This window comes from Microcoleus sp. AT8-A3 (genome assembly GCF_036705675.1).
Taxonomy (GTDB): Bacteria; Cyanobacteriota; Cyanobacteriia; order Cyanobacteriales; family Microcoleaceae; genus Microcoleus.
The window spans coordinates 105,704-163,374 of sequence record NZ_JAUBVD010000004.1 but is presented as its reverse complement, the minus strand read 5'-3'; the positions used below and the strand labels follow the sequence as shown (position 1 = coordinate 163,374).

The following is a 57,671-nucleotide window of genomic DNA, read 5'->3' as shown; positions in this document are numbered from 1 at the left end:
TTGCGTTGCAATTCGATCCCAAACATCCTTGGGGCTGAGTTCGGCGGCCCGATAGCTGAGGTAAGCAGTTTTTAGTCCTTCAGAAATGGCAAATTCATCGGCATTGGAAACTGGATGCAAGCCGACAGCAGCGGCTGCGGTAACGGCATTTTCTCCAGCATCGCCGCCATATTTGTCAATATCCTTGGCGACTTTTTCAACTTTGTAACCGCTGGCTTTTTTTAGCAGTAACTTATCTACTTGGTCTAAAGTTGCTTCTGGGTTTTGTTGGATGGCTTGCGGGTCGATTTTGATGCCGTCTTTGGTGGCGTTCACGAGTTGTTCGACGTTGCTGCTAAAGACGCGATCGATCTTTTTTTGCCATTTTTGAGCAATGATTAAGCTTAAATCGCCGTCGGGAAAGGCTTCTCCGACAAAAATTTGACCGTTGGGATCGATCGCGAGAGTATGCAAATTGCGATCGTGCAAAACCTCTTCACAAGCTGACAGCAACAGCGAAGTTAAATAACCTCGGTCTTCGGAAAGAGTGACATGAAACAACTTACTGTCACGCTGCAATGCAACGGTTAACTCGGTTTCAACTTTGCGAATGCGCTTATTTTCCTCAATTCCTAAGTCAAATAAGTCGCCCCCAATCAACATCGCGGCCCAACGTTTGATATTGGGATCTTCAGGCAAAAAACGCATTCCATCGCTGGCGCTGTGGCCGGAATGGCGTTCTATCAGGCGGCGGACGAGTTCGAGTTCGGACTCGGTTTGGGCGAATTGGGCAACGCAGGCGCGATCGAGTTGTTGTAGCAAAAAAGTGCGATCGCGTGCCAACGCCTTAACATTGCGTCCGTCCTCTGCCAACTTATTCAAATCGTGAACGGCAGTCGCGGCCAGAATACAAGCGCGTTTGTCATCGGGAACTCCGGCAATTTTGCTAACCGTTAAAACGAACTGACAAGCCGAATCGAGGTGTTCGGCAAGGGTGCGTCCTTGGCGAGTGCCATACTGTCCGTGATTGGTATGCAGTTGGTACAGTTGGGGACGAACTTCCATAAAGTAGCGGTGGTCTAAAGTTTGAGGTTCTTCGTCAAAAAGCAGACTTTTTAGTGACATAATTCGCCCTCATAAGTTCATCATTTTTTAGATTAATTACTATTTAGCTATTATTCTCTCGAAGAGAATCTAGATAAGTAGTGACTTGCCGTTGATAAATCGGGTATTTCTGCAATACAAGATCGATGGCTTGATGCACTTTGACAGGATCGATTTCGTCATACAGATGTACCAGACGGTTACGCAAAACACCTGATTGAGATAAGATGCTAGCTAACTCCGCTGTTATAATGCCACAGTTGCTAACTTCTATAAAAACATCAAAGTTGCTATTCGGTTGCTGGACTTCTAAGCGCTTGAGCAAATATCTATTGACATCAAGTGCAACTTGAATAATTAGTTGCAACAATCGTTCTACAATTAACTGGTTTCCTCGATTTGTGAGATATTCTTCTAAAGAAATTGACTCAAAACAACTTAAACTCTCTAGATAGTCTGTCATAAAATCCAGCTTAGCTAGGACGATGGCAGGCTCAATCTCCTTCATACTCCCCTCCTTTGCAACGCAACCTCGATTTTTTGTCGCAGATTCTGACGCAGCACTTCTAATTCTGCATCAGTCATGAAACATTGTTGTTTAAAAGCTTCAAATTTACCTAATTCTGTTTCGTACAGTAAAATTCCGTCTCGCGCTACAAAATGAGCAATTAGCGACGAACAGCGATGTAATTCCACCACATCAATATCGTCACTATTTATTCTAAAAAGTTGACCCAAAATTCCTGGAACTTCAAACCAAGAAAATCCCCGGTCTTGGCAATATTCTTCCCTAAGCTTTTCATCGTAAAGTGCGGCAAAATCCCAATCACTTTTTGGGTGAGTATCACCTCTGGCACGAGAACCAAAGAGGATTAGCATTTTGAGGTAAGGAATTTGTTCGGGAAGTTGTGAAGCAATTTCCTGAAGTTCAGTCAGTGTTGGGGAAATTTGGAGCATGGTTAACTTTTGTAGGGTAAACAAATTCGACGACTAGTACAGATAAATTTTTCTAGTCATAATAAATTGTCTCTAACACTCTATCTTTAGAGGGGTAGAAAGAGAAAAATTCCTTCAAACCCCCTGACAAAATAGCCTTACACCCTATTATTGACGTTCAGCAACAATCGGTTTCGTGCTACTGCCGGCTCAGGCGACGTTTCTCAAATTCAGTCCTGAACGCATAAAACCAAAGAAACCGGGTTTTTATACTCGAACTGTCGGGTAGAACGCGTCTTTTCGTAAAAAAACCCGGTTTCTGACTACCATGCGTCCAGGACTGAAATTTATAGCCTTCGTTATCTCTGGGATGTTTGTACTTGCACTAAAATTATATTTACATTGAAAACCCAATCTGTCAAGTGTGCAAGTACAATTTGTTTGATGCCCCGCAAAAAAGAGACAATTACACTTTCAATTCCGACCGGAACCAAGGAACAGCTAGAGGCGATCGCCCTTCGCCTCGGTATCTTATGGGGCAAAAGTCCCAGTGTGTCTGGGTTACTGGTCGCAATCGCCCAACAAAAAATCGAAGTGGGCGAACCCTTTACCCTCAATTCAGTGCAGGTACAATCCTTGAACAAAGCCGTCAAATTCCTCAACGACTCTGGCGAAGTCGAAGCCGCCCAGATCGTCATGGCATTACTTTTGGACAAAGCCAATCTGGAAACCCCTTTCCGGCAAAAGTTGCTCGAACAAGTCAACCAAACTGCCGAAGCGTGGCGGCTTCGACTCAATCAACTGATTGACGATCGCCAACCGTTCAGGCTGTTTTACCAGTCAGGCAAAGACAAATTGAGCGAATTTACTGCCCGCAGTGCCAAAATTCGCCTCTACGACAAGCGCCTGTACCTAGAAATCTGGTGCGACGATGCCGATCCCAGAGAAATCCCGGAATTAGCTCACAATCGGTGTTTGCGTTTGGACAAGATTGTTAACTTGCTACCTGCCAGTGAAAATTGGCGCGAAACCATAGACTATCTGGAAGTACACTTACACTTTTTAAGGGGATTGGCTGGAAACTATGAAGCCAAAGAGGAGGACGATGTGGCAAATGAAATGGTGGGAGACGTGCGCCATGTAGTGAAGCGGGTATCCAGCCGATTCTGGCTGTTCCGAGAGGTGTTTCGGTACGGCAAAGACTGCGTGATTGTCTCGCCCCAGAATGTGCGCGATCGCTTCCAACAAGAACTGATCGCCCTCTGCCGCCAGTACAACATCGAAATCCGCGATTAGAGGACTTGGAAGTACCGAAAAACACACAGAGACTTAAGAAACCGGGTTTTTTCCGAGATTAAGGGTTTGAATCCAGTATTTTGGTAAAAACCCGGTTTCTGACAACCCGCGATTAAATCAAAAAAAAAGCAGCCGGTAAAGGCTGCTTTGACAAAAAAACCGTTGTTGAGTTAGAGGAGAAAACTTTAAATCGAATTCAAATTACCGCTGTTTCAACTCCTGCCTGAGTTTCCACTATTTTCATCTACCGCTGACTCACCTTGCCTTCAGAACAAAACTTCAAATCCCGATTAGAATGCTGCGGAAAGTTCGTTGACTACTTGGACTCTGCCTCTGAGCACCGCCCGCAGCAGGCGGTTGACACAGCCTCTGTCTTCGTCATTCAGAGAGTCGTCGAAGGTGGCGGCCATCAAACCGTAGCGATCGGCCAGAGTCAAAACGCCTGTATCCGTTACAGAAGCGAGGATTTCAGAGATAGCGCCGGGGAGGAGTTGTACGGGGTGCATGGCAGTGCGGTTGAATTCGATATATTTATCATCTTCTGCTTTCCTCAAAAAATCGGTGATATTAATGAGGCCGCGAAGGTGATTGTCAGGGGTGAAAGCAAGTGATCCGAGTAGAGTCAAATTGTGATTTGGGTCACAATGCGATCGCCCGACAGCTTAAAACCCACCTCTGGCAGATGCGCCCATACCAGCGGAATTTATACATTGGGTATGATTTCTAAATGAGTTCCACCCTTACCCCCGTACTGAAAATGCTTGATTTTCTCAATCCCATCTTGGGCCGCAAGCCCGATCGCATCAAAGCCAATGTGGAAATCTATACTTGGCAAACCTGTCCCTACTGCATCCGCGCCAAAACTTTGCTGTGGTGGAAAGGCGTAAATTTCACGGAATACAAAATTGATGGCGACGAAGTGGCTAGGAAGGCAATGTCCGATCGCGCTAACGGACGCCGCAGCGTACCCCAAATTTTCATTAACAACCAACACGTAGGCGGCTGCGATGACATTCACCAACTCGATGCAGAAGGACAGTTAGATCCGCTGCTAGCTCAACCTGCAGTTTAAATTAGTTAGTTCGCGAGCGCACGGGTGGTCAGAAACCGGGTTTTTTACCGATTCTAGGGCTGCAACGAAGTATTTCGGAAAAAACCCGGTTTCTTGGATCGCGCCGTGCGCCATTCCTGAAAATTACAAATCTTTGGCAAATTTACCTAGATTGTCTTGTCGCCATTTAGCATCCGATCGCCTGTCTGTTTGCAATTCTAAGACGCGAATCCCGCTATTTGGCAGCAAATTTAATTTTTCTTTGAACTGTCCCCAATCCTCAATTACCTCGTGTTCCACCCCATAAGTTGCACACAACTGAGCAAAATTGATATCCTGCGGCGTGGCAAAAAACTCTTCAAAGGGCGGGTCAAATTTGGCAACGGGCAACATTTCAAAAATTCCGCCGCCGTTGTTATTAATTAATATGATTGTCAGATGACCTATAAATTTATTTTTAATTAAAAAACCGTTTGTATCGTGCAAAAATGCTAAATCTCCTGTTAGCATGATGCTGCTTTGATTGCGGTGAGAAACTCCCAAAGCTGTTGATAATGTGCCGTCTATACCGTTAGCGCCGCGATTGAAAAACGGCTTTATTTCTAAGTTGTTCGGCTTCCAGAAAAACTCTACATCTCTGACGGGCATACTGTTAGCAATAAATATCGGTGTTGCGGGTGGCAAAATTTGGGAAAGCAGCCAGGAAACTTTGGGCTCGATTATGTGGTTAATTGTTGATATTTTTTGGTCTATTGTTTGTCTGACTTGGATTTCGGTGTTGCGCCAAAGTTGGAGGTATTCGTTTGAGGGTGAGGTTAGAACCCCCCCTAACCCCCCCTTATTAAGGGGGGGGACAAGAGTTGACTCGCCCTTGTTTAGGGGGGAGATTTGAGGGGAAATAGCAGTGGTAGCAGGGGATCGATCCCCCCCTAACCCCCCCTTAATAAGGGGGGGGACTTGAGTTAATATAGTTGGGAGATTAGTTGCGAGATTTTCTACGGAGGTTCGCAGGTGAATTGTTTTGCCGTGTAGCGGATCGAAGTTGTGGTGGCTGGGGTCGATTATGTAGCGTTTTGGTTGGGTTTTGTCTAGCCAGTTTCGCAGTTCTTTGCTTGTGGGTAAGTCTCCGATTTGAATTGCGATTTCTGGGGTTAATTTATCTGCTAGTTCGCGGTTTCGCAGGATTAAATCGTAGGTGGAAATGAGATGGGGGTTTAGTTGGGCGTAGTTTCTGACTGGGGATAGTCCTTCTGCTAAAACTGGCCAGTTTAATAATTGAGAAATTTGACCGATCGCGCTACAGTATTTTTCGGCAAATTGGGGCTGTGCAACGCCTGCAATAATAATCCCCCGATCGCACTTTTGCCATTGTTGCATTGTACTTTCTTCTCCCCCCCTTAACAAGCTGGGAGGGGTAGAGTTTTCTCCGGCAAAAATTGGTTCTAATCCTGCAAAGAACTCTTCGGGATTGAATTGTGTTTCTAAAGCTTCTACGGCTATGTCTGGAACGGGTACAAGCGGGTCGCGAAAAGGGATGTTGAGGTGAACGGGGCCGGGAGTTGGAAATTGCGATCGTTCCCAAGCATACACGATCGTCTGCCGCAGATAGTCTAGCATTCCTGTGGACGCAGAAGGTATCGCTAATTCGGCTTGCCAGTTGGGATAATTGCCGTATATTTTAACTTGGTCGATCGCTTGTCCGGCGTGACAGTCCCGCAGTTCGGGAGGTCTATCGGCGGTGAATATTAGCAGCGGAATTCGACTTTCTCTGGCTTCTATTATCGCAGGATAAAAGTTGGCTGCTGCCGTTCCCGACGTACAAATTAGTGCTGTTGGTAAACCGGATTTTTTGGCAATTCCTAATGCAAAAAAACTAGCCGATCGCTCGTCGAGTATGGGGATAGTTTCTATTGTGTTGTTCTGGGCAAAGGCTATTGTTAGCGGTGCCGATCGCGAACCGGGACAAATCACGGCGGTAGTTAATCCCAAACGCTGCAAAGTCTCTGCTAATACGGAAGCCCAGACGGTATTTGTGTTGCGAAAATCTATTGACATTGCTAAATCTGAGTAGCTCAACTCTGTATTGTGCTACGATATTATACCCAAATAATTGTCAGGATACATTTTTATGATTCTTGAGGCGGTTGTGCTGAATGTCAAATCTGGCTGTGAGGGCGATTTTGAGATAGCTTTTAGAGAAGCCTCCAGTCTGATAGCGTCTATTGATGGATATTTATCTCACGAACTTCATCGCTGCACAGAAGTTAAAGGAAAATATCTATTATTGGTGAGATGGGAAAATTTAGAAGCTCATACAATTAGATTTAGGAATTCTGCTGAATATCAAGAGTGGAAAAGAATGCTTCACCATTTTTACGATCCTTTTCCCATAGTTGAACATTTTGAGGAAGTTAAAATTAATTAACATGATTTACCCATTCCAACCAAAGAAACCGGGTTTTTACGGAATATTCGGGCTACAACGCATCTTTTCGTAAAAAACCCGGTTTCTGGGAGCGAATTAAAATAAGCTGAATTAAACTAAAGCATTTAAAAGTGCTTGTAATTTGAGTTGAATTTCTGCTAGTTCTTTTTCTGGTTCCGAACCCGCCACAATACCAGCACCAGCATAAAGTATAGCCCGATCGCCGTCGATTAAAGCCGATCGAATGCCGACGGCAAATTCGCCGTTGCCGGTGCGATCGATCCAGCCGATGGGTGCTGCATACAGAGAGCGATCGCAGCTTTCGCAGCCGCGAATTTGCTGTAGGGCAATATCTCTCGGTACGCCCGCCACCGCTGGCGTTGGATGCAGTTGGGATAAAATCTTTAATAAATGAATATCGCGGGGAATTTTAGCCCTTATGGGCGTCCACAAATGCTGAATGTTTGACAGTTGCAGCAGTCTCGGTAGTGGAGAAAATTCGGGATTGATACCGAGACTCGACAGGCGATCGACTATAAAATCAATTACAACTCGATGTTCTCGAATATCCTTTTCGCTGTTGAGTAAACCTTTGCCTAAATTCGCATCTTCCGCTTCATTTTTCCCCCTCGGTGCGGAACCTGCTAAGGCATCTGTTACTAACTCATTTTTGTGAATGCTGATTAAGCGTTCTGGACTGGCACCGATGAAATTTTGACCTTTGCCGTTACTGGTGGAAAATACGTAGCAACCGGGATAAGTAAGGCGCAAGTTATTTAACGAATCTATTAAACTGAAAGGGGTTTGGGAAATGACATTTATTGCTTGGGACAAAACAATCTTACTGAAATATTGAGAGTGGATCAAGTCTAAAGCGGACTTGACGGATGTTTTAAATTGAGTGGCATCATTCACAGGAATTTGTTTGAAAAATATCGAGCTGTTTCTAATAGACGTGATTTTTTTGTAAGCTGAACACGAAATTTTATCAAAATTTTCCCAAATATTATCCGTGATAATTTTAACATTTATATCTCGGTTTATAATTGCATTGGCAACAATTGTGCAGCTATCTTTCAGGCGAGTAATCTGCCATTTTGGTAAAAATACGCTGCCAGGGGGGAAGTAAGAATTGGTCGCGACATTCTCATCGAAAAAAGCAAAGCTACAAAAAAAGTGGGGCCCGCTGAAGGGCAAGCGTTCTGTACCGATGGTAATTGTTCGGGCAAGACAAGATTGAATAAAATTTTGAGCTAGGGTAAATCGATCGCTTCCGGCTACTGTTAAATGGATGGCCGAATCTAGGGCGGCGATCGCAAAACTGTTGCCGGAAATCGGGTCTCTTTTTTCAAAGTAAAAGTGCCGCTGGCAAGGTTCGGAAATCTCTTGAAGTACAACTAGCGGATCGACGGGGGCAATCTCCTGAGAAATACTAACTATCTTGGTTTGATCTTTTTCGGTTAAAGACTGCTGGCAATCTAACAGAAACTGATGCAGTTGATTGCGGTCTTGTAAAAGATTAGCGCGGTGCGGTATTACTGTCATGAAAGCGAGAATAGCAGATTTGTCAGAAAGAGTGCGGTTTTGTCCCGCTAGAACCCCTATTTCGATCTAAGCACGGGAGGGCGATCGCAAAACATGACCTTTCGAGTTTCCCGGAAAGTTTGGGATCGGCGGGGGGCAAAAAACAGACGATCTTCTTCGAGGGCTTTCCTTCGGATCGCGAAAGCTAACGCCAACCCGCGATCGATCGAAACATTTAGACATAAAACTTTAAGATTGAGCGACTCAATCTCGACTCTCATACGATCGCCCCCACAGAGGTTTGCAGACGGGCATTACCGGGCGCGCGATCGCCCGCAAAGCCTGTCAACGGATACCCCCCGCGCACTAAACCCGATGCAGAGTAGAGTTTCTTCACCAATAAAATTGTAAAATTACTACGCTGCTATCAATTGCATCAAGTTTGTGTAATGACAACAAAGTTAATTGAACGTCCAAATAGTAAATTGTGGCTGGCGGCAATCAAGCCGCCCATGTACAGCGTTGCGGTAATTCCTATTTCAGTAGGAACAGCAGTTGCTTTTGCCGAAACTCAAACGATTAATTCGTCAATTTTTTCGACATTTTTAATGTCAGCCATTTTGATTATAGCATGGCTGAATCTCAGCAATGATGTATTTGACTCAGAAACAGGCATCGATAAAAATAAAGCGCATTCCCTAGTTAATTTAACCGGAAATAAAGCTTTAATTTTCGGGCTGGCAAATCTATTTTTAGCAGTGGGAGTGTCGGGAATCTGTGCCATAAGCTGGTGGCAAAAAGACCCAACAGTAATTTTGCTAGTAGTTTTGTGCTGTGCTCTCGGCTACACTTACCAAGGGCCTCCATTTCGTCTTGGCTATCAAGGTTTGGGGGAAATAATTTGCTTTTTTACCTTTGGGCCGCTAGCCTTCGCCGCTGCTTATTACAGTCAGACTCAAACTTGGTCTGCAACTAATTTTGCGGCTTCGGTAATCGTGGGAATTACTACGAGTATCATCTTATTTTGTTCCCACTTTCATCAAATTGCGGATGATTTGGCGGCGGGAAAAAAATCGCCGATTGTGCGACTCGGTACGAAAAAAGGTGCTCAGTTGTTGCAGTGGTTATGCGGCAGCGTTTATACTTTGACTGTGCTATTTGTGGCTTTGGGAATGTTCCCAATTTGGACGCTGTTGATTTTTGGAAGTTTGCCATTTGCGATCGACCTTTGCCGCCATGTCACAGACTATCACGACCAACCTGCAAAGGTGAGCAACTCTAAGTTTATCGCAGTTACGCTGCATTTTTCGAGCGGATTGCTGCTGGCGTTGGGCTTTGGTTTGTAGATCGGGCGATCGAGAATTCGGGTAAACTGGAGGTATGGTTTGCTAAGCTGAGGGAGTTGGGCGAGTTGGCAGAGTTGGGCGACTTCTCAAAATCTTCTTTAATTCAGCAATCCGTACCTCACATTGAATGGTCAAAAGGAGAATCAAAGCATGAGTACGCAAACAGAAATTGACAAAATCATGAGCCTAGAAGAAATCATCCACTTATATCCTAGCGAGTGGGTGCTAATTGCTTACACTGAGCTGGATGAGGATTTGAATGTAATTCGAGGTGAAGTTTTAGCACACTCACCGGAGCGCGATTTGCTTTACAATAATGCTTTGTCAAGGAAGGGAAAATCGGTGGCAATAGAATACACCGGCCCTATCCCTGAAGACTTAGCAGCTATGTTGTAACAAAAATGCCAGATTATCAAAAAGCTTATCGCTTATTGCGTCACGGACGAAATTTGCTCGCGGTGCAAGCAACCATTGGTGGAAATAATGGTGAGGCTACTGAGTATCGGGTGCGTTTATTGGTGGATACGGGAGCCAGCTACACAATATTGCCAGTTAAAACATTAGAGGATTTGGGTTACGATACGCGCAATCCTCTACGCAGGCAAGAAATCTTTACAGGTCAAGGAAGAATCTATGTTCCTGTAATTAATGTATCTTGGTTTAATTGCGTGGGTCAACTAATAGAAAATTTTGACGTATTTGCCCACGATATACCGCCAAATGTTCGTATAGATGGTCTTCTTGGTATGGACTTTCTCACTCGTTTTCAGGCAGTTATCTCTGTTGGCGATGCGGAAATTAGATTTCAGTAAATACGGCAATTATACTAATAATTGTAGATGGACTTTAAACATTATCAATTTCACTATTCCTTAACTGGCAACAAGAATCAGCCGACAATTTTATTTTTGCATGGATTCACGGGCAGCAGTCAAGACTTTAGCAGCGTCATTCCCTTACTTTTTAACAGTTATTGCTGCTTAGCAGTTGACCTTCCAGGTCACGGAGAAACTAGAGTCAGCGGCGACGAAAGTTGCTACAATATATCAAATACAGCCCAAGCATTGATCCAGTTATTAAATGATTTACAAATAGACAAATGTTTGTTATTGGGCTATTCAATGGGCGGGCGATTGGCACTTTACATGACATTACATTTTCCAGAAAGATTTGAGAAAGTAGTGCTGGAGTCTGCCTCGCCGGGATTGAAGACAGAAAAAGAGCGATCGCACCGCCGACAAGCCGATTTACAGCTAGCACAAAAGCTGGAAAATAGCAACATTAAAGATTTTTTATTCAACTGGTACGATATCCCTTTATTCAAATCTTTAAAAAACTCTCCTAACTTCGACAAACTCATAGAAAGCCGCTTAGCAAACAATCCCTTAGAATTAGCCAAATCCCTCCGCAACATGGGAACCGGCAACCAGCCATCTCTCTGGGAAAAACTCGCACAAAATCAAATCCCCATCATCTTGCTAGCGGGAGAATATGATGATAAATTTATAAATATAAATACCGAAATGGCCAGCTTGTGTCCGGCGGCTACTCTGGAAATTGTACCCAAAGCTGGTCACAATATCCATTTTGAAAATATTGATAAGTTTGGATCAGTTGTGAGACAATTTTATGATTAACTAAAAAACTAATGCTTTATCAATTCGAGTTTCGCACTTATCAGCGAAAATTTAAGCGCCCCTTGCAAACAAGTCACGGCATCTGGGATATTCGCGAAGGAATTATCCTGCGACTTGTGGACGAAAATAATCGAATTGGTTGGGGAGAAATTGCCCCTTTGAGTTGGTTTGGTTCCGAAAGTTTTGAGCAAGCTTTAGATTTTTGTCACCAGTTGCCAGCTAATCTTTCATCAGAGATGATTTTTGCTATTTCCGGTGAATTGCCGGCTTGTCAATTTGGCTTTGAGTCAGCACTATCAAACTCTAGATTCCCCCTAACCAAGGGCGGGCACGGGGGCACCGCCCCTACTAAGGGGGGGACAAGAAATATTCTCCAAGTCCCCCTTATTAAGGGGGATTTAGGGGGATCTAGACTTCGCCTAAAATCGACATTGATTGCGGGTTCAGTCTTAAGCAGTCACCAATGGAGAGAGGTTGGAAATGAGGAAGAAAAAAATCGGTTCAGCGGTTTATTGCCAGCAGGAGAAACAGCTTTGCAGGCTTTACCAATACTTTGGTTAGAGGGATATCGCACGTTTAAATGGAAAATTGGTGTTGCTGCAATTGAGGAAGAATTAAAGATTTTTCAGCAGCTAATCCAAGTAATGCACAATTTGTGCGATCGCGAAAAAGCATTTTTGCGGTTAGATGCCAACGGGGGACTCAGTTACTCGCAGGCTAAAACATGGCTGGAAGCTTGCGACAAGGTAAAAGCAACTCCCGACTTTTCCGCAGACATTGAATTTTTGGAACAGCCGCTGCCAGTAACACAGTTTCAGGAAATGGTAGAATTGAATGCTATTTATACAACTCCGATCGCCCTTGACGAATCTGCCGCCAACCTCGATCGCATCCAAGAGTGCTACAGCCAAGGCTGGCGAGGCATTTTCGTCATTAAACCTGCGATTGCTGGTTCTCCATCCCAACTGCGAAAATTTTGTCAAACTCATAAGATAGACGCTGTTTTCTCATCAGTATTTGAAACCGAAATCGGCAGACAAGCAGCATTAAACTTAGCAACACAATTGTCTTTAAATAATAGAGCACTCGGCTTCGCCACCGATTGCTGGTTCGATGACAATCATTCGATTTTAGATTTTAGATTTTAGATTTTAAATTACTCCTGGGGCTCAGAAACCGGGTTTTTTACGAAAAGACGCGTTGCAGCCGACAAATTCGGTAAAAAACCCGGTTTCTTTGTCGGAGTGAGTAACTCCTGTAATTGTTTTGAAGCGAGAAACTTGGTGAAAGCATCTATGGCAACAAATCTAACAGTAAATATCCTGGATATCGCGTGTGGCTTGCCCGATGATTGGCTGATCGGTTGTGACAGTCGCGAATTTGCCCGAATTGTCGATCGGCTATTTCAAGAAATCACCCAAAATCCCGCACAAAAAACACCCCCAAAAATTTGCATCGCCGAAGCAGAACCAGTGCAATTTCTTGCCAGTTTCACCGCCGCCCGCGCCGCCAAATGCCCGATTTTTCTCTGCAATCCCAACTGGGTAAAACAAGAATGGCAACAAGTCTTTGATTTAGTTCAACCAGACTTAATTTGGGGACAATGCCCGCTTCCCACCACTCCCCATATCCCAGTCTGCGAAGGCGGACTTCGTTTGTATAGCCGCGAATTCCATTCGCCGACAAAAAGCGGTTTTGATACAATCATGATTCCCACCGGCGGTTCTTCAGGAAAAATCCGTTTTGCCATCCACACTTGGGAAACACTAACCGCATCAGTACAAGGTTTTCAACAATATTTTCAAGTTGACAAAATCAACTCTTTCTGCATTTTGCCCTTATACCACGTCAGCGGTTTAATGCAATTCATGCGTTCTTTTACTAGCGGCGGACAACTGGCAATTCAGCCATTTAAAGAATTAGAAAATGGTAAAATATGCGATATCGAACCCGAAGAATTTTTCATTTCTTTAGTTCCAACTCAACTGCAACGGCTGCTGCAAAATCCCGATACAGCTAATTGGCTTGGACGCTTTCGTGCCGTACTTTTGGGCGGTGCTCCCGCTTGGCCGGAACTTTTAGAAACAGCTAGAAACTATCAAATCAAATTAGCGCCCAGTTATGGCATGACCGAAACCGCCTCGCAAATTGCTACACTAAAACCCGAAGATTTTCTCGCGGGCAATAACAGTTCCGGTCAAACTTTACCCCATGCTAAAATAACTATTCGGAGTGCAAATGGTGATATTTTGTGCGAAAATCAAATCGGAAATATTGTGGTAAATGCTAAATCTTTGGCGTTGGGTTATTATCCTAAAAATATTGGCGATCGCCAATACTTCCAATTAGACGATTTGGGATTTTTTGATAAAAATAACTACTTAAATATCGTCGGACGCAGCAGCGACAAAATTATCACAGGCGGAGAAAATGTTTTTCCGGCGGAAGTTGAAGCCGTTGTGCGATCGACTAATTTAGTTGCGGATATTGCTGTAATTGGCTTGCCAGACAAAGATTGGGGTCAAGTCGTTACGGCTATCTACGTTCCCGCTAATTCCGAAGTTACGGTCAAAAATCTGCACGCAGCAATAGAAGATAAGTTGAGCAAGTTTAAGCGGCCGAAATATTGGGTAATTGTCGAACAATTGCCGCGCAATTCTCAAGGCAAAGTCAATCGAGAACAATTGCAAGAAATTGCGATGTGTCATCGCCGGTGAATCGATAGAATTAACCGGATTTGACAGTAATTCCTGTAGGGGCGGGTTCACCAATATCTACAACACCAGCGAGAAATCTCACAAACCCGCCCCGCCCAATTGCCAATTGCCAATTAGGACAAACCTAATAGCCTTCTCGTCCTCTCCGCTTCTTGTCTTTGAAAATCCACAAACTTCAACATTCGGTAAAGTACCTCTATTTGCCGCAACCTAATACCTGCTTGCTGCGCCACCCGTATCGGATTACCAAAAATCGCCTCAACTTCCAGGGGCCGCGATTCATCATAATCGATTTTCATGCTGGTGCGGTAAGGCTTCATTTTCTGAGTATATTCGAGCATTTGTGGGATAAAGTCATCGGGAATAATGCGATCGCAACTTTTGGCTGCCGCTACCACTTCCCCCATGATTTCCTCAACTAAAATCAGAGTATCGGGATTAGCCATCAGTTCGTCAGTTCTCGCATCCAACACTACAGACAGCCCGTTATAAGGAATATTCCAAACCAGCTTTTTCCACCTTGACAATAGCAAATCTTCGCTCATTTTAATGGGAATATGAGCACGTTTAAAGTCCTTAGCAATTTGGTGCAATCTATCAGTAATACCGATTGCTTTGTAGTCCTGGGCATATTCTCCCAGGGTGATAGTGCCGTAATCTAGGTGGCAGATATGACCGGGCCCAACTTTATAAGAGCAGAGAAAACACAGCCCGCCAACCACTCGTTCTGCACCGACAATTTTAGCGACTTCCGGTTCTGTATTCAATCCATTTTGCAATACTAAAACCGCGCCGTTATCCTTTAATAAAGGAGGCAATATTTTGGGCAACAAGTGATTTTGAGTTGTTTTCAGCGCTACAATTACTACGTCGCACTGAGGCATTTTGTGCGCGTCGTGGTAGGCGCGGACGTGAGGGAGGGTGAAGTTGCCTTCGGGAGACTCGACAATCAAACCGTGTTTTTTGACGTGTTCGTAATCACTACGAAGCAAAAAATTGACTTCTAAACCTGCTTGTTGCAGTCTAGCACCGTAGAATCCGCCTAAAGCTCCCGTGCCCACAATGGCATAATTGCGATTTGACATACTATCAACTATTCAGAAATAATTATCAACAAAACAGAAATTTGATTGTCATTCCCTGCTACTATTTAAAGATAGAACTAATGCCAATTCTCGCCTCCAGAAAGCAACAATCATGAGTGTTGGGTTTGTTTCCTGAACTATGAGGTAAGGTGCGTCGCTTTGAGATTGTCACTCTTTTTTAGGATTGGCAGGTGGCGACGCACCCGGAGCGCTACTGTTGCATGACTTTTGAGAATTAGTATAATCTGAAATCTCAACTCTCAATTTTCCTCATCCACTGCATCAAGTCTTCAGATAGCTGTTTTCGAGTTCTGCCAACTGCATCGATGCAGACGTGCTTAGTCAGAGCTTTAGCCGCGCTTCTTCCTGCAACTTCCTGAGAAAATACTTGATAGGCAATTTCAAATTCATCGCCCGTAAGTTGTTTGGGCGTCAATTGAATTATCAGCCGATCGCCCGCAAACATTGGGCGATAAAAATCTACACTAGCATGAATTATGGGAAAGGCAACCTCGGGATTGCTGAAAAATGCTTTGAGATTGATTCCCGATGCTGCTAGAGATGCCTCGTAAGCTTCGTGGCACATCGCCAAAACGTTAGCAAAGTAAACGACTCCAGCAGCATCGGTATCTTGAAAGCGAACAGTGCGGGTGTAAGTGAAAGGCATTTGAGGTAGTAACGGCGATCGCAAATTCGATCGCAATTTTACCAACCATCATATCGGTAAACCCGCACTTTTGGAGAAGTTGTCAGCTAAGTAAGTAGGCACTAATTTTTTAGATTGTAAAATTCGCCCTCCTCACTCCTTCCCCTGATTTCTTAACCTTTGTTCTTAATCAACATCACGTCTATAATCTTGAGGGCAATATCTTCGGAAATCCCCAATGCACTGTAAAGATCGTTCAAAAGTTGTTCTTCTTCTTCTGAAACCTCGCCATCTGCTAAAGCGATATCAGTTGTCACAGCAAAAACTGTTTCTTTAAGTTCGTCGGGAAGCATTGCCAAAGCGGCATTAAACAGTACCTCCACTCCTTGCCGTTGCATAATCATCAGCAGGCGATCGAGCATTTTTCTCATCACGTCATCAGGATAACTGCGGAACAGTTGCATCCGAGATAGCGTCATGCTAATCGCTTTACTTTCGCTGTCATTGATGTAACCGTCGGCTGCTACGGCAATTAGCGCGATCGCCGCAAATGATTCGGCCGGCCCTAAAGTTACTTCCGTTTCTTGGCGAGTCTTCGATACTTTATCAAATAAACCCATGATATTTTCCTCATTATTTAGTGGTGGATTTATGGAGTCAGGATGGGTTCTGGCTCTGGAGGTTTCTTGGGAGATTTTGATAATTATATCAAATTTGGTTAGTTATTTATTATCAATAAAATTATGAAAAAATTAAGAATTTTTATTTCGCCCTTCGGCGCTGCAACGGCGGGTTTATTCAGATCCTGAATTGCCTTCCCATATATCGGCTAAAACAGGCATCTTGCACCCTTGTAAGCAACAGGCTTTTCGGCCTGTTCCACAAAGAGTGAATTTTATTGTGGAACAGGCCGAAAAGCCTGTTCATAAAAAACTTATTGAGAAGGATGTAACATCTCAGTTAAAACCCGCCATTACAGCGCAGACCATCTATTTGTCAAAAAGGGCTAAATCTGCTTTCAGAAAATCAACAAACTGCCGCGCAGTTCTGCCCGATCGCCCGTTGCGACGAGTTGCCCATTCTTTAGCGCGGTGTTCCAAATCCTCAGCAGCGAGTTTGATTCCAGCAAGTTCTGCCAGATGTCGGACAATTGTTAAATAAGTGTTTTGATCGGCCGGTTCAAAAGTTAAAGTCAAGCCAAATCGATCGCTAAATGAAAGTTTTTCCTGCACAGTATCCCAAGCGTGAACTTCATCTCCGTCGCGGGGGCGAGGCCTGTCGTCAAAAAACTCTCGAATTAAATGCCTGCGGTTAGATGTGGCGTAAACTACCACATTTTGAGAGCGGGCAGTCACATTCCCCTCCAACACAACTTTCAGAGCTTTAAAAGCATCATCATCTTCCTCAAAAGACAGGTCATCCACAAAAATAATAAACTTTTGAGGAACTCCCCGCAACTGCTCGACAATTAGCGGCAAATCTTGCAAATCCGATTTAGATACTTCAATCAAGCGCAGATTGCGAGATCCAAATTCATTTAACAGCGACTTCACCAAAGAAGACTTGCCCGAACCGCGGCTGCCGTATAGCAAGACGTGCAAAGCCGGATAACCTGCCAGCAAAAACTCCGTATTTTTCACCAAAGCATCCCGCTGCCAATCGCAGCAAACCAACTCTTTTAAAGTTATGCGATCGGGATGGGAAATACTCGCCAACTGCCCTCCCCGCCACGCAAAAGCGCGATATTCGGCAAACAAACCCGTGCCAAACTGTCGGTAATAAGCTGCCAAAGATTCCGTAGCGCTCGACCATTTTTCCAGTTTTCCGTGCAGCGGCAAATCTCCCTGTTCTGCTACACTTTCTGAATGCCAAATCGGAGGCACTGCGTCAAGTTGACCCGCTACCCGCACCCACTTGCTCAACTGTTCGCTGCTGCATTCGTAAATATTTTGCAGCACTTCTAAATCATGTCGGGCGGCCTCCACCAAAGCGGGGGGCAAACTTGCAAAATCTGTTTGCTGAGCTCGGCGTGAAAAGGGGTTTTCGTTTTTGAGAATTTCCCAAATCAAAGAATCTTTCCAGCTTAAATTTTTAGCAGCCTGAAGTTTGAACCAGTTCCCGTAAGCTACCTGACATTCCAAACCGCTGACTTCGCTGTGGTGAAGGGCTTGCAGCAAATCGAGAAAAGCTTGACCGACAGGGCTTTTGAGAACTGATTGATACAGCAGCAGGGATGCCGCTTGGCGCTGGAGGTAACGGATTTGGGCGATCGCACCAGAAGTTAGGGCTGACATAATGGCAATTGTATAACAGTTACATATCCTGACTGGCTTTAATAAATTTTCTAACAATTCGTGACACTAATTGCAGGCCGCGCTGTATAAATTTAGATGCAAACAGTGAAATCGGGAGGATTAAAAATGAATTTAGGTACAGCAGCGGCGATCGGCTACGGCATTTTAACACTGGTTGGCGGCATCATGGGTTATATCAAGGCCAAAAGCCAAGCCTCGCTCATTTCGGGCTTGATTAGCGGTTCGCTGCTAATTTTTGCCGGCACCGCCCAGCTTATGGGACAAAGTTGGGGTTTAACATTAGCAGCAGCCATCTCCGCTGTTTTAGTAATAGTCTTTATTGTGCGCCTTGTTAAAACTCAAAAATTCATGCCGGCCGGAATGCTAATTTTAGCTAGCTTAGCGTCTTTGGGCGCGATCGTTTACGAAATCAGCGGTCAATATCAATAATCATTCGATTTTAGATTTTAGATTTTAGATTTTAGATTTTAGATTAACTCCCCAGCCTTGAGTGGGAAGTTGAACTAAAGTCTAATTTTTTTATTTCCCTGACTTAATTCCGGGGCTTGTATCTATTTTTAGCAGGACTTACGCAAAAAGTGGTTTGACGCGCTAATTATAGCGCTAAGGTGCGGTGTGCATGGAGCCGTAAATAATTAATTAGCTTCTGTGTAAGTCCTGTTTGGGTGAATTCAACAGTTAGGGGTCAGTAATTAGTAGTTAAAACACTAATTACTAACTCCTAATTACAAATTGCCAATTACTAATAACTAACCACTAATGACTAATGACTGCATCAATATACTGCTGAATTTCCCTGAGTTGCTGCCGCTGGCCTTCAATCCAATCTTTTTCCGCCGCTCGCTGTTGGGGCGTTTCTTTCTGATACCGCGCCTGCTTCTCTAAAAAATTATTGTAGAATTTAATCGCTTTTTCAACTGTTTCAATTGCCAGTTTCAGACGCTCCTCAAAAATTGCTAAAATCACATTTTCTAGGATTAAGCCAATCACTTTACAGCACTCTTCAAAATCGATCAAACTGATTCCCATCTTGCTTTTATGAACCAGAGTTTCTACAGGTTCTTTCAGCGTTTCTTTAAAACTCTTCATATAAGAATCCGGCAAATATTTCAGAGGCTCCGTAAACTTCGATACAATCTCCCCGCCTATTGATTGTAGTCGCTCTCTAAATTTAGACTGACTGTTTAGGTCAAAGCATTCAATACAAAGTTCAATTTTTTCTATATCAATAGATTGTAATTCTTTAAAAATTAAATTTAATTCATTTTCCATAATTAAAATCACTCGCTCTGCCTGGGAATCAACTTCATTCCGCAACTCTTTGTGCAAATTATCTTTTTCAAAAAAACCAATAGTATCTCTTTGAAAGACTTGAGAGTTTTTATCCCACAAAAACCAATGATTTTTTAACTTGGTTGCCTTGTCGCTCCAAGATTTGCGAACTTTAGCAACAGCATCATATTTGCCCTGTTTTCCTAAAGTGCGAATTCTCACATCGCATCCGCTTAGTTCGCCAATTTGCTCCCAGACATCAACAGGAGATGCTCCCGCAATTCTCGGCTTGCTATTCCAGACATCCTCAGCCTGAGATACATCTTTGAAACATACCTGAAGTAGCTCTTTGAGCCTGATGGCAGATTGCTTAATTTCGTCAATACAAGGTTCCACATCTAAATTGAGTTGGGTAGCTGACTGTTTAATCTCCACGGATTGATATTCGTCTGCCAACAATCGATCGCTAAACAGGTTAATAGCCTGGAATGCCTTGAGATACTCATTCATTTCCTTTCATCTCTCGTTTCCATAAACAGCATACAATACAAAACATCTGCCTTTTTGAATGGAAACTGAGCCACAACATGGATTATATATTCACCCCTGCAACTCAGGCGCGACTCAATAGTGGCAACCTTGTACAGCCTGCTACCAAAACAGGAAAATTGCTCCCCGCAGCTAGAGATCCGGTGACAGGGGAGTTTGTGGAGCTCGCAAAAATTTTTTATCAATCAAGAAGTGAAACTCTTTCCTCGCGGGGAGTTATAGGATTGCTCGCACAGTTAGCCGGAGGTGGCCCCATACAGCCGCTGGTAGCTCCCCTGTACGTCACTGTGGCGCCGTTGCAGGTTGCTCAAACTCATCAGGGGTTTCAAAAAATATACAGAATGCTTAACTGTCTGAAAATTAATTTGGCAGTGATGCAAGCGACTGCTGCTGTCATTGGTATTGGCGCTGTATCGAACACAGTTTTGTCAGCAGTAAACCTCAACCAAGTATTAAAAATCCGAGAAGAGGCAAAGCACCAGAAGCTAAAAATTAAAGACGGATTTATCGATCTCAGACACATCCTCAAAGATAGGGGAGTAGAAGTGATCCAGCAGATTTTTAAGGTGGCTCACGACTCAAGTTTTGAAATGCACCGCCAGAAACTGGTTAACGGTTATGAGATTTTTTCTAAAGCTATCAAACGCTGTCAGTCAGCCCTAACAGTGCCAGATATTAAACTTCGGAATTCCGAAATTAATAGCGGGCGGGATATGCTGTTTGAGGCTTTAAAAATTTATGATAATCCTAGTTTGTTGGAGGGGCTGTCTTCTGCAGGAAAGCTCAGGCAAATGGAATGTGTTTGGGCGATCGAGCAGGCGATCGGGGTCACGTTTCACTTGCAGCGGGCCTACTATATGGTGAGCGATCGCCTCCGGGAACTGCAATCAAAAATTCGTCAAAATCTTCTAACTGTTGTTAAAGGATGTCAATCCGAACCCGAACTAGATTTTTTATTTCCCGAAGTTACTAGGATTCTCGGTCATGATTTAAGTGTAATAGAATTTTGGCACAATGAGGTTGATTGGATGGAAACTTTGTCTCCAAAAGAGCAGCACCAGTTAGCTAGTTTAGATAAACTCAGCGGCGAGAGTTTAAAAAGCAGCGTGTACACTACATTCACGGTATTAGCTGCGGAACCTTCACTTTATGAAAGTTTAAAGCAAAAGTCTCACTTTCTATCCTTGCGCGACCAGCTAACCTTCGCTGTGTCGCCGGAAATCCGCCGGAGATCCGAAGTTTATGTCAGCCAGCAGGCGATCGCTACTGGCTATCAAGGTTTAGCTGCCTCGAATTGGCAAGAAATATCCGATTTAACTGTCGCTAACCTCTACCACTTTTTTCAAATCCGAGAGAACTCAACTGAAAATTCTCCAACTGAGGACGAATTAGAAACGCCTTATTGGCACTTTCCCCAAACCTTCAAAAATGAGCTGAATTATACCAATTAAATGACCAATGACTAATGATATCATTTACGATCGAGCGATTAAAAGGGCGGGTTTTTGAGATTGTCAATTATTGGCATATATTTTGGGTGAACCCGCCCCTACCGTATTATATTATGTCCGGTCAATTAACCCTGATTCCTGTAGGGGCGGGTTCACCAAGATATTGAATAGAAACGGGAAAATCTGTAAACCCGCCCCGGCGTTTAATCACGGTCAATGGCTCGGACATGATATTAGGGGTAATCGACCGGAATTGATAGTACACCAGTTCCTCAAAAGGATGCAACTGTAGGGAAATTCCCAACCATTATGCAGTAAGTCATTCCCATCTAAAATCTAAAATCTAAAATCTAAAATCGTATTACCTCAACCACAACTTAATAGTATTGTCTTTAGAACCGCTAGCAATAGTTTTGCCATCGGGACTAAAAGTTACCACATAAACCTCATCGGAATGTCCCGTCAAAGTATTCAGCAATTCTCCAGTAGCAAAATCCCAAACTTTAATAGTTTTATCCTTGCTCCCGCTGGCAATAAACTTCCCGTCCGGGCTGATAGCAACCGAGACAATATCGTCAGAATGTCCCTTGATAGAGCGAATTAAATCTCCTGTTTCGATATTCCAAATTTTAATACTTTCATCGTAGGAACCGCTAACAATTGTCTTGCCGTCCGGGCTAACAGCAACCGACCTCACCGCGTCGCCATGTCCCTCAATTGTTTTGAGCAACGCCCCTGTTGCGACATCCACAACTGTAATTTTTTTATCCTTAGAAGCGCTAACCAAACTTTGTCCATCTGGAGTGAAAGCAACAGAATAAACAAAATCTGTATGGTCTGGAAAACTCTGAATCAAACGACCACTTGCTGCATCCGAAATCTTTGTGGTTTTGTCTCCGCTGGCACTAGCCACAAGCTGTCCGTCGGGGCTAAGAGCGACAGACCAAACAGAAGCAGTGTGGTCGAGACTGCGAATCACTTGCCCTGTTTTCAAATCCCACAACATGACTCGCCAAAAACCGGTTCCCGTCGCCAGTTTCGTACCGTTTGAGTCAAAAGCAACCGACCAAATAGTGGAGGAATCTCCTGGAAAAGTGCGAATCGACTTGCCTGTAGCTAAATCCCAAATTTGGATGGTTTTGTCTTTAGAACCGCTGGCTAACATTAAGCCGTCGGGACTGAAAGCAACAGACCCAACTGCATCGGAATGCTGAGCGAAATTTTTGACTGTGGCGTTCTTCCAACGCAGACCTGCTTGGCACTGTTCTTGTAACTCCTGAGCGGACGAATAGGTGCTGGAAGTGTCGGCAATTGTTGGTATTTGGCTGATGCAGCCTTCATAATTGCTGGCTGTATAAAGAGCTTCAATTTGATTGAGCTGTTGGGATTCTTTCTGGGCTAGCTGCTGCCATTCTTGCCATTTGAGATATCCGTAAATTCCGCCGATCGCAGCTAAGATAGCCGCAATTGTTGCCCCGGCAAGATAAGGGTTGAATTTGCGAGTTTCTTTGGGGACAAGTGCTGCTGGGCTGGAGTTCGACAAATCGGTTTTTCCGTTCAGATTTACCTGCGGGGATACCGCCGGACTTGCCTGCAATTCGACGAGGTGAGGGGCGCTACTCGCTGGTGGCAGATTGGGGTTGCGATGTCCCTCCAAAACTGTGGATATCGCCTTGTACAATTTAGCAAATAAAGATTTAGGAATGACTAATTCTTCGATTTTCGCGGCATCTTCGTCGGTAAGCCCTAAAACTTGCTGCAAGCGTTTTAATTCGTCGCGAGTTTCCAGAGAAAAGGGATATTCTTGCTGCATTGCTTCTTGCAGTGATTGTTCGTAGCGTTCGCCTTTTTCCCTGTATTTCCGGTAAGGGTTCAATACCTCATCTTCGATCGCCTCTGCTTCTTCTGGCAGCAATTCCAAACTGACGCGCAGTTCATCTAATATTCTTCGACCGACGACTGTAATATCACCCCGGCTGCTGCTGCGCCGATCGACTTCTTCGCGATATATTGTTAGCTTGGGAATCCGCGCCCGCGAGCGATCGCCAATTTTCCTCAAATCGGCTAAAGCTTCCGCCGCCGACTGGTACCTCTCCCGAAAATCGTAGCGCACCATATTGTCCAAAACATCAGCCAGCGCTTGGGAACACGTGGCTAAATGCCGCCAAACAATTTCGCCTTTATTAGAATTTTTCAAATCCCGCAGTTTCGGCAAATCGTAAGCCGGCAAACCCGTCATTGCTTGGATGCCAATCATTCCCAAAGCGTAGATATCGCTGTTGAGTTGCGGGTTGTATTGAAATTGTTCGATCGGCATATATTCCAAAGTGCCAATCCGCACAGTTACCGGCGCTTGTCTTTGAGCGATGTGAATTTCTTTCACCGAGCCAAAGTCAATCAAAACTAACTTGTTATCTGAATAGCGGCGGATTAAATTTGCCGGTTTAATATCTCGGTGAATTACGCCCTGTCCGTGTACAAATACTAAAATTTCTAACAGTTCCTTCAGCAAAGGAATCATTTTTTCTTCAGTTAGAGGCTTGCCCGGTACAATCTCGGTTGATAGCGAGTGACCGGCAACGAAGGATTCTACTAAGAAAAATTCTTCATTTTCTTCAAAATAAGCGAATAGCTGAGGAATTTGGTCGTGTTGACCGAGTTTTTCTAGAACTTCTGCTTCTTTTTGAAAAAGACGGCGCGTAGTATTAATTAATTTCGGTTCGGTAGTACCGGGACGCAGGTGCTTGACAAAGCACTGCGGTTCTCCGGGACGGCGAATATCTTTGGCCAGATAGGTTTGCCCAAATTCTCCTGTTTCTATGACTTCAATGATTTGATAGCGTCCATCTAAAAGTTGGCTCACCATGATAATAACGCAGCCTTTTTTTGGTTGATTTTCGCAAGAAACAGTGGCAATGTTGAGTCAGTTGTATAGCCTTTTTCAGGTAAATTAGGTGTTCCTGGGCATTGGCAAAACAGGGCATTGGGCATTGGCAAAACAGGGCATTGGCAAAACAGGACATTGGGCATTGGCAAAACAGGGCATTGGGTATTCGGAATAGTTGTTTCTTTCCTTCTTCTTTCTTTCCTTCTTTTTTCTTTCCTTCTTCCTTCTTCCCTCTTCCTTCTTCCCTCTTCCTTCTTTCCTTCTGACTTCTGACTTCTGACTTCTGACTGAGATATTGCACCATTCTCAATTACTTGTTTAGGAACAGGCAAGATGCCTGTTCCACGAGAAAAATCATTCTTTGTGGAACGGGCATCTTGCCCGTTCTTGACAATGGTGCAACATCTCAGTTCTGACATACTTTATTTTTTCAACATCTGCAAAGCTTGATATCCCAAAAAGAAAAAACCCAAAGCGCCGAGTACCGCTATCGTGTTCGCAAACACATCGACTGTAAAAAATTCGCCCATTGCAATATCCTCTGAAAACTGATATCTATCCTCGGCTTTTCGGTCGCTGTCTGGGTGAGGGGTCTTGCCCCTCGGTGCGGGCGAGCCGAAAGATGCTCACAAATTATAGCAAAAGAGGCGGTCAATCGATTGCGCGATTTTAGATTTTAGATTTTAGATTGAAGCATTGACTTGCGCGAGATGAATCCGGGGGCTTGTATCCTGGATGGTTTCGGTCAAAATAACTTTTCGGGCGATCGACTAGCTTTTTGTTTTAATATTTTTTAATATTTAGGGAGACAAATCGTGTACTGAAATTTTGAGGTCAGTTCGCTTTGATATTGTTAACCCTGCTAATTTTTTCTCTGATTGTAAGTAGAGCTTACACTAAGAATTTGCGCCGATCGGTCAAAAATGCGCCTCAAACCGACAGAAGTTCCGCGAGGCCCTCACCGGAACCCGCCGCGTAGTTTCCTAAAGTTTCGGTAATCGTACCAGCATAGCTGGTAAAAGTATAGTCATCTATTACATGACATGGGAGGCATCGTGCCCCTCCCCTTTCGCTTTTACTTTGAGCGGATTAACCCGCCTGGGCTGAACTACGCAGCTCCCTATCCCATTGCTCAACGCTTTTGGGAGTGCTTTTCGCATGATATTGTAAGACCCATTAACATCAGCATTAATTAACAAACCCTCTGCCGTTTTGTACAAACCTCTGTGGATGCGTTTGCCAGTAAATTCCACGCTGTTGGCATCGCTATCGCCGTAAACAGGAATCGGATCTAAAGAAAGGAAGTTGGAGGCTGAAGTATAGGATTCTTCCTGTATTATTACTTCAATCCCAGCCAAAACAGCTTTGTATTCCAACATCTGAATTAATCGAGCGTGCGGAATGCTGACCAAGTTTTGATTGTTCTGCTTGCCTAAGTTAATGCAGTTTTTCCACTGCACATTTTTCCCAATTACTAATGTCCCAATCTGACGCTCGCTCAAAATATCGATAATCAGCCTGCTAGTATGGTGTAAGTAGTTATCGACTTTTTGATTGCGACAGCGAGTGAGGCGCACAATTCTTGATGAGGTTTTAAGATTGCCTTTCAATTGAGATTGTAATTGGGATTTGCGCTTGTTGTAGAACTGATTGATGGATTTTAGCGGTCGCCCGTTAATCAGTAGGGGGATAAAGCCTGGTTGATTTGATGTTAGCGCTACTAAGTTATTCAGTCCGAGATCGATACTGGCTACCGATGCAGAGTTCTCTCGATATCGGGCGGGCTCCTGTTCATGGTAAATTACCTCGATTACGTAACAATTGCATTTGGGAACTACTCTTACTTGACAAATTCGATCGGGCTTGACAGTTGTTTGAATCGATATTTCTGTCCCTGAAAGTTTGATAATTCCTTTTTTTAATTGTTTGCTGCTAATTGCTTGCACTGTATAAACGAGAATATTTCGCCCCTTAACTTTATCTTTGTACTTCGGTATTTTTGGGCGTCCTGTAAATTTTGTCGGTTCTTTGTTGTAAGCTTTGAGAGCCTCGAAAAAAGCTTGCCAGTTTTTGTCCAATATCATCAAAATTTGTTGGCTGACTTTGGCAGGTAGTGCCTGATATGCTGGATGGGATTTCATCAAATTAGCCATCTGATTGTAAGTGAGATATCCCCAGCCGTAGAGGAAGTTTTGGCGAAGGACGTAGTTAGCAGCGTTGTAGAGATTTTTGGATTGCCACGAAGCGTTATCGAGTTCGGCAAAACGGTGTTCTGTATGCTTAATAATGTGCCTTTCTGCTAGTTGCATGGTTGAGTCTGGGTTCCTTAATTTTGCTTTCCACGACTCGCCATGCGGTTGTGTAGAGTGATGCCTATTGCCTTGGCCTAGTCAGGTAGTATCATTTGGTCTTCCTGACCACAGGATACTACTTTTGTCCACTAATGCTTATAAACTTAATGAAGTTTTACAATACAACGAGGCAGAGAATATTCGGGATTGCGCGATCGCCATGAGGGAGAGTACACCGCTGTCTGTGGACAACTTAGAGGTTTTAATTGTAGACGATCGATCGACAGACGACACCAAGGCGATCGGGGAAACCCTGCAACAGCATCTCAACGACCCCCGGCTTAAAATATTAGCAGGTCAATCGATTGCGCGATTTTAGATTTTAGATTTTAGATTAAAAAATTGACTTGCGCGAGATAAATGCTCTTTCTTGAGGATTTTCGATTTTAGATTTTGGATCAATTCCACGGATAAATCACGTGGCGGATACCACATGAAGAAATTCGCTTGTCAGCCGCGACCAACCAACCAATTACCTGGTTAACTATTTGTTTATCCGTAATCGTAATTTGGCAGCATTACACTTTGCGCCCCTTGGGTGCCGAGATTTCTGAATGTCCGACGAAATACTGGTGGTTTGGAGGTTTCGGAGGTGCGTTAGGAATGAGAATTAAATAACTTCCACAATAACAATTAAAATTGTAAGTTATTTAATTCGCGATCCTTAGTGGCCGCAATTGCGATCGGTTCTGCGATTCAAACTGAAACCGGTTGGGGGTGGACTTGGCGCGGTAGAACTTTGCAAATTAAGAGTTAATTAAGACTTGCATATGGGCAGGCAAGATGCCCAACCCATACTCCCCACAAAAAATTAACTCCTTGTGGAACAGGCATCTTGCCTGTTCTTAAAAATCATCTAAAATGTGAGTTATAGAAGACAGAAGGCAGAGCTAATCATAACATCCGTTACATCCGTTACAGAATCCTTTGCCGAACTTAGGCGTATACAAAAGCAGGTACGCGCTTGTAAGCAGGCGTGCCCGATCGCCTTTCAATCTCCGGGTGAAAAATCACATTAACTTCAGGATAAAACATCAAAGCAGCACCCTCACGAACCGCCCCGTAAATCACCTCGACATTTTCCATTTTCCCCACATTTCCCTGCACCGTAACCCGTTGATGTTCATGCAAACCCGTGCTTTCTGCATCCGCGCGATTCATCAAAATGCAGTTGCGGTGCGGCATTCCCCGGTACTTGTCATCAATTTTGTAAACCACAGTATTATGCTGAGAATAGCTGCGTCCCGTCATTAAGGCTACAACAATACCCTGTGTTGATTCCGATAGTCCAAACTCTTTCGCTTCCGGTAATTTCAGCTTAGGTAAAGGCGTGACAAACATCTTCGCTTTCCCAGACTCTGTAGGAAATTTAGGTTCTGTAAAAATGCGGCCGCTGATGGTAAATTCCTCTTGTGTTTCATCAATTGTCGCTATTTTTTCATAGCCCGGAATAGTTTTAGCAATCAATTGGCGCACGTATTTTGTGTCTTGAAGTCGGCGCCAATCAACCGGAAAATCGCCGTGGATTCTGCTGGCTAATTCCGTCAAAAAATGCACTTCAGGAATCAAATCCGAATTCTGGAGATGAGTTTCGCCCTCATCATTTAAACGCACAAAGTTATTGCCAGATTCCACGGTTGTTTTGTGGGGGTTTTCAAAGCGATTCAGCACGGGGATCACAATTGTATTGTGCTTTGCCAATCCGTGAAAATGCCCTAAATTCGGTTTGGTTGCGAGGTAGATAACGGTTTCAACATTGGCTAAAGCGCGTTTTGCCTGAGTTAAATCTGGATTTGCCCCATACAAGTTGCCGCCCAGACAGATCAGGGTATCAACTTTGCCTGCTTCTGCTGCTTCAATGAGCGATCGAGTGTCGTAGCCCTTAACAGGACTCAGGGGACGATTCAATAACTTTTCTAAAGCTTGTTGAATTTCTTTTTTCAGCTTCACAGTGACGCCCATAGAGCCGAATCCTTGCACGTTTGAGTGTCCTCTCACGGGCATTAATCCCGCCCCTTCTTTGCCGACATTTCCTGTCATTAAGGCAGTATTAGCGATGCTGAAAACGTTATCTACACCGTTATCGTGTTGGGTAATTCCCATCGCCCAACCGAAGACAACTCGCTGGGACGTGCCAATAATTCTGGCTGCTGCCTCAATTTCTGCGCGGGAAACTCCGCAGGTTTCAGTAATAGTTTCCCAAGAAGTTTCGCGGGCGTGCTGGACTGCTGCTTCCCAGCCTTCTGTATGAGCTTGCAAATAGCTTTCGTCCAGCAATCCTTGTTCGATTATAGACTTTTGAATCCCTACAAATAGCGCCGTATCGCTGCCGGGAATTGGTTGCAAGTATAGGGAGGAAATATCGGAACCGGGGATGAGCGATTTGACAGGAAATGCGGGAGAACCAAACTTGACTAACCCGATTTCCATCACCGGATTGATGACAATTATTTTACCGCCTTTGTCGCGAATTTTAATCAATTCGTTCATCAAGCGGGGATGGTTGTAGGAAGAATTGCTGCCCGCGAGCACGACGCAATCTGCTTCCTTCAAGTTTTCTAGACTCACTACCGAGGTGCGGGTGGCAAACATTTCGCTTAAGCCGGTTGTCGAGGGAGCGTGGCAGAGATCGGAACAATCTGCTAAGTTATTGGAACCCATCGCCCGCATCATCAATTGCAGCAGAAAAGCCGCTTCGTTGGAAGAACGACCGGAACTGTAAGATGCCACTCGTTCGGGGGTTTTGCGAAAAGCAGCTTCGGCAATTTGATAAACTTCTTGCCAAGAAATGCGATCGTAATGAGAGGAACCAGCCCGCAAAATCATCGGAAAACTCAGCCTTCCCAGCCTATCGGCTTCCATTGAAGTTAATTGCTGAAGTTGTGCAATACTCTGCTGTTCAAAAAATTGAGTTGAGATAGCCGGCTTGATTTCAGCGGAGATTGCTTCGACGCTTTTCATGCACCGCTGAAGTTTTTCGCCCTCTTCATTTGTAAAACCTCCTTTCTGTCCGCCCGTGCCCCAAGAACACGACAAACAAGCACTTTTGTGCAGCAAAGTTTTCCAAAGTTTCGGCCCTTCCGGGGACAATGTATGTTCTGCCCAATATTCTATTACGGGCAAACCGCCACCTATCTCTGGTGTTTCCTCGTTTGTCTCGTTGAATGGCGGGATTGGTTGGACATTTTGGGAGTTGACATCCATGTGGTTTACCTCGGGTTTTGATTGCTGGTTAATTCTGTGGGGAATTGCCAAAAAGCTTAAGCTTATCAGTCGAATTTTAGCGCAAGTTTACTGCGACCACAATTAGCCAGTAGATAGATTTGTTTAACCTATCGGTTGAGTAACTCGACAGGCAGACGCGATCGCCTCTTGACAAAAAAAATGTATCTATTATAATAATTCATATACTCAGATATAAACACTACAAAATGCTAGAACTACATAAAAGTTATGTAATCGACGAAAATCAGCAGCCGATTGCTGTTCAAATCCCCCTTGAACAATTTGAGAAAATCGAGGAGATTTTGGAAAACTATGGTCTGGCTAAACTTATAGAAGAAACTGAAGGTGATGAGAGATTATCAAAAGAACAAGCACTAAAGTATTATAACTCAATTAAACAAAATAATGTGGCAAGTTGAATATACAAATCGGTTCCTCAAAGAACTAGCTGGTTTACCTGCTGAAATTAGAAGTAGGATAGAACCTATAGTTTTTCAATTCTTAGAATCAGACAATCCCTTTGCATTAGGATATCTGGAAAAAATGAAAGGTTATCCAGATAAATATAAGATTCGTCTTGGTGACTACCGTATTGGACTCACAGTTGATGCACCGACAAAAACTTTAATTTGTCAGCGAGTAGCGCACCGCCGAGACATATACAGAATTTTTCCATAAAATTATGTAGATGAGAATTAGCAAAATATAATTATGTAGGGGGCGCAGCCCGCAACTTACCCCTGTCAATTTCACCGCTTCCCCTTATTTAACGCCTGTTTCCCAAACCCAAGACACAGCAGTCGATCGCCCTCAGCAACATTCGGGTCATTCTGCAAATAATCTCCTAACCACTCGCAACTGCGAGCAATAATATTATTCAGTTCCAAATTCTCCACAGGCAACAGAATTACATTCCTATCCCTACTAGCAAAACCCAGAGTTTTGCTATCAGAACTAAAAGTAACACTCAACACGCGATCGCTCGATTCCAAAGTCTTCGATAGCAGCGCCTTCTTGCCGTCAAAATCCCACAGCTTAACAGTATTTCCCCCACTCGCCGCCGCAATCAACTTGCCGTTGGGACTAAAACTCACGCTTTCTACAGTATCGCTGTGGTCGAGTTTTTCAGTTAAATTCGCCACCTTTCCATCAAACCCCCACAAGTAAACTTTTTTGTCAGCGCAAGCAGCAGCAATAGTCTTGCCGTCTGGACTAAAACTAACATTTTTAACGCTGTCTTGGTGGTCGAGAGTTTTCAGGATTTTCGCCGACGAACCGTTAAATTCCCATAGGTAAACTCTCTTTTCTCCGGTAATTTCAAAAGCCTTTTTCTTCCCGCTTGGCTTGTCCTCAGCAGCGGTAGCAGTAGCAATAGTTTTGCCGTCGGGACTGAAGCTAACGCTAATTACTGGATTGCTGTGATCGAGTTTTGCCAACAAAGTTGCTTTAGCACCGTTCCAGCGCCAGAGGTACAATTTGCGATCGGCACTTGCGGCAGCAATTATCTTTCCATCTGGACTAAAACTCACGCTTCTAACAATGCCGCTGTGGCTGAGAGTATTTAACAGTTTGCCGTTTAAACTCCAGACTTTCACGGTTTTGTCATCGCTCGCGGAAGCAACAGTTTTATCATCAGGCGAAATGCTAACCCAGGTAACAGAATCCTTGTGACTTTCTAAGGTTTTGAATAAACTGCCGTCAGCACGCCAAAGTCTCACTGTTTTGTCCCCGCTAGCAGAAGCAATTGTTTTGCCGTCAGCACTAAAACTGACTTTGTAAACCCAGTCTTCGTGTCCTGATAAAATCTTATTCAGCGGAGTGCTGTCTGGTTTCCAAATTTTCACTATTTTGTCCTTACTTGCGGAAGCAATAGTGCCGTCGCCGCTGAAACTTACAGCCCTCACGTCGTCTTGATGTCCTCGAAAAGTGTTGAGCAAAGTGCCGCTGCGACTCCAAACTTTCACCGTATCGTCTGCACTGCCGGTGACAATTTTTTCGCCGTCGCGACTGAAAGTCGCGCTGACAACTTCATCGTTGTGTCCTTTGAGAGTTCTGATTTCCTCACCGTTTCGGTTCCAAATTTTGGCTGTGGTGTCGGCACTTGCTGAGACGAGTTCTCGACTGTTTGGACTGAACTTAATGCTGTAAACAATGTCAGAATGTTTGGTTAATGTTTTGGGATTAATTCTAAATTTCTGCGTTTTACTTTCTCGGTTCCAAAGTTTGACAGTTTTGTCAACACTTGCTGAGGCAATTGTTTGGCCGTCGGGACTGAAACTGACGCCGAGCACCCAGTCTTTGTGTCCGGTTAAGGTTTGCAGCAATTTTTTGTTCGCAAGGTTCCAGATTTTGACGGTGTTGTCGTGACTGGCGGAAGCTAGGGTTTTGCCGTCTGGACTGAAACTGACGCTGGTGACGATATCGCGGTGGCCGGATAAAATGCCAATCGCACTTTTGTCGTTATCTACTTGCCAAATTCTAATTGTGCGATCGGCACAACCAGTAGCGATCGTTTTCCCATCAGGACTAAAACTAACACTCGTCACGCTATCTGGGTGATTGAAAGTTTTTAATAACTTACCTTCTTTGCTCCACAATTTAACAGTTTGATCTGCACTTGCTGAAGCAACTGAATTGCCGTCGGGACTAACACTTACATCCAAAACAAACTTGCTGTGCTGCTCGAAACGGTTGCGTTCTTGCACCCCGGAAACTGCTTGTCTTAGTCTTTCAGCAATTTGATTTTTAGTGTCCACAGGCAGCGCCGTACTTTTCAGAGAATCACGACCAATTTTGATACTATTTCCCAACACTCCTAATTGATTTTTTTCATTAGAAAGCACCAAAGCTTCCGACGCCGAATTTAGGGCATCAGTCCGACTGGTTTCTGCTTCTTGCCGTGCGCTTTCTGCTAATTTTGCTTGCTCGAAAGCCATCCCCGAAACTCCTCCGAGTACAAGCACTCCTAGAACCGCCGCCTGCAATTGCCATCTCCGAGTGTGGTAAAGTTGAGCTTCTGCTTGGTACTGTTTGTCTCTAGCTTCCGACAGCAAAGCATCTTGCTCTCTGTCTTTGCGAATTTGTTCAATTTCATCTCGGTTAATTTGGTTTTGCTTTCGCAGTTCCTCAAATTCTGCCTTTTTATCTAATTCTTGCTGCTGGCGAATGAAGCTAACTAAATAATCGTGAACGAGCTGATAAAGCTCAGCAGGCAGTTCCATCCATCGAAAGACTAAACCAGACTTTACTAACAATTCTAAGACTAAATCTAATTTGTCAGCTTCAGCAAATGTCGCTAAACTTGAAGCTAATTCTGCGCGGGTTTTTAGGGGACGAATCTGTTCTTCATCTGTGAGCAAATACAAAACTCGGCGCGCCGCTACTTCATTCTCTGGGCCGCAATCTTTGATAACTTCTTCGAGAAACCTTTCGACTAATTTTTGTTGCGGATTGTTGCCAAGTTCCTGATATTGAGTTAAAGTTCTAATGTTCTCTTGTTGTAGTTGAGCGCCGACAAGTTGTAGTTCGATCGGGCGAACTTCTCCTAATTCTCCAGCTAAATCATTGACTAATTCTTCGATCAGCTCCGGTTCTAAGTAAAACTGCGCTCGCTCAGTTAAAGTGCGAATTACCGCTCGCGCATCGATCGGCGAAAAATTTCCCAAATAAAACAGAATATTTTTGCTGAGAATGTCATCTAAAATATCATTGTTAACGAATCCTGTCTGGTTTTTTTGTCGAGTAAATTCCAGCACATAGTGCAGGTAATCTTCCCGCAAACACAGGACGACTTTTAAATATTTGATTTTCAAGCATTCCCGCAAAAAATCAAAAAATATTTGTCTTTCCGCTGGCTCTTTCCATACAAAAAAGAATTCTTCAAATTGGTCAAATATCAGAACAGTAACTAAATGTTCTGAATTTCTTTGCAGCTCATTGATAATGTTTTCGTATTCGATCGCCTGTTGTTGTATGATAAATTCTACTGGCTGTGACTGCTCCCTTTGCTCCTCATTTTTCGCAGCCGAGCCACCGTGCAATCCCGAAATAAGATTTCCCTTGACTGCACCTGCTTCTACGGTCAAATCTACCGGAGCAGTTTCTGGTACTGCTTCGGAATTTTCCGAATCGAATATTTCAGCTTTTCCAGCAGATAACTGTCTGGTCAATTCCCGCGGCCAGTTGTTGTAAACTTGCAACACTACCGGCAAAACAGTCCGCATTTCTATTTTTTTTTGTTTGAGAGCTGGTACTAATCCTCCCGTGACTATTGAACTTTTGCCAACTCCAGACTGACCGTAAATTACTGTCAGTTTGTCGGGGGTATTGTTCATTCTATATATCAAGCGGTTGAGGTCTTCCTCTCTGCCGGAAGCTGTAATCTCGTCAGCAATAGTAGCAGCGCCGGCAAGAGTTTCGGCGACGGAATTAACCGCTTCTCTGTGCGGCTGCAACTTTCCGGCCCCAATAAAAGCTCGGAACCGATACGTGTGTTCCACCGCTCGATAATCTTGCTTAATTTGAAATGCTTCGAGATATTCTCCCCGCTGAAAATAGAGCGATCGCAGCATTTCTAAAACCCGCAAATACAGTTGCGGGTTGTAGCAAGGTTCGGTTTCCGAGCGAGCAAGTTCTAAATGCGCGATCGCCTCTTGCACCTCACCCAAATGACTCTGGGCCTCTGCTAAAATTAACAGATACAAGCCTAAATGCTGCGACTTTACAGGGGTTCCCTGTCCCGTCGCTTCTAAATTTGAGTTGAGAACGTCTAGAGCCACTAAAGCCCATTCTTTCGCCCCTTGCCAGTTCTTTTGCTCTAAGGCTACTCTAGCCAAAAAGCCGTAATCTTGAGCCAAATTAACTGCTGAATTTTCCATATTTTCATGTAACCTCCGAGCTTTTATGGCTAAATTCCAGAGTGCATCCCAATCTTCTAAATGCTGCAATACTTCCTCAAGTTGATTGATGAATATACTCACGGCATCCGGCCGCCCCACGCGTTCTAAAACATCTATACATTCCTGAAAATAATTCTTAGCTTCCGTCCAGTAAGGACGGTTGCCGCTGCGGTGTTTTTCTGCTTGGAAGCGGTAGCAAAGACCGATGTGGAATAGCAGAATTCCCTCTAACACCGGTGCAGGGTGAACGGTAAATAACAAATCGCTAAATTCTGTTTTTTGTCCAATAAATGCTACTTGATACTTCCAAAAACTGAGACTTTTTTGATATAATTCAATAGCCGCAGAGATGCGGTGACAAGCATATTCGTGCCTACCGCGAATAAATTGCAAACTTGCTTCAATAGCTGGTTCTAATCTGATATTGCAAGTTTGCAAGTCTTGGCTAGCCGACTCTAGTTCACTCAAAGAATTGGCTCCGAGAATGGCAGAATTAGTTAAACGCCAATTGCCACTTTCTAAAATGTTGGAAAAAATGCGATCGGCACTTTTGCCCAAAAAATCTACCAAGTCGTCCGGGCCCATCACAAATTCAACACTTGTCGTCCAAGTTTCGATATCTGTTACTAACCGAATCAGTTTTTTTAATATTTTGTCTGTCACCCACAGCACCACCGGGAAAGGAAAATTATTCCGAAATTCTTCCCTCACGTAGTTGGTAGAAGTCAGCAGGCGATCGATCGCACTTACCGATTCCAATCCAAACACCATTAAAGCTGCCGGATGGGTGCAGGAAAGTTTGGTTTCTATCGTCGTGTAAAGAGTTTTAACAGATGGCGGGAGGACAATTTCTCGAATCTCGATCCCAGACTCTGCCCGCAATTGCCTTACAATTTCCTCTCTCATAGCGCTGTAATTGCACCGTACCAAAATGAGCGAAAATTGCCCGTGAGACATTCTCAGAGTCCGGGAGAGAGTTTGCAGCGAACTTTGGTTTTGCTGTGCTGCGGTTTCTTGCTGGTAGTGCGAATTAATCATAATTAATATTTGAAAAAAATTCTCAGGATAGGTGCTGTCAACTGCCGAAAAAAATAAGTTCGGCAACGGATTATTTAACGGATGTAACGGATGTAACGGATGGAAGTTCGGCAACGGATTATTTAACGGATGTAACGGATGTAACGGATGTAACGGATGGAAAGAATAGACCGCAGGGGGGAACTGCAATTAAGAACGTCCTCACCTTTTGGGCGGTTGCTCTAACTAAGTTTACTTTTACCCGTTTTTACGTTTGCCAATCACAGCGAACAATCACATGATTAATTTTATTTCTGCCCTTTTTGGCGATTTCCCATCACTGGGAACTATCAATTAGTTAAGTTTATTTCAGCCTGCATACTTACAGCATATTCCATGTATATGTGGTACACACAAGAAGAGAGACGCGAGTAAGGTGCGGATACACCCGTCAATCTGCAATCTTTATCAAATATGAAGCAGATCCGCACCCTACGGACTAACTATCAATTAGTTAAGTTTTTTTCAGCCTGCATACTTATTATTTTAGCCGATCGCAATTAAAGCATACCCAAAAAAATACATACTCTGTTATTCGCATATTCCCAGCAAAATCAACCGGAGTTTACTGAAATCTTGATAATTGCTCAAATTCTACCCAGCAAATGAGTCTTTGTTTGCGGGAGTCCCAGCCATCGCCAAAATCGCACAAATCCGATTCAGTTATTCGCATATCGCTGAAATCCGGCATTCCTTGCTTGACTGACCCCTTGCAGCACTGAGATAAACTATCGGCGGCGGCTCATCAAATACAGCTTGAAGATTTTTTGTCATAAATTTACTAATCTCCATATCTAAAGTAGCTGTAAAATCAGGTTCATCCCAATCCTCGCTTTCTTCAATGCTGATGGTTGTTGGTGGCCCAATATCAAAATCTAGCTCATCGCCAAAATCCGAAACTTTCTTAATGGGCTCTATTTTTTGAGCGGTATCAGTCGCTAAAGCTTGAGTTGTATTGGCTATTAGTACGATCGGCAGTGCTACTATGGCACTTATCGTTTGTCGCGCCGTGATTTTCCTCATGGTATCCTCCTGATATAAACTAAACTTTGGTACTACTATACATTCAACATCTGCGGCTACTTTCCTTCGCTGTCAGTCGATTTTAGATTTTAGATTTTAGATTGACTCCACAGATGAATCTGAGAGCTTGAACTAGGGTGTAAAATTTTAGCCTGGGGGCCCAGAAACGGTTTTTTTTTACGAAATACTTTGTTACACACCGTAAATTAGGTAAAAAACCCGGTTTCTTTGTAGGAGTGCGTCCAGAACTGTAATTAATAGTGGCTTGTTTTTCCACAGGATATAACCTTATCTGTGACTTTTCGTGGCAAGTTTGCTTAACGGAGCATATCCGGTCAAGTGTTTGCTTTTCTATTTACTACGTGAAAACTCTTAAACAGTCAGGTTTTCCCGCTAAGTAATTCCCCGGTGTTTGCGAGTGTTTATCTCAGACTCAAAGCAAAGTGGGTGAGAAGTACGCGCGTGCGTAGCTATCCCGTAGGGAATCGCACACCAGTTTTGGCACACCAGTTTTCGCACACCAGTTTTCGCACACCCGCGCTGCCACCAGCAAGCTGATGTGACATACCACAGCCGCCGGATACCTGTCAATACTTATCAGGAAATTGGGTTTAAAACCCGTCCTTCTAGGGCGGCTTTAATTTCTTAAATCCCTTCCTAAAAATCAGGAATTGCTGGTATTTGTAGTATACTAAAATAGTCAAGGTTAAACTCCTTTACCATCGTGAAACAGTTAAGACACACTTTTAGGTATAAACCGGGGGACGCAGAGCGGCGAAAACTCTTAAAACAGCTAAAGGATCAACGCATCCTTAAACCAGTAACAACAAACAATTTCTTGATTTGTTAAGTAGGGTAGGGCATACCCAAACTCGCTTGCTTGTATCCTAGTACGCTTTTGGAGATAGACCCTCTGGGGTAACAGTGAATTAGACTCGTCAATTTGTACTATTGTACGGTTGAAAGGTTTAAGGACTGCCGCAAGGACATGGTGCTTAAAGGTCAGTCGATGAATTAAGAATCCCCACGCCTTTAGGCTGGGGAGTGTCAAATCTTAACATTTCTAATTTTTTGCATAATTCTCGTTACCAGGAAGAGCCTGGTAACGCAGCTCGGCAAGCCACAGCCTCCAGCCAAGTCGAGAGGACTCCTATTTCGTCAAGCCGTGTTCGAGGGCGAAGCGAACCAACTCAGTACGGCTGTTAGTACCCGTCTTGCTAAACAAACGGCTGACGTACTTTTCCACATTACGCACGCTAGTTTCCAAGCGGCGGGCAATTTCCTTATTCATCAAACCTTGAGCAACCAAATCCAAAACACTTTGTTCTCGCGGAGTCAAATCAATTTTAATCGGCGAAGGACTTTGGGCGATCGAACTCCGCCCACTCAGCAAAGACTCAATTCTCGCCATTTGGCTTGTCAAAGCAGCAATATCTGGACTTTCAGGATTTTCGCTTGTCTCCTTAGCAGCCGCGCGGCGGGCTAGCAAATTGGTTACTATTGCTACTAATTCGTCGGGATCGAAGGGCTTAGAAAGATAAGCATCGCAGCCTGCTTGATAGCCTTGAATACGATCGCTCGTCATCCCCTTAGCCGTCAAAAACACCACCGGCAAAGCCTTATAGCGAGGATCTTCCCGCACTTGCTTGAGAAATTGATAACCGTCCACCTGGGGCATCATAATGTCTGAAATCACCAAATCTGGATTAGTCTGCTGCAAGAGTTCCCACCCATCGCGAGCATTACTGGCAACCTCAACCGCAAAATCGCTATCTTCCAAATAAGCTTGTACTGCTTCCCGCAAGCCCGGTTCATCATCTACCAATAATAATCGTGCTGACATAGTTGTTACCCTTACGCTTTACCACTATTTTTTAATTTAGCCGCATTTAACTCTTATTGTCACTCCATCCCTCGAAGGAAGTTAAAAACTTGTTGTCCAACTCAAGAGTTTTGAGTTAGGTTTTGATCTAACGATTAAAAAGTTCTTAAATCTTTAATTCAAAACTCGAAACTCAAAACTCAAAATTATTGTTGAACCCTTCCACTTAAACTTTGGAACGATCGGTCAAAATTTCATAGCCAGTTTCTGTTACCAACACAGTATGCTCAAACTGAGCCGACATAGCATTGTCAACGGTTACAGCCGTCCACTTGTCAGAAAGCGTCCGAGTGTACTTAGAACCGGCATTCAGAATCGGTTCGATCGCCAATGTCATGCCCGCTCGCAATTTCACATTCGGCATTTCCCGCGTGCGGAAATTGAAAACCGACGGTTCCTCGTGCAAATTTCGCCCGACACCGTGGCCCGTAAACTCCTCAACGATGTTAAAACCGTTGCTTTTGACATGATCTTCGATCGCACCAGCCAGATCGAGCAAATAGGCTCCCGCCTTCACTTGTTCGATGCCTTTGTAGAGAGCTTCTTCTGCGACTCGGATTAATTTTGCCGATTCGGGAGTCACTTCCACAACTGCGATCGTAATGCAAGAATCGCCGTGAAAACCTTGATAATATGCCCCCGTATCTACCTTAAGAACATCTCCGGCCCGAATTACCTTTTTGGGACTGGGGATGCCGTGAACAACTTCGTTATTAATGCTAGAGCAAATCGATCCGGGAAAACCGTGATAGCCTTTAAAACTCGGAGTTGCCCCCATAGCACGGATGCGTTTTTCGGCATAAGCATCCAAATCAGCAGTAGTCATTCCCGGTTTCACCATTTGGGAAATTTCTTTGAGTACCGTTGCAACGATTTTCGCGGCCTGCCGCATAATTTCGATTTCGCGTTCCGACTTAATTTCAATGCCTCGACGCTGTTTTTTGACTTGGGGTGCTTGAGTTGGGCTAGAAAGCAGACTGCTAAAAATATTCATGAATTGATTGGCGAGTAATTTTGTACTTTGACGGCAGGTTGAAGCAAAAAAACGGCAAATATCCAGTTTTTTGTGGAAAAACGGGTGTCTTGTTCCGAACTGTCGATCGCGTGTCCTTTAAGCTAGCTTAATATTTTTCTCACTAATCGGCACGGGATTGGGGGTCAATCGATTTTAGATTTTAGATTTTAGATTGAAGCATAGAGCCCACGAATAAATACGTTCGGCAAGTTTCATCGGATACAGGTTTTTTATTTCTGGACGGATGAATCACGTGGCGGGTATCCTGGATGCTTTGGGTCAACAAAGCGGTTTTAACCGCCGAGTCCGTTGGAAATCACCGAAGAACACTATTGTCAATCAGCCTTCAGGGACGGGCTCTCCTGCCCAACCCCTACTCCCCACAAGAAAATTTACTCTTTGTGGAACAGGCCGAAAAGCCTGTTATTGAGCATGGTGCAAGATGTGAGTTGGATCGGGATTTCCGAGCATCCCTGTGAGGTTAGCAATTGCGGCAATTAACTTATTTATGTCAACTGGTTTAGATAAGTGCATCTGGAAACCCGCTTCCAGCGCTTGCTGGCGCTCTTCCTCTCTCGCGTAGGCCGTCAGGGCGATCGCAGGCATCTTTCCACCCCTGATCACTTCCATTTCTCTCACGCGCGCGATCAACTCATAGCCGTCTGCTTCCGGCATTCCAATGTCGCTCAGCAGTAGATCCGGCCAATAACTCTCCAGTGCAGCTAGAGCCCCTGCCACCGATGCCGCCGATCGCACCATAGCTCCTTCGTCCTCGAGTAAAGCAATCAAAAACTCCCGCGTATCATCGTCATCATCCACCACCAGCAATTGCAAATTAGTTAGAGTAGGAAGGGTCTCTGTCCTGTCATTGAGCTCCGACCAATCATCGTCAGCAGCGACGGCGTTCCTCTGTGCCACAGGTAAAGCCACCGTAAATTTCGCACCCTCGCCCGGATTATTCTCTGCATACACCTTACCGCCGTGCTGTTCCACCAAGTGACGGACGATCGCCAATCCCAGTCCCAAACCCCCGTAAGACCTAGTTGTGCTGCTATCAGCTTGGCGGAAGCGATCGAAAACATAAGGCAAAAAATCAGGAGCGATACCAATGCCGCTATCAATTATCTGAATTTGAGCCTCATCTCCAACCGACTCTAAGCGCACCTGTACTTTACCCTCTTGCGGACTAAACTTAATCGCATTTGACAGCAAATTCCACACAATTTGCTGCAAGCGATCGAAATCGCCGATAACTTCACCTACATTGGGACTGCACGTTAATTCTATGACTATTGATTTTTCCTCAGTCAGCGGCTGCAAAGAATCTATTGCCAGCTTGATCGCAGATTCCAACCGAATCGGATGCTTATTTAAATTTAGTTTCCCCCGCAGAATCCGCGAAACATCTAAAATATCTTCGATGAGTTGAGATTGAGATTTAGCATTGCGCTCTATTGTTTCTAGGGCTTTCTCTATAGTGTCTTGGTCAAATGTTTTGGTACGAAGCAGCCTAGACCAGCCGAGAATTGCATTTAAAGGAGTACGGAGTTCGTGAGAGAGAATAGCTAAAAATTCATCCTTCATCTGGTTAGCTCTCTCCGCTTCTTGCCGCGCCACTTGTTCGCGGATTAGTCGGCCGCGTTCTTCCTCTGCTTGCTTGCGGTCTGTGACATCTCTAACCGTACCCACATGACCGATCAGTTTTCCCAAATCCGAAAACATTGGCGACGACTGCACATTAATCCAACGCACAGTTTCGCTACCAGCTAATCGAAACTCGTTAGAATATTCCTTGCCTTCTTTAATCCAAGCTAACCAATGTGCTACTACGCGATCGCGATCTTCTTCATGAACTTCCCGCTGCCAAATATCTGCTAAACTTTCCTCCAGTGTTAACCCGCAAATTGCTTGACAACGGGGATTAATGTATGTACAACGCCCTTCAACGTCAGCTAAGTAAATTCCCAGCGGCGAACAAGCACACAAAGTGCGAAACCGCTCTTCACTTTTACTTAGTTCACTATTAACAGCAGCTAACTGTGTTGCTTGCTGTTTCACCTCCACTGTTTTCTGGAACAATTCCACAAACACCTGCACCTTCGAGGTCAATATTTCCGGTTCCAAGGGTTTGAACAGGTAATCCACCGCACCCAGAGAATAACCTTTAAACACGTGGGTGTCATTACTGCTGAATGCTGTGATAAAAATAATCGGAGTCGCTCGCGATCGATCTCTAGAGCGAATCAATGTTGCTGTCTCAAATCCATCCATTCCCGGCATCTGCACATCAAGCAAAATTACCGCAAAATCTTCATTAAGCAGACATCTCAGAGCCTCCGCGCCCGAATTAGCTTGTACTAGATGATAAGAGGGGCTGTTGAGGATAGCTTCTAGAGCTATCAAATTTTCTGGGCGATCGTCAACTAAAAGGACATTTACTCGATGGGGCGACTGCTGATTCATAATTTTTTTAATCTTTAATTCTTAGCAAATTGACTAAACAGGGAGCAATTTTAGAGAGGGGTAAAATCCAGTCTACTTCAACATTTGCGATCGCCGATGCTGGCATGGTTGGGCATAGAGCTGAAGCCGGTTCCTCCACGAATGTCAATCCTCCCTCAGCTTTAATTTTTGCCAGCCCTTCACTGCCATCCGAATTAGCTCCCGTTAAAATTATGCCGATAACTTTCTCCCCAAAGGCATCCGCAGCAGACTCAAACAGCACATCGATTGAGGGCCGCGCGTAGCAGACAGGAGCCTCAGTTGATAGTGCAAATGTAGGAGAAACGCGATTGGGAATTGGGGATTTTGAATTATGGATTGACTCCACTGCCACGCTCCCCCATTCTGTCAAGTTGTTTTCATACAGGCTAAACTCCTCCTCACAGGGCGATTCTATTAGCAAGTGATAGTCAGCAGGAGCCAAGTAAACTCGTCCAGGTGCGATCGGCTCTTTGTCTTGGGCCTCTGTGATTGGGAGAGAGCTGTGCTGTTGTAAAAAATCTGTCAGCCTATTCTGAGAACTCTTATGGCGGTGTTGGACAATAACTACAGGCAAAGGAAAGCTTTTTGGCAAATCTGCCAGCAGCACAGTCAGAGCCTCTAGCCCTCCCAAAGACGTGCCCACAACCACTATTTCAAAATTTTTTTTATTTAACTCTTCGGTAGAGTTTATCACTACTTTCAAGTGCTTCATAATATTTTTCATAAGGTGTAAAAATCAGAGACTCCTGATGACCCAGGCCTAAAACCCCAAACATTACCAGGCTCTCATAAAAAAGCTTGTGTACCCGCTCTTGGAGGTGTGAATTGAAATAAATCAGCACATTACGGCATAAAATAACATTAAACTCATTAAAAGAATTATCCGTTGCTAGGTTGTGGTGAGCAAAGACAATATTATCTTTAAGTGAAGAGCGAAAAATTGCATTTTCATAGGCCGCAGTGTAATACTCAGAAAACGCTCTCTTGCCCCCCGCTTGGTGGTAAAGTTGCGTATATTCTTGCATCTGTTTCAGCGGGAATATCCCACTTTTTGCGCTTTTCAAAACTAATTCATTCATGTCCGTAGCGTAAATCCGACAACGGTCATAAAGTCCTTCTTCTTGCAGCAAAATTGCCATAGAATAGACTTCTTCTCCCGTTGAACATCCCGCGTGCCAAATCCGAATAAAAGGATAAGTACGCAGCAGCGGTACAACTTTTTTTCTGAAACTAATGTAAAAGCTGGGATCGCGAAACATCGCCGTTACATTGACAGAAATGTCCAGCAGTAAACGGTCTAGGTAAGCAGGATTGTGGAGTACCTTTTCCTGAAGTGCAGACACAGTGGTGAGCCGTTCCGAGCGAATAGTGTTCCAAATACGGCGCTTGAGAGAGGCAAGAGCATAATTGCGAAAATCAAATCCGTAATAGCGAAACATTCCCTCTAGTAGGAGTTGAATTTCGATTGTTTCAAGTTCATGGCTTTCGGGCATTTTTAATTAGTTATTGGGAATTGGGCATTGGGACTTGGGAATTGGTTAATGTCACAGGTCAACTGTAAGGTGCGTCGCTCATCGATGGTCGATTTTTGTTTGGGATGGTTGGTAGCGACGCACCCTACAACTGTTCACTGCTTACTAATGACTAATGACTAATGACTAATGACTATCGATAAAGCCAGACACGCAGCAGCGAGAGCAACTGTTCCGTATCCACAGGTTTGGTAATGTAGTCAGACGCACCAGCTTCGATACATTTTTCCCGATCGCCCTTCATAGCTTTCGCAGTCAGAGCAATCATTGGCAAGGACGCAAATTGAGGCATATTACGAATTGCTTGCATGGTTTCGTAACCGTCCATCTCTGGCATCATCACGTCCATCAACACAATATTTATCTCAGGCGTACTTTGCAATTTAGCAATGCCCTCTCTGCCATTCTCAGCATACACAACTTCCATTTTATGGCGCTCCAGCATACTTGTGAGGGCGAAAATATTCCGCATATCATCGTCAACAATCAAGACTGTTTTGCCCGCCAGCGTCGAATCTGTTTGATACAATTGCTCTAGCATTTGGCGCTTTGGTTCCGGCAAATTTGCTTGAACTCGGTGCAAAAACAAAGCTGTTTCATCTAACAAACGTTCTGGCGATCGCACATCTTTCACAATGATTGTTTCCGCCATCCGCTTCAGTTGAGTTTCTTCGGTTCTCGTCAACTCTTTGCCCGTATAAATAATAATCGGCAGACTTTTCAAAGTAGCCTCTTGCTTGATCTGCTCGATCAGTTCAAAACCAGTCATATCTGGCAGTCCCAAATCGAGTACGATGCAGTCAAAATGCCCCGATTTCAAAGTTGCTAGCGCTTCTGCACCGCTCCCCACAGCCGTTGTAGAAACATCGTGATTGCCAATTAAATCCACAATACTGAGACGCTGTGTTTCGTCGTCTTCCACGACTAGCAAATTCTTCACGGGCCGCTCCACAAACCCCTTAATATCAGTCAAAGCTTTGCTCAAAGCTTCGCGACTGACAGGCTTTTGTAGATACGCGATCGCCCCTAACTGCAAACTGCGCTGCCGCCCTTCTTCAACTGATACAATGTGAACCGGAATGTGGCGCGTACTTGGATCGTGCTTCAAGCGATCGAGCACTGTCCAGCCATCCATCACAGGCAAATTTAGATCCAGCATAATCGCCGTTGGCTTGAACTCTCGCGCCATCGCCAAACCGATATCGCTCCGCAAAGCCACCAAACCTTTAAAACCCTGTTCCTGCGCCATATCCAACAGAATCCGAGCGAAGTTTACATCATCCTCGACAATCAACAGCACGCGATCGTCGAGTTCGACATTTTCCCGATCGTCAGCGATAACCGGTGATGGATAAGGAGCGATCGGCAAGTTGAAATTCGGCGAAGGAACAGCAGAAGAAATAGCAGCAGGCAATTGAGCAATTTGCTTGCTCATTCCCGACTCCTGATCGTTCATTATTCGCGATTCTTGGTAAGTTTGCGGCAGATAAAGCGTGAACCTACTACCCTCACCAGGGCGACTTGTCAATTTAATTTCTCCGCCTAACAGATTAGCGATTTCTCTACTAATTGACAAACCCAAACCCGTGCCCCCGTATTTGCGGCTAGTGCTACCATCAGCTTGTTGGAAAGCCTCAAAAATAACCCTGTGTTTTTCAGCAGAAATCCCAATCCCCGTATCGCTAACTGAGAAAGCCAAAACAGTAGGGGAACTCCTTAAACTTTCTATCTCTAAACTCCACCCTTCCCGCGCTACTTCGACACGCAATTTCACCTCACCCCGTTCTGTAAACTTAAACGCATTAGAGAGAAGATTCTTCAAAACTTGTTGCAGGCGTTTAGCATCTGTATAAAGACCTTTTGGCAACCCACCCTCAAGCTCTATTTGAAAATTCAACTTCTTATCCTGGGCGATTTGGCGGAAAGTCCGATCCAAATGATCTCGCAAATCCGCAAACAACACTTGCTCAATTTCCACCGACATCGTGCCTGATTCAATCTTAGCGAGATCCAAGATGTCATTAATCAGCCCCAGCAAATCATTTCCCGCCGAGTAAATTGTGCGCGTGTATTCAACTTGCTTCTGAGTCAAATTACCCTCAGTATTGTCAGAAAGCAATCGAGCCAGAATCAACAGCGAATTCAGCGGAGTTCGCAACTCGTGAGACATATTTGCCAGAAACTCCGACTTATACTTAGAAGTTAGAGCCAACTGTTCGGCTCTTTCTTCCAACAACCCCCTCGCCTGTTCGATATCTCGGTTTTTCCGCTCAACTTCCTTATTTTGCAGCGCTAGCAATTCAGCTTGTTCTTCTAGTTCTTCATTCGTTTGTTGCAACTCTTCCTGCTGACTCTTCAACAGTTCCTCAGATGCGCGGAGTGACTGCGCTTGCTGTTCGAGACGCTTGTTAGTTTCCGTTAGTTCCTTTTGCTGAGTTTGTAACTCTTCTGCCAAAGACTGTGACTGTTTCAGCAACTCTTCCGTCCGCATACTTGCCGCAATTGTATTTAAAACAATGGCGATACTTTCTGTAAGTTGGTCGAGAAATGTCAAGTGTATTTCGCTGAAGCGGCGGAACGAAGCTAACTCAATTACTGCCGTCACTTGTCCCTCAAATAGTACGGGTAAAACCACCACATTCAACGGCGTCGCTTCTCCCAGTCCCGATCCAATCTTAACGTAGTTTTCCGGCACTTCAGTCAACAGTATCCGTTCTTTTTCCAGGGCGCACTGTCCTACCAAACCTTCTCCTAAATGGAATCTATTTCCTAACTGTTTGCGTTCCCGGTAGGCGTAGGTACTTAACAGTTTGAGAAACGGATCGTGTTCGACAGATTCCATCATAAAGAATACGCCATGCTGAGCAGAAACCAGCGGCGTCAATTCGGAGAGAATTAGTTTAGAAACAGTTTCTAAATCCCGCTGACCTTGTAGCATTCGAGTGAACTTAGCAAGGTTTGTTTTCAGCCAATCTTGCTCAGTATTCTTCTGCGTCGTCTCCCGGAGATTGGCGATCATCTGGTTAATGTTGTCCTTAACAATGGCAACTTCTCCTTCAGTGGCGACGGAAATTGACCTCGTTAAATCGCCTCTGGTAACAGCAATTGCTACTTCGGCGATCGCCCGCAGTTGAGTAGTCAAATTCGCCGCCAACTCATTCACATTATCCGTCAAATCTCGCCACGTCCCCGCCGCGCCCGGAACCTTCGCTTGGCCGCCCAATTTTCCTTCAATTCCCACCTCCCGCGCCACCGTAGTAACTTGATCTGCAAACGTCGCCAGCGTATCAATCATCTCGTTAATCGTATCTGCCAGAGTCGCAATTTCTCCCTTAGCTTCCAGCATTAATTTGCGCTTCAAATCGCCATTCGCCACCGCCGTCACAACCTTAGCAATACCCCGCACTTGCGCTGTCAAATTCCCCGCCATCGAGTTTACATTGTCGGTTAAATCTTTCCAAGTGCCCGCAACTCCTTTCACCTCAGCTTGGCCGCCCAATTTACCCTCAGTTCCCACCTCCCGCGCCACCCGCGTCACCTCAGAAGCGAAGGAATTAAGCTGATCCACCATCACGTTAATAGTGTCTTTCAACTCAAGAATTTCGCCTTTGACATCCACGGTAATTTTCTTAGACAAATCGCCATTTGCCACCGCTTTCGTCACTTCCGCAATATTCCGCACCTGCGCCGTCAAATTCCCCGCCATCAAGTTAACATTATCAGTTAAATCTTTCCAAGTTCCCCCTACACCCCGCACGTAAGCTTGCACACCTAATTTGCCTTCGGTTCCTACTTCCCTAGCAACTCTGGTTACTTCAGATGCGAAGGAACTCAACTGATCCACCATGATGTTAATCGTGTTTTTCAGTTCGAGAATTTCACCTTTAACATCTACTGTAATTTTCTTCGACAAATCGCCATTTGCTACAGCCGTTGTCACTTCCGCAATGTTCCGCACTTGGGCGGTAAGATTTCCCGCCATCGAGTTAACTGAATCCGTTAAATCTTTCCAGGTTCCGGCAACTCCTTTAACTTCAGCTTGCACGCCTAATTTCCCTTCGGTTCCCACTTCCCTAGCCACCCTGGTTACTTCCGAAGCAAAGGAATTCAATTGATCCACCATCGTGTTGACGGTGTTTTTTAACTCCAGAATTTCACCTTTCACATCGACAGTAATTTTCTTAGATAAGTCGCCATTTGCCACAGCAGTAGTAACAGCCGCAATATTCCGTACTTGCTCTGTCAAACTACCCGCCATAAAATTAACTGAATCCGTTAAATCCTTCCAAGTTCCTGCTACGCCTCGGACATCCGCTTGACCGCCCAGTTTACCTTCGGAACCCACTTCTCTAGCAACCCTGGTTACTTCAGATGCAAAGGAATTAAGCTGATCCACCATCACGTTAATGGTATTTTTCAGTTCTAAAATTTCGCCTTTAACCTGTACCGTAATTTTTTTAGATAAGTCACCGTTAGCAACCGCCGTCGTCACCTCAGCAATGTTGCGAACTTGGGCTGTTAAATTCCCGGCCATTGAGTTAACAGAATCCGTTAAATCTTTCCAAGTTCCTGCTACTTCTTGCACTTCAGCTTGGACGCCTAATTTCCCTTCGGTTCCCACTTCCCTAGCCACCCTGGTGACTTCAGATGCGAAGGAATTTAACTGGTCAACCATCGTGTTGACGGTGTTTTTGAGTTCAAGAATTTCCCCTTTCACATCGACGGTAATTTTCTTGGATAAATCGCCCTTTGCCACAGCGGTTGTCACTTCAGCGATGTTGCGGACTTGTGATGTCAAACTGCCTGCCATGAAGTTAACACTATCAGTTAAATCCTTCCAAGTTCCCGCAACTCCTTTAACTTCTGCTTGACCGCCGAGTTTGCCTTCGGAACCCACTTCTCTCGCCACCCGCGTTACTTCAGATGCGAAGGAATTTAACTGATCCACCATGATGTTAATCGTGTTTTTTAACTCCAGAATTTCACCTTTAACATCTACTGTAATTTTCTTGGATAAGTCGCCATTTGCCACAGCAGTCGTCACGTCGGCAATGTTCCGCACCTGTGCGGTAAGATTACCAGCCATCGAGTTAACTGAATCCGTTAAATCTTTCCAGGTTCCTGCAACTCCCCGCACTTCAGCTTGCACGCCTAATTTGCCTTCGGTTCCTACTTCCCTAGCAACTCTGGTTACTTCAGATGCGAAGGAACTCAACTGATCCACCATGATGTTAATCGTGTTTTTCAGTTCGAGAATTTCCCCTTTTACATCTACTGTAATTTTCTTCGACAAATCGCCATTTGCTACAGCCGTTGTCACTTCCGCAATGTTCCGCACTTGGGCGGTAAGATTTCCTGCCATTGAGTTAACTGAATCCGTTAAATCTTTCCAGGTTCCGGCAACTCCTTTAACTTCTGCTTGTACGCCTAATTTCCCTTCGGTTCCTACTTCCCTAGCCACCCGCGTTACTTCCGACGCAAAGGAGCTCAACTGGTCTACCATTGTGTTAACAATTTGCGCTGTTTGGAGGAATTCTCCTTTGAGGGGTCTGTCTTCTATTTCTAGGGCGATGGTTTGCGATAAATCTCCTTTTGCTACGGCCCGAATTACTCTGGCGGTTTCAGAGGTTGGTTGCACTAAATCTGTAATTAGGGTATTGACAGAATTTACGCTAGCTGCCCATGACCCCTCGGCGTTGCCGATGGTGGCCCGCTGGGCGATTTTGCCTTCTTTACCGACAACTGTGCCGATGCGATCGAGTTCGGCCGCCATTCTCTCATTGAGATCGATAATGTCGTTAAGTTCGTCAGCAATTTTTCCCGCTAGACCAGTCTGATCTATGGGCATCCGAACTGAAAAGTCCCCTTTTTTGACAGCTACTAAGGTTCTGAGTAACTGTTTGGCATAAGCATTATTGGAATTAGGGCTTGTTATCTGTGCAGTTGACATGACCGTTACCTTTGGGGAGTTTGAAGGGGAAGGGGGGACAATTTTTGAGATTATTGATATTATCGGACTAAAGCAGTGTCTGACTGCTTATATCGAAAGATAGATGACAAATTGCTGTTGATCGGATATTGAGTTATTGGTTATTTTATACTGGTTAGCAGGCTCTTCTTGGTAACGAGTTAATTGTGGGGTGTCAGGAACAGGCTCGAAAGCCTGTTCCACCCTGTTCCACAAAGAGTGAATTTTCTTGTGGGGCGGGCCGGATGCCCTCCCTACAGATTACCAACTGCGATTATTTCCAATTTTGCCACGAACTATTGAAAATAGAAGTACCCGGAAAGGCGATGGGATTAGCATTTTGTTGCAACCGCAACTGCAAAACTTCCAAGTTCGGTTCGCGGGATGGCAATTCGTCCACTAATTCATAAGGGAGAATCCCCTTTTCTAGGGAAAAAGCAGCCGTAACTCCCGCCGCCACACCGGCAGACCATTCAAAAGAATGCACTCGATAAGCAGCGGCCGCTGTGTGGCTAACAGCAATACTTTTACCTGCCACTAACATATTGTCAATTTTCTGAGGAATCATTGCCCGCAGCGGAATTTGGAAGGGATAAGCTTGCCCTTGACCTTTGCGAGTGCCTTCGCGTTCGGTATTTCCCGGTGCTTCCGGCGGACTGTTGGTCATGCAGGGGTGAAAGTCGATCGCATAATGACCAATACCCACAGAATCAGGATAAATCGTAGCGCGCGATCGCGATTTTGTATCCTCAACAGATTGACTTCCCACAGCCAAAGCCGGCGCATTCAAACCACCGACAGCCAACCACAAATTGCGATACTCTTCCTCCGACAAATTCTGGCGGTAAAAATCAGCCCTAAAGTCAGTGCGAGACATATCAACTTCCCACACCGTAAAACCTTGAGCCTGATTGAAACTCGGCCGCCCAATAATGCGCCGGCCCTCCCGCATATAAGGATATTTAGAAAGTCCGTGCACCGTCCCCATCGGCGAATCCAACCCGCTCAAAAAACGATTGTTTGGATAAGGCTTTTTCACTCCATCTCCTAGCTGCGAGTCAGTAGTTCCTGTTACCAACCAGTAGAAAAATCCTTTGGCATTTTCCTCTCCTTTTCGCAAAGTTTCCGTTCGCAAACCGCCCATCCATCCCCCCGGTTGCAGTTGACCTGATGCTGACAACTGCTCGCGAGTGTAAATTAAATTATCTTGAGAATTGCCGGGACGATAGTCATTGCCCCAAGTCCAGTTTTGCATCGATATATCCCCAGGATAAATTGGGAATTGCTTCGGGTCTGAAGGTCGCTTTTCATCTGGTCTCATACTCCTGATTTGGCGGTAGCTGAAAACTAAAGGAAAGCTAGCCAATCTCTGCAATTCGTAGCTGTAGTAAGGAGCGTATTGTTGATAAAAAGACGGCACTTGATGCTGCTGCGGTTCCTTCGTTGCCTCCATCGCAAAGGTGTAGGTAAAACCTTGAGTGCAGTAAGGGTCGCCGGTGGGGCTGGCGGAGGAAGGTTCCAGAGGGGAACGCGGGTCAATTCCGAGGCGGTAGGGAACATCGGCAAGTCCGATCAATTCTCCTGTTTCAGTGGCATCTACAACATACCAATCAGCACCCCCCCTAGCCCCCCCTTGTAAAGGGGGGGAACTGGTGGAATTCCCCCCTTGTAAAGGGGGGGAACTGGTGGAATTTCCCCCTTGTAAAGGGGGGGAACTGGTGGAATTCCCCCCTTGTAAAGGGGGGGAACTGGTGGAATTCCCCCCTTGTAAAGGGGGGGAACTGGTGGAATTCCCCCCCCTTGGCAAGGGGGGGTTAGGGGGGGTTCCAGATGCTTTAGGAATAAACCGAATAATAGTTTTGTTAAAGCGCGGAGAATTTTCGTAGCGATAGGCATCTTCGATAGTCTGAGAAAGAGTTTCGGTGTTGATTGGCCCGGTGTTGGCGGCTGGTTTGTGTTGAATGGCGATCGCACTTTTAATTTGTTGACCCCCAACCGTATTCCCCGCCACAGCCGGAGTAATTGCTAGTTCTTTAATAACTGTATTGGGAAACCATTTCAGCGTGCCTTTGCCTTTTCTAGCGGCATCCTGCAAGATGTTAAAGAGAATTTTGTGACCGTCGTAGGGCATGAAACACGAATAGCTAACCCAACAGCCTCCGGGATTTAGCCGGCCGTAATGTTGCTCGATCCGCCGCCGCAATTCTAGGTAGCCACGGGGGTAAAATAAGAGCGATCGCTGAGTATCTCTTTCATCGAGTGCGGAAGTTCCCTGGGAGGAAATTTGACCGCCTACCCAGTCAGTAATTTCAGTGAGGCAAACTGTGCGCCCCGCCAGCAAACCTTCGTAAGCGGTAGCAGCCCCTGCGAGCCCGCCGCCTGCTACTAGAATGTCGCAAGTTTCTGCATTGTCTGGATTGCGGCCCGGTGCGGCAAATACTGGCGAAATGCTCCCTATCGCGGAAATTATGCCGAGGGTGAGGCTAAGGATCGATCGACCTTTGAGCACAAATAGATACTGTCGAAGTTTCATCGGAGATTGTGGAATTAATTTTGACATAGCGCGAAAAACACTCATCCCATCTAAATGTTTATTTTGCAGTATACTGGTATTTCGCGCTGTTGTCAGGGAAAACTTTTTTAGATAAGAGGCATTAATACCAGCAACAACTATTGAACAGCCGGATGAACATTATGCTCAAAATAGTCAAATTTTTTAGGTTATTTATTCCGTTTGAGAGTTTAACAATTACTACCAGTTTAACTTTTTCGGAAGTTGTGTCCCGGTTGGAGGAAGTTGTCACTCCTCCCAAACTTTTTAGAGTAACACTACCCTTTGGCCCGCCACCTGCAAAACCCTATGAAGGAACAATCTCTGGCAAAAAATTCAAAATCAATCGCATCATCATCGGTCGCAAGTCATTGATCCCAATTATAGAAGGAGATATACATACTCAAAAGTTTGGTTGTTATATAAAAATTAGGATGACTTTACATAAAATAGTTCTAGGATTTCTGATTCTTTGGCTGTGGACAACGGGCAGTATTGGAATGTTTTCTTTATTTGCTTGGTTAGTCGAACCATCCGTGGGAGCCATATTTTTACCAATTTTAGGAATGTTTCTTTTTGGCTGGCTTTTGTGCTTGATTCCCTTTAAGATAGAAGCAAAAGCAGCTATAAAATTTTTGTCTATTTTGTTAACATAAAGTAATCGACCGCGACAATATTTTAGCTGTATTGTTAAAAACAATCTGGCTTCATCTGCGGCTAAAAAAAATTAACTTTCCGGGATTACCCATGCGTCAAAACCAACTGAAACAAAAAATTAAACAAGGCGAAACAGTCCTCGGTTTATTTATGAACTGCCCTTATCCCGCATTCATAGAAATCTGCGGTCACGCTGGATTCGACTTTGCCGTTATCGACATGGAACACGGCCCCCTGCACCCGCTTGCTGCTGAAGATTTGTGTCGCGCCGCCGACTGTAGTGGAATTGCACCGATCGTTCGCGTCAGCAAAAACGACGGGCCGCAAATTCAACGAGCTCTCGACATCGGCAGTGCAGGGGTTCAAGTACCTCAAATTGAAGGCAAAATCGATGCCGAAACCGCTGTCAAAAGTGCTAAATACAGTCCTCTGGGCACGCGAGGCCTTTCCTTCGCTACGCGGGCCGGACTGTACACCGCCGCAGGTACAAATATCACCGACAAACTCAACGAAGAATCCTTAGTTGTGATTCATGTCGAAGGCAAAGGTGGCATCGACAACCTGGCAGAAATTGTTACTGTGCCAGAGGTTGACGTGATTTTTCTAGGGCCTTACGATTTGTCACAGTCGATCGGCATTCCCGGCCAAGTCCGCGATCCCCGAGTCATCGACATGATGCAGGAGGCAGTGCAAACCATCCGCAAAGCAGGCAAAGCCGCCGGTACTTTTGCCGAAAACCCCGAAATCGCCCAGCAGTGGATTGATGCTGGCGTTCAGTACGTTGCACTTGGGGTCGATGTTGCCGTTTTCCTGCGCGCCTGTCAGTCGCTGGTGAAAGCAGTCAATCGATTTTAGATTTTGGATTTTGGATTTTAGATTGGGGATTTTGGATTAAAAGAAGAACCAGCCCCCGGATTCATCTTGCAAGCTTTACGATATCTTTGCAATTTTTGTAGTGCCTTTTACGACACATACAAAAAACCTGCGCTAGAGTAGAAGCATACACCTCCTACAGGCAAAATTAGGGAGGGGAGCAAGGCTTCAGGGAGTAAAATCTATGAAAACCGTATTAGAATCCATTCATTTGGATTATGCCTTCATGTTTACTTTCAAAAAAGTAAACTCGATTAAGCTAGAAGGTTTCAAGGATTTTTTTGACGATATGCCTGTCGATCCGTATGTGAAAGGTAAGTATCGTTCGAGAAGATTATCGCGGTTTGCGGTCAACGGAAATGAGTTAGTTAAGTTACCTCACGGCTATTTGTATCAAAGCAAAACATACAATCCGCTAGTGGGTGATATCAGGCGGGAATTTGCCGAATTGGACGATCGACTAATCGCCCTCGATAATTTCAAACAGATGATTTTTGCTTTTTTCGATTCCTGCAAAATTCACCCCGAAGCTGAAATCGGCATCCATCAAATCAGGACGACTTGTTCGCCAAACAATTTCGGCAACCCCGCACCGGAAGGCATTCACCAAGACGGTACTGACTTTATCGGGATTTTCTCGGTTGACAGAACTAATATTGTAGGCGGGGAAACGCATTTGTACTTGGCTAAAAAAGAGAAGCCTGTTTTTAATAAAATTCTGCATCCGGGAGAATTGCTGTTAGTTAACGACCACGAGTTTTTCCACTTTACTACACCGATTAAACCGGAATCTGAAGGAGTGGGAACCAGGGATGTCTTTGTGCTTACTTCTCCAAGTTTGCTTACCGATTGAGGAAAGTTGAGCAATTGCGCGTCTTTCGTTCGTAGTGAGGGCTTTACTCCTCTCTCTGGCGTTTATTCAATCATGACTAAAGTCCTTACTGCAAACCTTTCGTTCGTAGTGAGGACTTTATTTGTCTTTCTGGCGTTTAGTCAATCATGACTAAAGTCCTTACTAAGCTGTTGCGACATTTAATATCATGTCCGGTCAATTAACCATGATTCCTGTAGGGGCGGGTTCGCCAATATATTAAATAGAAACGGGAAAATCTGTAAACCCGCCCCGGCTTTTAATCGCGGTCAATCGATTGGACATGATATAAATTGTCTGTCAAAAAAAATTACAGTCTTGTGGGGTGTCCCGCCCGCCCTGAATATATAATTTAAATGCGCGACAGCTTACCAACCTGCATATTTTCCTAATAAACCCGGTTTATGCGTCTAACAACTCACAGATAAATCTTATCGAAACTTCCGTTCAGACTCTTGAATCGGAACATCATTAATGCTAGCTTCACGTCTTCGCATTAACCCATTTTCGGCAAATTCCCACTGTTCATTACCATAGGCCCGATACCAGTAGCCAGAATCATCGTGCCACTCATACTCAAATCGAACAGAAATCCGATTGTCTGTAAAACTCCACAGTTCTTTCTTTAAACGGTAATCTAATTCCTTTGCCCATTTTCGTCTTAAAAAAGCCTTGATTTGTTCCCGTCCGCTGAAGAATTCGGCACGGTTTCGCCACTGAGAATCTTCCGTATAAGCTAAGGCTACTCGTTCGGGATCGCGGGTATTCCAGGCATCTTCAGCAGCTTGAACTTTGGCTTTAGCCGTTTCCAACGTAAAGGGCGGTAGAGGTGGTTTAGTTTCCATCAGCTTTGTTTTTTGTGATTGTAAAATATCTGGTGCGGGATGCTCGCGCTACAGAGAGAGTTTGGGGAATTTGATATCAATCCTCAGCATGGGGATCTATTTCCATTGCTCACAGTCGCTAACTACAGCCAACGGAGTACAATCGCGCTCTTGCTTTCCATTACGGCTAGCAAATCCCAAAACATCCAATCTGCCAGAATGATGCTCTGGGGATGCTCGTGAAAATTTTTCACAAATGTACCGTCTTCGTCTGGCAATTGCGTGTGGTCGGGGAATGCAGGAGGCAGACCTGTAGCAGTTATTGTCTCATTCATAGCCTTTTCCGTGCAGTTATGTTTGATTGTACTGCGAAATTTTAGCTCCAGCCGATTGTAGACTCCAGCTAATATTAACTAAACCCAGCTAACCACAGCGGAAGCATCAACAGCAACCCGACAGAAGTGATGGCGATGCTGCTAGCTAACAAATCGCGATCGAGCTCGTAGACTTCTGCTAAAATCAACACGGAAAGAGCTGTGGGCGTTCCCGACATCAACACCAACACGAACCTCGGATCGCCGCTCAATCCGAAATAACTAGCACCCAATCCGATTAGCACCGGCACAATTACCACTTTTAACAGCGACGGGATTAAGGCCAGTTCAAAACTTTCCCATTTCTTAATAGACCTCAGCCGGATGCCAACCAGCAGCAAAGCACTGGCAATTACCACCCAAACAGCAGTCTGCAATCCCGATTCCACTATTTCGGGCAGGGGGATGTTTCTAGTATAAAAACCAATTAAAAATGCCCACAGGGCGGGAACTGTCAGCACGTCCCGGATCTGAGTCCACCAGTGATTTTTTTGCTCGGAGTTCCCAAAATAGCTAGCAATAAATACACCGAAACAATAAGTGCCAATAACGTTGTTAGTGACGCTGTACAAGACAGCCCAGTTGTTGTTATCGGTGCTGATGATAGACGGGGTGATTGCTAATCCAACAAAGCCCGTATTCCCTAACATCGCAGCTAGGATAAAACTTCCTTCGCTCGATCGCTTCAGGGAATTAAAATTTACTAAAAATAAATTTACTAGAGAATTTTTGCCCTGAAAATAGGGCTTTTGGATGTGGGCCGCACTCAGCCTACGCAATAATACCCAAGTCAGCCAAGCAAAACTCGTACTCAGAAATAACACGAATATGGCGATCGCCGGCGTGAATCCCACAGCACCCGAAAATTCGCTGTGACGGGCTAAAACTAGAATTTGCAGCGGTATCCCAATCCAGAAAAGAAAGTAGCTCAGCAGCTTGGGAAAATTAACTGGGATGTACCGAAACAGCAGCAGTCCCAAGCCCGTCCAGATAACTAGAGGCGTATAAGCGTGAAATAAGGTTTCAATCATAAAAATTTAACTAGACAATTGGAAATGCCTCTATCTATTAATAGTAATGCTAAAATCAGTTTAAAAAATGCAAATTGTCGTTAGCGGAGCCCTCGAAAAGGATCGCACTGGCACGCTTTTTCGTCCTAGCGTGTTCGCAGCAGTGCCAGCCCGAAAATTTCCGCCCAAATTCCCGCAGCTTCCAGGGCACAATCCTCAGATTCTCCGCGCCAAATGATGGCAGGTTTTTGCCTTCAGATTCACAAAACTTCTGTTATTTTGACCAATGTGCGATCGAGCTATCTTGCCTTGGACGAACAGATTGCCCACGTTTTCCTGCCGTTTCAAGCGAACGGAAACAGGGCGAGACTAAAGCTGCTGATGACTTGCACTCATTAATTCAATTTCAAAGCATTAACAGGCACCTCATCCCAAGAACTAACAGTCCGCAAGGTAGCAACCCAGCCCTGCTGTTTTTGCTCGGCCGTCAAATTCTTCTCAAAAGATTCGTGGCAATCCTTCGCTTGAGTCTCATCGCAACAAGCAATACAAGAATAAAGAATGCCCGACGGATCGATTTGCTCGTTTACCCAAATAATCACGATTTACTCTCCCAATTAACTTAACTCTTATCTAAATTTTCCTATATTTTTGTCAATTAATTAGGTCGGTATTAATTAACCCCAGTGCGGCATTTTAGGTTAACAGGCAAGATGCCTGTTCCACATACAGGCAAGATGCCTGTTCCACATACTGTTCCACATACAGGCAAGATGCCTGTTCCACACACAGGCAAGATGCCTGTTCCACATACTGTGCCACACACAGGCAAGATG

General features: G+C 44.7%; 45 protein-coding genes and 1 pseudogene (1 of these 46 cut by a window edge). 18 read left to right on the top strand and 28 right to left on the bottom strand.

The features are described 5' to 3' along the window. The 3 genes in view from QUB51_RS04250 to mntA are tightly spaced (at most 43 nt apart) and all read right to left on the bottom strand, a layout consistent with a single transcriptional unit that may run on beyond the window. A protein-coding gene (locus QUB51_RS04250; RefSeq protein WP_333259727.1) for a CRISPR-associated protein Csc3 crosses the window boundary here: on the bottom strand, positions 1 to 1,104 show its beginning. The gene continues 1,638 nt to the left of window position 1, outside the view; only the first 1,104 of its 2,742 coding nucleotides appear in the window; the start codon lies at positions 1,102 to 1,104; the stop codon falls past the left edge of the window. Between the two features lie 43 nt (positions 1,105 to 1,147). Further along, the gene (gene hepT, locus QUB51_RS04245) at positions 1,148 to 1,591 is read right to left on the bottom strand and encodes a type VII toxin-antitoxin system HepT family RNase toxin (protein ID WP_333259724.1); all 444 of its coding nucleotides are present in this window, start codon (positions 1,589 to 1,591) and stop codon (positions 1,148 to 1,150) included. Continuing rightward, on the bottom strand, positions 1,588 to 2,040 hold the full coding sequence (mntA, locus tag QUB51_RS04240) for a type VII toxin-antitoxin system MntA family adenylyltransferase antitoxin (RefSeq protein WP_333052644.1): 453 nt from the start codon (positions 2,038 to 2,040) through the stop codon (positions 1,588 to 1,590). Before mntA ends, hepT begins: the two co-directional genes overlap by 4 nt. 423 nt (positions 2,041 to 2,463) lie before the next feature. Between mntA and QUB51_RS04235 the strand changes: the two genes are divergently transcribed. After that, on the top strand, positions 2,464 to 3,315 hold the full coding sequence (locus QUB51_RS04235) for a WYL domain-containing protein (protein ID WP_333259720.1): 852 nt from the start codon (positions 2,464 to 2,466) through the stop codon (positions 3,313 to 3,315). Between the two features lie 290 nt (positions 3,316 to 3,605). On the opposite strand, the gene QUB51_RS04230 is transcribed toward QUB51_RS04235, so the two are convergent. Beyond that, positions 3,606 to 3,821, bottom strand: a complete 216-nt coding sequence (locus QUB51_RS04230; RefSeq protein ID WP_172188518.1) for a hypothetical protein — start codon at positions 3,819 to 3,821, stop codon at positions 3,606 to 3,608. Positions 3,822 to 4,072: 251 nt separating this feature from the next. Between QUB51_RS04230 and grxC the strand changes: the two genes are divergently transcribed. Continuing rightward, a complete protein-coding gene (gene grxC, locus QUB51_RS04225) occupies positions 4,073 to 4,387 on the top strand; it encodes a glutaredoxin 3 (protein WP_333259773.1) in 315 nt (104 codons plus the stop codon). 123 nt (positions 4,388 to 4,510) lie between these two features. Here grxC and menD read toward each other — a convergent pair whose 3' ends face one another. After that, on the bottom strand, positions 4,511 to 6,421 hold the full coding sequence (gene menD / locus QUB51_RS04220) for a 2-succinyl-5-enolpyruvyl-6-hydroxy-3-cyclohexene-1-carboxylic-acid synthase (protein ID WP_333259716.1): 1,911 nt from the start codon (positions 6,419 to 6,421) through the stop codon (positions 4,511 to 4,513). A gap of 73 nt (positions 6,422 to 6,494) precedes the next feature. Here menD and QUB51_RS04215 point away from each other — a divergent pair, with 73 nt between their 5' ends. Beyond that, positions 6,495 to 6,791, top strand: a complete 297-nt coding sequence (locus tag QUB51_RS04215) for an antibiotic biosynthesis monooxygenase (RefSeq protein ID WP_333259713.1) — start codon at positions 6,495 to 6,497, stop codon at positions 6,789 to 6,791. A gap of 111 nt (positions 6,792 to 6,902) precedes the next feature. Here the strand turns inward: QUB51_RS04215 and QUB51_RS04210 are convergent, their stop codons facing one another. Further along, entirely contained in the window at positions 6,903 to 8,336 is a 1,434-nt protein-coding gene (locus QUB51_RS04210) for an isochorismate synthase (RefSeq protein ID WP_333259709.1), read from the bottom strand. 428 nt (positions 8,337 to 8,764) lie between these two features. Here QUB51_RS04210 and menA point away from each other — a divergent pair, with 428 nt between their 5' ends. From menA to QUB51_RS04180, 6 genes are all read left to right on the top strand, one after another. Next, positions 8,765 to 9,661 (top strand): 2-carboxy-1,4-naphthoquinone phytyltransferase, encoded by an 897-nt coding sequence (gene menA, locus QUB51_RS04205; protein ID WP_333052635.1) that lies wholly within the window; start codon positions 8,765 to 8,767, stop codon positions 9,659 to 9,661. Between the two features lie 150 nt (positions 9,662 to 9,811). Continuing rightward, the gene (locus QUB51_RS04200; protein ID WP_333052632.1) at positions 9,812 to 10,057 is read left to right on the top strand and encodes a hypothetical protein; all 246 of its coding nucleotides are present in this window, start codon (positions 9,812 to 9,814) and stop codon (positions 10,055 to 10,057) included. A 5-nt stretch (positions 10,058 to 10,062) separates the two neighbouring features. Beyond that, entirely contained in the window at positions 10,063 to 10,473 is a 411-nt protein-coding gene (locus QUB51_RS04195) for a retropepsin-like aspartic protease (RefSeq protein WP_333052630.1), read from the top strand. Between the two features lie 27 nt (positions 10,474 to 10,500). Next, entirely contained in the window at positions 10,501 to 11,298 is a 798-nt protein-coding gene (gene menH, locus QUB51_RS04190) for a 2-succinyl-6-hydroxy-2,4-cyclohexadiene-1-carboxylate synthase (RefSeq protein ID WP_333208398.1), read from the top strand. An 11-nt stretch (positions 11,299 to 11,309) separates the two neighbouring features. Beyond that, positions 11,310 to 12,446, top strand: a complete 1,137-nt coding sequence (locus QUB51_RS04185; protein ID WP_333259706.1) for an o-succinylbenzoate synthase — start codon at positions 11,310 to 11,312, stop codon at positions 12,444 to 12,446. 147 nt (positions 12,447 to 12,593) lie between these two features. Beyond that, a complete protein-coding gene (locus tag QUB51_RS04180) occupies positions 12,594 to 14,015 on the top strand; it encodes a 2-succinylbenzoate--CoA ligase (RefSeq protein WP_333052623.1) in 1,422 nt (473 codons plus the stop codon). Positions 14,016 to 14,128: 113 nt separating this feature from the next. Here the strand turns inward: QUB51_RS04180 and QUB51_RS04175 are convergent, their stop codons facing one another. The 4 genes from QUB51_RS04175 to QUB51_RS04160 form a co-directional block, all read right to left on the bottom strand. Beyond that, entirely contained in the window at positions 14,129 to 15,100 is a 972-nt protein-coding gene (locus QUB51_RS04175; protein WP_333208401.1) for a putative 2-dehydropantoate 2-reductase, read from the bottom strand. 253 nt (positions 15,101 to 15,353) lie between these two features. Beyond that, entirely contained in the window at positions 15,354 to 15,812 is a 459-nt protein-coding gene (locus QUB51_RS04170; protein ID WP_445251570.1) for an acyl-CoA thioesterase, read from the bottom strand. Between the two features lie 107 nt (positions 15,813 to 15,919). Further along, positions 15,920 to 16,366, bottom strand: coding sequence for a tellurite resistance TerB family protein (locus tag QUB51_RS04165; protein WP_333052618.1), 447 nt, complete (start codon positions 16,364 to 16,366; stop codon positions 15,920 to 15,922). Between the two features lie 369 nt (positions 16,367 to 16,735). Beyond that, positions 16,736 to 18,040 carry an ATP-binding protein gene (locus QUB51_RS04160; protein WP_333259702.1) on the bottom strand — a complete coding sequence of 435 codons (1,305 nt, stop codon included), beginning with the start codon at positions 18,038 to 18,040 and terminating at the stop codon, positions 16,736 to 16,738. A 126-nt stretch (positions 18,041 to 18,166) separates the two neighbouring features. Between QUB51_RS04160 and QUB51_RS04155 the strand changes: the two genes are divergently transcribed. Beyond that, a complete protein-coding gene (locus QUB51_RS04155; protein WP_190735279.1) occupies positions 18,167 to 18,490 on the top strand; it encodes a TMEM14 family protein in 324 nt (107 codons plus the stop codon). A 327-nt stretch (positions 18,491 to 18,817) separates the two neighbouring features. Here QUB51_RS04155 and QUB51_RS04150 read toward each other — a convergent pair whose 3' ends face one another. After that, positions 18,818 to 19,843 carry a hypothetical protein gene (locus QUB51_RS04150; RefSeq protein WP_333259699.1) on the bottom strand — a complete coding sequence of 342 codons (1,026 nt, stop codon included), beginning with the start codon at positions 19,841 to 19,843 and terminating at the stop codon, positions 18,818 to 18,820. Positions 19,844 to 19,920: 77 nt separating this feature from the next. Here QUB51_RS04150 and QUB51_RS04145 point away from each other — a divergent pair, with 77 nt between their 5' ends. Then, complete coding sequence (locus QUB51_RS04145) at positions 19,921 to 21,333, top strand: hypothetical protein (RefSeq protein WP_333208402.1); 1,413 nt, start codon at positions 19,921 to 19,923, stop codon at positions 21,331 to 21,333. Positions 21,334 to 21,694: 361 nt separating this feature from the next. Here QUB51_RS04145 and QUB51_RS04140 read toward each other — a convergent pair whose 3' ends face one another. The 3 genes from QUB51_RS04140 to QUB51_RS04130 form a co-directional block, all read right to left on the bottom strand. Further along, positions 21,695 to 24,199 (bottom strand): protein kinase domain-containing protein, encoded by a 2,505-nt coding sequence (locus QUB51_RS04140; RefSeq protein WP_333052608.1) that lies wholly within the window; start codon positions 24,197 to 24,199, stop codon positions 21,695 to 21,697. Next, positions 24,193 to 24,639 carry a hypothetical protein gene (locus QUB51_RS04135; RefSeq protein ID WP_333052606.1) on the bottom strand — a complete coding sequence of 149 codons (447 nt, stop codon included), beginning with the start codon at positions 24,637 to 24,639 and terminating at the stop codon, positions 24,193 to 24,195. The genes QUB51_RS04140 and QUB51_RS04135 overlap by 7 nt, the downstream gene beginning before the upstream one ends. A 615-nt stretch (positions 24,640 to 25,254) precedes the next feature. After that, positions 25,255 to 26,529, bottom strand: coding sequence for a transposase (locus QUB51_RS04130; protein WP_333052604.1), 1,275 nt, complete (start codon positions 26,527 to 26,529; stop codon positions 25,255 to 25,257). Between the two features lie 124 nt (positions 26,530 to 26,653). On the opposite strand from QUB51_RS04130, the gene QUB51_RS04125 reads away from it, so the two are divergent. Beyond that, positions 26,654 to 26,890 carry a glycosyltransferase gene (locus tag QUB51_RS04125; protein WP_333208404.1) on the top strand — a complete coding sequence of 79 codons (237 nt, stop codon included), beginning with the start codon at positions 26,654 to 26,656 and terminating at the stop codon, positions 26,888 to 26,890. A gap of 617 nt (positions 26,891 to 27,507) precedes the next feature. Here QUB51_RS04125 and QUB51_RS04120 read toward each other — a convergent pair. Then, positions 27,508 to 29,775: an FdhF/YdeP family oxidoreductase gene (locus tag QUB51_RS04120; RefSeq protein ID WP_333052598.1), complete on the bottom strand. Its 2,268-nt coding sequence runs from the start codon at positions 29,773 to 29,775 to the stop codon at positions 27,508 to 27,510. A gap of 227 nt (positions 29,776 to 30,002) precedes the next feature. Between QUB51_RS04120 and QUB51_RS04115 the strand changes: the two genes are divergently transcribed. Both QUB51_RS04115 and QUB51_RS04110 read left to right on the top strand, forming a co-directional pair. Further along, positions 30,003 to 30,215 (top strand): hypothetical protein, encoded by a 213-nt coding sequence (locus QUB51_RS04115; RefSeq protein ID WP_333052595.1) that lies wholly within the window; start codon positions 30,003 to 30,005, stop codon positions 30,213 to 30,215. Then, a complete protein-coding gene (locus QUB51_RS04110) occupies positions 30,202 to 30,474 on the top strand; it encodes a type II toxin-antitoxin system RelE/ParE family toxin (RefSeq protein WP_333052593.1) in 273 nt (90 codons plus the stop codon). Before QUB51_RS04115 ends, QUB51_RS04110 begins: the two co-directional genes overlap by 14 nt. Before the next feature lie 71 nt (positions 30,475 to 30,545). On the opposite strand, the gene QUB51_RS04105 is transcribed toward QUB51_RS04110, so the two are convergent. The 9 genes from QUB51_RS04105 to QUB51_RS04065 form a co-directional block, all read right to left on the bottom strand. Continuing rightward, positions 30,546 to 35,732, bottom strand: a complete 5,187-nt coding sequence (locus QUB51_RS04105; RefSeq protein ID WP_333259695.1) for an nSTAND1 domain-containing NTPase — start codon at positions 35,730 to 35,732, stop codon at positions 30,546 to 30,548. Positions 35,733 to 36,434: 702 nt separating this feature from the next. Continuing rightward, positions 36,435 to 36,794: a hypothetical protein gene (locus tag QUB51_RS04100; protein WP_333052588.1), complete on the bottom strand. Its 360-nt coding sequence runs from the start codon at positions 36,792 to 36,794 to the stop codon at positions 36,435 to 36,437. 1,150 nt (positions 36,795 to 37,944) lie between these two features. Further along, complete coding sequence (locus tag QUB51_RS04095; protein ID WP_333052586.1) at positions 37,945 to 38,637, bottom strand: response regulator transcription factor; 693 nt, start codon at positions 38,635 to 38,637, stop codon at positions 37,945 to 37,947. 205 nt (positions 38,638 to 38,842) lie between these two features. Next, the gene (gene map / locus QUB51_RS04090; protein ID WP_333052584.1) at positions 38,843 to 39,670 is read right to left on the bottom strand and encodes a type I methionyl aminopeptidase; all 828 of its coding nucleotides are present in this window, start codon (positions 39,668 to 39,670) and stop codon (positions 38,843 to 38,845) included. Positions 39,671 to 40,114: 444 nt separating this feature from the next. Next, positions 40,115 to 42,154, bottom strand: coding sequence for a response regulator (locus QUB51_RS04085; protein WP_333259692.1), 2,040 nt, complete (start codon positions 42,152 to 42,154; stop codon positions 40,115 to 40,117). Between the two features lie 7 nt (positions 42,155 to 42,161). Next, complete coding sequence (locus tag QUB51_RS04080) at positions 42,162 to 42,887, bottom strand: chemotaxis protein CheB (protein ID WP_333240473.1); 726 nt, start codon at positions 42,885 to 42,887, stop codon at positions 42,162 to 42,164. Further along, positions 42,841 to 43,668 (bottom strand): protein-glutamate O-methyltransferase CheR, encoded by an 828-nt coding sequence (locus QUB51_RS04075; protein WP_333259689.1) that lies wholly within the window; start codon positions 43,666 to 43,668, stop codon positions 42,841 to 42,843. The genes QUB51_RS04080 and QUB51_RS04075 overlap by 47 nt, the downstream gene beginning before the upstream one ends. Before the next feature lie 172 nt (positions 43,669 to 43,840). After that, positions 43,841 to 49,657 (bottom strand): HAMP domain-containing protein, encoded by a 5,817-nt coding sequence (locus QUB51_RS04070; RefSeq protein WP_333259686.1) that lies wholly within the window; start codon positions 49,655 to 49,657, stop codon positions 43,841 to 43,843. 292 nt (positions 49,658 to 49,949) lie between these two features. After that, positions 49,950 to 52,208 carry an FAD-dependent oxidoreductase gene (locus QUB51_RS04065; protein WP_333259683.1) on the bottom strand — a complete coding sequence of 753 codons (2,259 nt, stop codon included), beginning with the start codon at positions 52,206 to 52,208 and terminating at the stop codon, positions 49,950 to 49,952. Between the two features lie 245 nt (positions 52,209 to 52,453). Between QUB51_RS04065 and QUB51_RS04060 the strand changes: the two genes are divergently transcribed. The 3 genes from QUB51_RS04060 to QUB51_RS04050 all read left to right on the top strand — a co-directional run bounded on the left by QUB51_RS04060 (position 52,454) and on the right by QUB51_RS04050 (position 54,609). After that, on the top strand, positions 52,454 to 52,882 hold the full coding sequence (locus tag QUB51_RS04060; protein WP_333052693.1) for a hypothetical protein: 429 nt from the start codon (positions 52,454 to 52,456) through the stop codon (positions 52,880 to 52,882). Positions 52,883 to 52,973: 91 nt separating this feature from the next. Next, positions 52,974 to 53,738 carry an aldolase/citrate lyase family protein gene (locus QUB51_RS04055; RefSeq protein ID WP_333052567.1) on the top strand — a complete coding sequence of 255 codons (765 nt, stop codon included), beginning with the start codon at positions 52,974 to 52,976 and terminating at the stop codon, positions 53,736 to 53,738. Positions 53,739 to 53,940: 202 nt separating this feature from the next. Further along, on the top strand, positions 53,941 to 54,609 hold the full coding sequence (locus QUB51_RS04050) for a 2OG-Fe dioxygenase family protein (protein WP_333259679.1): 669 nt from the start codon (positions 53,941 to 53,943) through the stop codon (positions 54,607 to 54,609). 449 nt (positions 54,610 to 55,058) lie between these two features. On the opposite strand, the gene QUB51_RS04045 is transcribed toward QUB51_RS04050, so the two are convergent. From QUB51_RS04045 to QUB51_RS04035, 3 genes and pseudogenes are all read right to left on the bottom strand, one after another. Then, positions 55,059 to 55,472 (bottom strand): nuclear transport factor 2 family protein, encoded by a 414-nt coding sequence (locus QUB51_RS04045; protein WP_332978470.1) that lies wholly within the window; start codon positions 55,470 to 55,472, stop codon positions 55,059 to 55,061. 188 nt (positions 55,473 to 55,660) lie between these two features. Then, positions 55,661 to 55,786 (bottom strand): annotated as a pseudogene (locus QUB51_RS04040) (Uma2 family endonuclease); the annotation flags it as partial. Between the two features lie 74 nt (positions 55,787 to 55,860). Next, entirely contained in the window at positions 55,861 to 56,856 is a 996-nt protein-coding gene (locus QUB51_RS04035) for an AEC family transporter (RefSeq protein WP_333052562.1), read from the bottom strand. 213 nt (positions 56,857 to 57,069) lie between these two features. Between QUB51_RS04035 and QUB51_RS04030 the strand changes: the two genes are divergently transcribed. Then, positions 57,070 to 57,234: a hypothetical protein gene (locus QUB51_RS04030; protein WP_333233364.1), complete on the top strand. Its 165-nt coding sequence runs from the start codon at positions 57,070 to 57,072 to the stop codon at positions 57,232 to 57,234. On the opposite strand, the gene QUB51_RS04025 is transcribed toward QUB51_RS04030, so the two are convergent. Continuing rightward, positions 57,231 to 57,437, bottom strand: a complete 207-nt coding sequence (locus tag QUB51_RS04025) for a glycogen debranching protein (RefSeq protein WP_333038077.1) — start codon at positions 57,435 to 57,437, stop codon at positions 57,231 to 57,233. The two genes, QUB51_RS04030 and QUB51_RS04025, sit on opposite strands and share 4 nt — an antisense overlap. Positions 57,438 to 57,671: the final 234 nt, after the last annotated feature.

Bases quoted from the DNA above. Each gene is read 5' to 3' on its own strand.
- QUB51_RS04050 (WP_333259679.1), top strand. From the start codon at position 53,941: ATGAAAACCGTATTAGAATCCATTCATTTGGATTATGCCTTCATGTTT.
- QUB51_RS04055 (WP_333052567.1), top strand. From the start codon at position 52,974: ATGCGTCAAAACCAACTGAAACAAAAAATTAAACAAGGCGAAACAGTC.
- map (WP_333052584.1), bottom strand. From the start codon at position 39,670: ATGAATATTTTTAGCAGTCTGCTTTCTAGCCCAACTCAAGCACCCCAA.
- menH (WP_333208398.1), top strand. From the start codon at position 10,501: ATGGACTTTAAACATTATCAATTTCACTATTCCTTAACTGGCAACAAG.
- QUB51_RS04145 (WP_333208402.1), top strand. From the start codon at position 19,921: ATGGATTATATATTCACCCCTGCAACTCAGGCGCGACTCAATAGTGGC.
- QUB51_RS04100 (WP_333052588.1), bottom strand. From the start codon at position 36,794: ATGAGGAAAATCACGGCGCGACAAACGATAAGTGCCATAGTAGCACTG.
- QUB51_RS04095 (WP_333052586.1), bottom strand. From the start codon at position 38,637: ATGTCAGCACGATTATTATTGGTAGATGATGAACCGGGCTTGCGGGAA.
- menD (WP_333259716.1), bottom strand. From the start codon at position 6,421: ATGTCAATAGATTTTCGCAACACAAATACCGTCTGGGCTTCCGTATTA.
- QUB51_RS04070 (WP_333259686.1), bottom strand. From the start codon at position 49,657: ATGTCAACTGCACAGATAACAAGCCCTAATTCCAATAATGCTTATGCC.
- mntA (WP_333052644.1), bottom strand. From the start codon at position 2,040: ATGCTCCAAATTTCCCCAACACTGACTGAACTTCAGGAAATTGCTTCA.
- QUB51_RS04065 (WP_333259683.1), bottom strand. From the start codon at position 52,208: ATGAAACTTCGACAGTATCTATTTGTGCTCAAAGGTCGATCGATCCTT.
- QUB51_RS04130 (WP_333052604.1), bottom strand. From the start codon at position 26,529: ATGCAACTAGCAGAAAGGCACATTATTAAGCATACAGAACACCGTTTT.
- QUB51_RS04175 (WP_333208401.1), bottom strand. From the start codon at position 15,100: ATGTCAAATCGCAATTATGCCATTGTGGGCACGGGAGCTTTAGGCGGA.
- QUB51_RS04195 (WP_333052630.1), top strand. From the start codon at position 10,063: ATGCCAGATTATCAAAAAGCTTATCGCTTATTGCGTCACGGACGAAAT.
- QUB51_RS04120 (WP_333052598.1), bottom strand. From the start codon at position 29,775: ATGGATGTCAACTCCCAAAATGTCCAACCAATCCCGCCATTCAACGAG.
- QUB51_RS04075 (WP_333259689.1), bottom strand. From the start codon at position 43,668: ATGCCCGAAAGCCATGAACTTGAAACAATCGAAATTCAACTCCTACTA.
- menA (WP_333052635.1), top strand. From the start codon at position 8,765: ATGACAACAAAGTTAATTGAACGTCCAAATAGTAAATTGTGGCTGGCG.
- QUB51_RS04200 (WP_333052632.1), top strand. From the start codon at position 9,812: ATGAGTACGCAAACAGAAATTGACAAAATCATGAGCCTAGAAGAAATC.
- QUB51_RS04135 (WP_333052606.1), bottom strand. From the start codon at position 24,639: ATGTCAGAACTGAGATGTTGCACCATTGTCAAGAACGGGCAAGATGCC.
- QUB51_RS04035 (WP_333052562.1), bottom strand. From the start codon at position 56,856: ATGATTGAAACCTTATTTCACGCTTATACGCCTCTAGTTATCTGGACG.
- grxC (WP_333259773.1), top strand. From the start codon at position 4,073: ATGCTTGATTTTCTCAATCCCATCTTGGGCCGCAAGCCCGATCGCATC.
- QUB51_RS04165 (WP_333052618.1), bottom strand. From the start codon at position 16,366: ATGGGTTTATTTGATAAAGTATCGAAGACTCGCCAAGAAACGGAAGTA.
- QUB51_RS04230 (WP_172188518.1), bottom strand. From the start codon at position 3,821: ATGCACCCCGTACAACTCCTCCCCGGCGCTATCTCTGAAATCCTCGCT.
- QUB51_RS04105 (WP_333259695.1), bottom strand. From the start codon at position 35,732: ATGATTAATTCGCACTACCAGCAAGAAACCGCAGCACAGCAAAACCAA.
- QUB51_RS04110 (WP_333052593.1), top strand. From the start codon at position 30,202: ATGTGGCAAGTTGAATATACAAATCGGTTCCTCAAAGAACTAGCTGGT.
- QUB51_RS04235 (WP_333259720.1), top strand. From the start codon at position 2,464: ATGCCCCGCAAAAAAGAGACAATTACACTTTCAATTCCGACCGGAACC.
- QUB51_RS04085 (WP_333259692.1), bottom strand. From the start codon at position 42,154: ATGAATCAGCAGTCGCCCCATCGAGTAAATGTCCTTTTAGTTGACGAT.
- QUB51_RS04115 (WP_333052595.1), top strand. From the start codon at position 30,003: ATGCTAGAACTACATAAAAGTTATGTAATCGACGAAAATCAGCAGCCG.
- QUB51_RS04080 (WP_333240473.1), bottom strand. From the start codon at position 42,887: ATGAAGCACTTGAAAGTAGTGATAAACTCTACCGAAGAGTTAAATAAA.
- QUB51_RS04030 (WP_333233364.1), top strand. From the start codon at position 57,070: ATGATGGCAGGTTTTTGCCTTCAGATTCACAAAACTTCTGTTATTTTG.
- QUB51_RS04180 (WP_333052623.1), top strand. From the start codon at position 12,594: ATGGCAACAAATCTAACAGTAAATATCCTGGATATCGCGTGTGGCTTG.
- QUB51_RS04140 (WP_333052608.1), bottom strand. From the start codon at position 24,199: ATGGTGAGCCAACTTTTAGATGGACGCTATCAAATCATTGAAGTCATA.
- QUB51_RS04215 (WP_333259713.1), top strand. From the start codon at position 6,495: ATGATTCTTGAGGCGGTTGTGCTGAATGTCAAATCTGGCTGTGAGGGC.
- QUB51_RS04155 (WP_190735279.1), top strand. From the start codon at position 18,167: ATGAATTTAGGTACAGCAGCGGCGATCGGCTACGGCATTTTAACACTG.
- QUB51_RS04185 (WP_333259706.1), top strand. From the start codon at position 11,310: ATGCTTTATCAATTCGAGTTTCGCACTTATCAGCGAAAATTTAAGCGC.
- QUB51_RS04150 (WP_333259699.1), bottom strand. From the start codon at position 19,843: ATGAATGAGTATCTCAAGGCATTCCAGGCTATTAACCTGTTTAGCGAT.
- QUB51_RS04210 (WP_333259709.1), bottom strand. From the start codon at position 8,336: ATGACAGTAATACCGCACCGCGCTAATCTTTTACAAGACCGCAATCAA.
- QUB51_RS04160 (WP_333259702.1), bottom strand. From the start codon at position 18,040: ATGTCAGCCCTAACTTCTGGTGCGATCGCCCAAATCCGTTACCTCCAG.
- QUB51_RS04045 (WP_332978470.1), bottom strand. From the start codon at position 55,472: ATGGAAACTAAACCACCTCTACCGCCCTTTACGTTGGAAACGGCTAAA.
- hepT (WP_333259724.1), bottom strand. From the start codon at position 1,591: ATGAAGGAGATTGAGCCTGCCATCGTCCTAGCTAAGCTGGATTTTATG.